Raw genomic sequence first — 55518 nt, 5'->3', positions numbered from 1 at the left:
CAAATTCGCTATCGCCTGCGGCGTTGGTCCATCGCTGAAAGTCCTGCAGAAGCGCGCCATGGACGTGTCCAAGCTGCTGTTGCCTTACGAGCCAACCGATGTGGTCACCGAACTGGCCAATCACAAGGCAGCCAACCCGGATTTCAATATCACCAAGGTACACTTCTTCCCGCTGGGCGGGATCAAGACCAACGCCAACTGGGCGATCAACAACGGCGGCGCTTCGGCAAAGCCGGTTAACTCCTAAGGAACGGACATGACCCGTACAGTCGTAGAATCAAAAACAAAAACTGCCGTTCTGGGCTTTGACGAACCGTTCTGCGTTATCGGTGAGCGGATCAACCCAACGGGCCGTAAGAAACTGGCTGCCGAATTGGAAGCAGGCGATTTCTCGACAGTCGAAAAGGATGCTCTGGCGCAGGTCGCTGCAGGCGCGACCGTTCTGGATATCAACGCAGGTGTCGTCTACAACTCGAACCCCAACCCGAACGAGACCGAGCCGCCGCTGATGACCAAGATCGTCGAGCTGGTTCAGGGGCTTGTTGATGTACCGCTTTGCATCGATTCCTCGGTTCCGGGCGCTTTGGAAGCCGGTCTTGAGGCGGCGGAAGGTCGTCCGCTGTTGAACTCGGTCACCGGTGAAGAAGAGCGTCTGGAACTGGTTTTGCCACTGGTCAAGAAATACAACGTACCCGTTGTGGCGATCTCGAACGATGACACCGGAATCTCGGAAGACCCCGATGTGCGTTTTGCCGTCGCCAAAACCATCGTTGAGCGTGCAGCCGATCACGGCATCCCGGCTCATGACATCGTGGTCGATCCGCTGGTCATGCCGATTGGTGCGATGGCAACTGCTGGCCAGCAGGTGTTTGCTCTGGTCCGTCGTCTGCGGGAGGAGCTGGGCGTGAACACCACATGCGGTGCGTCCAACATCTCGTTCGGCCTGCCGAACCGTCACGGTATCAACAACGCCTTCCTGCCGATGGCAATGGGTGCGGGAATGACTTCAGCGATCATGAACCCGGTGGCTCTGCCGGTGACTCAGAAGAAGATTGCTGAAAAGAAAGAGGCCGTTGCTGCCGCCGGTATCATTCTGCGCGAGGATATGGACGACGAAACCTTTGTACAGATGTTCGGTCTGGGTTCGACCCTTCCGCGTGCGGGCAAAGAGATGGAGGCCATCCGCGCCGCCAACCTGCTGACCAACAACGACGCACATGGCGGTGAGTGGATCAGGTTCAACAAACCACCCGCTGAGGCCGGAGCCGAAGGCGAGGGTGCACGCGGACGTCGTGGCGGCGGTCGCCGTCGCCGCGCTTAAGGTATATAAAACAATCGATTGGGCCGGATCTTTGATCCGGCCTTTTCGATTCGTCAGGGTTTGTTGACCCTTGAACCCCGGTAAAGAGCAGTGCTAATCAATGCCCAGCGGCGGGTATGATGTAATGGTAGCCTGTCAGCTTCCCAAGCTGAACGCGCGGGTTCGATTCCCGCTACCCGCTCCAATCATTCTGCGCGTCGGGCCTGATAGAGGTTGATCATCGCCGGGATGAGGATCTCCGAACCAGACTGATACTGTCGGAACTCTTCTGCGACCGCTTGTTGAATAGCGTCAGTATCAGCCTCACTCCCTTCGAAATGAGCAACAACACGGCCCGCAGGACCAACACGTGTCACCAGCCTCGCCGTGCCTTCAACGCCGCCAAAACCCGTCAGGTTCACTGTGATCGCGTCGCCGGTTATTTCAGACAGCCCCGCTTGGGTCATCAGACCTTTGACATGGTCGATGTCGTGGAACGCCAGCGGCCCGGGCGCATAGCGGTCTACGCGGGGCGGTTGACCCATTCGCCGAACGGCGGCGACATGGGGTATCTTGAACCACGGGTTGACGTCCAATGGCCCCCAGGAAGCGAACGTCATTTGCCCACCGGGTTTCAGTGCCGAGGCGATGTTTCGGAATGCTGCGATCGAGTCGCTAAAGAACATGACACCAAACCGGGAGATTGCGGCATCCATTTGTCCGGGTTCAAACGCGTAGGTTTGCGCATCCGCGTGCTGAAAAGTGATAGTCTGTATCCCGTCGCTTTCAGCACGTTTGGCTGCGCGGTCCAGAAAGGGCTGTGAAATGTCAGCGGCCAGAACGTGCCCGTTCGGCCCTACCGCGCGGGCGGCAGCGATTGCACTGACGCCCGTGCCACATCCGATATCCAGCACCTTCATGCCTGCCGACAAGGCGGCCCGGTTCAGAACGAGATCAAGAACAGGCGCAAAGGCGTGGTCAAGCTGATCTTCATAGGTCAGCCATTTGGTGCCTTGTTCCGAGTTTCCCCAGAATTCCGCCTGTTCCTCGTTCACTGATGTCATGTTCGCCTCCTGTGGATGGGGCGACTATGACCTCCGGCGGCGTCGACGGCCAGATTTTTCATCATCCCCGCCGCCGGTATTGAAGGACGGAGCGGGCAGGGTGACGACCTGCGCCAATTCAGGGAACGGATCGGTTTTGTGCGGGATCGCATTGGCGGCGACGAAATGGTCTTGAAACTTGGGTTCGATTGCCGTTTCGACCTTGGTGATCTCGCGCACCACGCGTTCGATCTCGGCCCGCGATCCGATGTTACACAGCGCGATCCGGGCACCGGTTCCAGCGGCATTACCCGCGCTGGAGACCTTCTCCAGCGGTGCATCAGGGATCATACCCAGCACCATCGCGTGTTTGGTCGAAATATGCGCGCCGAAGGCACCGGCAAGTACCACGCGATCCACACGGTCAACCTCCATCTCATCCATTAGGAGACGCGCTCCGGCGTAGAGCGCGGATTTAGCCAACTGGATGGCACGGATATCACCCTGAGTTACCGTGATACGCGGACCGCCCTCGGCGCTGGCATCGTGGATCAGATAGGAGTTGGTGCGGCCTTCGGGAACGCAACGCTGTGTGCCAGTCTGCGCGGCCGAGCCGATCAGCCCGCTTTCGTCAAGAAGACCTGCAATGCGCATCTCGGCCACGGCCTCGATAATGCCTGAGCCGCAGATACCGGTGATGCCCGTGGTGGCAATGTCCTGATCAAAGCCTTCGTCATTCGACCATTTCTCGGACCCGATCACGCGGAAACGCGGTTCTTTGGTGACAGGATCGATTTCGATTCGTTCAATCGCACCGGGCGCGGCTCTCTGGCCCGAGCTGATCTGGGCACCCTCAAATGCGGGGCCGGTGGGTGACGAACAGGCCAGAACTCGGTGGGTGTTGCCCAGCAAGATTTCCGCATTGGTACCCACATCCACGATCAGTACCAGATCGTCGGACTTGCCGGGTTCCTCGGATAGGGCAACGGCAGCGCAGTCCGCACCCACATGGCCCGCAATACACGGCAGGATGTAGACCTGCGCGCGCGGATTCATCGTGGTCAGGTCCATCTCATGCGCAGGCAGGGACATGCTTTCAGACGTCGCGAGCGCAAATGGCGCCTGACCCAGTTCGACTGGGTCCAGACCCAGCAAAAGATGGTGCATGACCGGATTGCAGACGAACACTGTTTCGACGATCAGAGCGGCATCGATCTCCGCTTCGTCAGCAATATAAGTGGTCAGGTCATTGATCGCTTCGCGAACGGCCCGGGTCATTTCCTTGTCGCCACCGGGATTCATCATGGCGTAAGACACGCGGCTCATCAGGTCTTCGCCGAAACGAATTTGCGGGTTCATCAGGCCGGAAGAAGCCTTGACTTCACCTGTTTCCAGATCGGTCAGGTGCGCAGCGATGGTGGTCGAGCCGAGGTCGATAGCCAGACCGTAAAGCCCATGTTCGTGCAGGCCGGGCCAAATTTCGACGATACGGGCCACGTTGTCCTTGTGGCCTTTGTGGACGGCGACCGTGACCCCCCATTTCCCTTTGCGAAGCACTGGCTGCAGCTTGGACATCAGGGACAGGTCGGCGGTTATTGCGTCGATCTTCCACTGCTCGCGCAAGGCGCGCTCTAACCGTTCCAGATCGCCTGTGGGCGAGTGCATGTCGGGTTCTTCCACCACCACGAAATACAGGCGTGTAGCAGGGTCCATGGTGATGGCGCGGGCGGCGGCGGCCTTGCGGACCACCTGACGGTGAACCTGGCTTTCAGGAGGCACGTCGATCACCACGTCACCCTGAACCGAGGCCTGACAGCCCAAACGGCGCCCGGGTTTCAAGCCTCGCTTGTCGTCATAACGCTGTTCAACCGCGTTCCATTCGCTCAGCGCGTCCTCCGAGACGGTCACGCCATGTTTGGGAAACTCGCCATAGCTGGGGGTGATCTGACATTTCGAACAAATACCGCGTCCACCGCAGACTGAATCAAGATCGACACCCAACTGGCGCGCTGCCGTCAGGATTGGCGTGCCAACAGGAAAGTGTCCGCGTTTGCCGGACGGGGTGAAAACGACAAGAGGATCGGTGGTCATGAATGGCTTGCCTTTGTATTCGCGCGTATGCCGGCGAACATATGGGTTTGAACGCAAAGGGAAAGGGCATTCAGCGGCACGTTTTGCATTGCTTGCGTCGTTTTCGGGCGTGGCAGAAGCCCGCAGGGGAAAACAACTTGGGTTCGGGGCTTTCCCTCGGGTGAAATCCATGCAATAGGGTCACCGTCAAACGGGCTTTTGCATGGGGTTATCAAATGCAGATTCGTGAGGCACTCACCTTCGACGACGTTCTTCTGGTTCCGGGCGCATCTTCTGTGCTGCCGGCAACCGCTGATACCACCACGCGCGTGACGCGTGAGATTACGATGAACATCCCGCTGCTAAGCTCGGCGATGGACACGGTGACCGAGGCGCGTATGGCTATCGCCATGGCGCAGGCTGGAGGCATCGGCGTGGTGCACAAAAACCTCTCGGTCGAGGAACAGGCCCGCGAAGTGCGTCGGGTTAAGCGGTTCGAATCCGGTATCGTCTATAACCCGGTCACGCTGCGCGCGGATCAAACATTGGCAGATGCTCAGGCTTTGGTAGAGCGCTACAACTTCACCGGCTTCCCGGTCGTTGAAGAAAGCGGTCGTGTCGTCGGCATTGTCACCAACCGAGATATGCGCTTTGCGACCTCGGATGACACGCCGATCAAAGCGATGATGACCTCTGACAATCTGGCGATGCTGCAAGAGCCCGCCGATCTGGAAGAGGCCAAAAGCCTTATGCGTGCGCGTCGGATCGAAAAGTTGCTGGTCGTCGATGGCAAGGGCAAGCTGACAGGCTTACTGACGCTGAAAGATACCGAACAGGCCGTGCTGAACCCTACGGCCTGTAAAGACCGGTTGGGCCGTCTGCGTGTGGCTGCTGCAACCTCGGTCGGAGACGCGGGGTTCGAGCGGTCAGAGCAGTTGGTCGATTCCGGGGTCGATATCATTGTTGTGGATACTGCACATGGTCATTCGCAAGGGGTTCTGGACGCGGTGAAACGTGCCAAGACGCTGTCGAACGAGGTTCAGATCATCGCCGGTAACGTCGCCACTGCCGAAGCCACCAAAGCGCTGATCGATGCAGGTGCAGACGCGATCAAAGTGGGCATCGGGCCCGGCTCGATCTGTACCACACGGATGGTCGCGGGTGTTGGCGTCCCTCAGTTGACGGCCATCATGGATTGTGCCGCTGCGGCGGGGGAAGTTCCGGTCATTGCTGATGGTGGCATCAAATTCTCGGGCGATTTCGCCAAGGCGATTGCGGCAGGGGCATCTTGCGCCATGGTGGGTTCGATGATTGCGGGCACGGATGAAAGCCCGGGCGAGGTGATCCTCTATCAAGGCCGCTCGTTCAAATCGTATCGCGGCATGGGAAGTCTGGGTGCGATGGCGCGCGGCTCGGCGGATCGCTATTTCCAGAAGGACGCCGCGAATGACAAGCTGGTGCCCGAAGGGATCGAAGGCCAGGTGCCGTACAAAGGGTCCGCAAGCGCTGTTGTGCACCAACTGGTTGGAGGTTTGCGGGCGGCGATGGGCTATACCGGTTGTGCCACCGTCGATGAGATGCGCCAGAACTGCAACTTTGTCAAAATCACTGGCGCAGGTTTGAAGGAAAGCCATGTGCATGACGTTCAGATCACACGGGAAAGCCCCAATTATCGCGTGATGTAAGTTTGTGAGACCCTTCAGGGGGGCTCTCGAAATTGATCGTGTAGACGAACGGAAAACGCGATGACACCTGCTGCTCGGGTACAGGCCTCGATCGAGATCCTCGATGACATTCTTGCCGGTGCACCGGTCGAGAAGGCGTTGACCGGCTGGGCTCGACGCAGTCGGTTCGCGGGATCTAAGGATCGCGCTGCGATCCGGGATCATGTGTTTGATGCATTGCGGTGCAAGCGATCCTTCTCGGCGCTCGGTGGGTCCGAGACGGGGCGCGGCCTGATGATCGGTGCCGCCCGATCCTTGGGCTCAGACCTAACGTCAGTATTTTCGGGCGCGCGATATGCACCTGCAGAGGTAACCGAGGCTGACCAACCCAGGTCATTTCAGAGCGACGCAGAACGTCTGGATATCCCCGAGTGGTTGTGGCCCCAATTTCAGGCCGCGTTGAAGGACGAAGCTGAACTTGCCGCAGCCGCGCTACAATCGCGCGCTCCGATTCATCTGAGGGTCAACCTGCTGAAAACTGACCTGCCTACAGCCATTCAACGACTGGCTGCCGAGGAGATCACGGCGCATCCACATCCGGCCTGCGATACTGCATTGGAAGTTACCGAGGGCGCACGCAAGATATCTCAGAGCGGTCCGTATACAGATGGGCTGGTTGAGTTGCAGGATGCCGCGAGCCAAGCGGTAGTTGCCGCGCTTGATTTGCAGCCAGGCATGCGTGTCCTTGACTATTGTGCGGGTGGCGGAGGCAAGTCCCTTGCTTTAGCGGCTAAGTATATGGGTGTTCAGGTCTTTGCTCATGATGCCAATCCCAACCGTATGCGCGACTTGCCAGCGCGCGCGGCAAGGGCGGGCGCGGATGTCACGATCCTGACCACAGGCCAAATCACCGGTCAGGCCCCGTTCGATGTGGTTTTGACAGATGTGCCATGTTCCGGCAGCGGATCGTGGCGTCGCGCGCCGGCAGGGAAATGGGCACTAACGCCCGAGCGTTTGGAGGAACTAGCGCAGATTCAGGCCACCATTCTACGAGATGTTTCACCTCTCGTTGCGCCCAAAGGCGTGCTTGCCTATGCGACCTGCTCGATGCTGACGATTGAAAACGACGGCATTATTGATGGATTCTTTGCCAGCAATCCCGAATGGCAGAGCGGATACCGCAAAACGTGGCTGGTTTCACACGGGACCGATGGATTTTTTACAGCACACTTGACGCGAATATAAACTTTAAAACACAACCTTAAGAAGTTTATGTCACTGATCATTAAGCAGCAATTAACCATTGCAGGCAGATATTGATCAGAAATTGTAATAATCCGGGCTGTTTATGTCTATTCAATCTGAATTTACCCCCTCTCGATCAAGTGGATGGGGCATTGATCGTGGGCGCTATGCCTCACTGGCATTGATCGCCATTTTATTGAGCGTACTTTCCTTCTTTGACGTCTTGCCGCCACGGTTAAGTGCTGGGGTCGCAGCCGTTGGCTTGTCCTTCCTGGTAGTAGTGGTCTTTGCCTTGGCGCGCGCTTGGATATTGAATCAGATCGAAGCGCAAACATACGCTGCGATGACGAGTTTTCTAGAGCAAGAAACCGATGCCTGTGTCATTTCGGATGCGACGGGCGAGGTGCTAGTTGCAAACGCTCAGGCCAATGCGCGTCTTATTCGGAACGCGGGTACGCGACTAGATGAGTCTCTGCGTACCGTATTTGCAAACCCGTCGGCGGTGCTGTTGCGTTTGCAGTCTCATGCCCTGAAACGGGGCTTTTGGGAAGAAGATGTTGTCACGCGCGGACAAACAATACCCGTGTCTGTATCAAAGCTGGGTGAAAATCGGTTTTGCTGGCGTTTTAGAATAGATGCACCCCAGATCTGGCGCAGCGTGCAGCGGCCGGTTCTGACGGTCGGACGAAATGACGTGGTGCTGGATGCCAATGATGCGGCAATCGAACTTCTTGGTCAGATTCCCACATGCCTCAAGCCGATGGTTCAAGCTGGCGGTGCAGTTGATGGTAGCATCATACAGATTAAAACCGGGGAAACCGAAGCACCATTCACTGTCACAACGCTAAGGCACAGCGGTATTGTGCGTGAGTTGCTTTTAACGCCGCTGCAGCACGCCGAAGGACCGCAGCACACGACATCATTTGCAGATTTGCCAGTTGCGATCATGTGCATGTCTCCCGATGGAGATGTTAGCGAAGCAAACCACCTCGCAGTTGAATTGGTCGGTGAGATCCAACCGGGGCGGACGAATATCGAAAGCATGATGCAGGGGCTCGGCTATCCGATTAGGGACTGGCTGGCGAGTGCTGCCGAACAAGGCGCAGCACCGCGGTCTGAATTCCTGCGTTTGGTGCGCAAGGACAAAGAGGTATTTGTGCAAGTTACGCTGTCACGGATTCTCAGGGATGGTCAGGTCTGTCTTATTGCGGTTCTGAACGATGCCACCGAACTGAAAACGATGGAGGCGCAGTTTGTTCAAGGCCAGAAGATGCAAGCCGTTGGGCAATTGGCTGGCGGGGTCGCACATGATTTCAATAACTTGCTGACGGCGATTTCGGGGCATTGTGATCTGTTGCTGTTGCGCCATGACCAAGATGACCCGAATTACGGCGATCTTGTACAGATCAATCAGAACGCCAACCGTGCTGCAGCGTTGGTCAGCCAGCTTCTGGCCTTTTCGCGCAAACAAACGCTCCGGCCCGAGGTGCTGGATCTGCGAGATACGATTTCAGACCTTATCCATTTGCTAAACCGTCTTGTGGGCGAGAAGGTCCGCCTGACGCTCAGTCATGACCCGGTGCTCAAATCCGTCTGCGCGGACAAGCGCCAGTTAGAGCAGGTCTTGATGAACCTGGTCGTCAATGCGCGTGATGCGATGCCTGAGGGTGGGGAGATTCGGATCGAGACCGAAGTAGTGACATTGGATCAATCGATCACGCGCGATCGGGCTACGGTACAGCCGGGGGAATATGTTACGGTCAAAGTCATCGATAGCGGCATCGGGATTCCTGCAGACAAACTGCAAAAGGTGTTTGAGCCATTTTATACGACCAAACGCACAGGCGAGGGGACGGGGCTGGGGCTATCGACTGTTTACGGGATCGTAAAACAGACTGGTGGTTTCATATTTGTCGACAGTGTGCAGGACCGGGGAACGGAATTTACCGTGCTCTTGCCTGTGAGTTCCCGGGTCCAAGAATCGGAGCCTGAGGCCCCCGATACGTCAGAGGTGCAAAGTTCCCGATTGGGTGAAGGCGTGGTTTTGTTGGTCGAAGACGAAGCCCCGGTGCGCGCCTTCGCAACGCGGGCGCTTCGCTTGAAAGGCTACACTGTGCTTGAAGCTGAATCAGCCGAAGATGCGCTGCAATTGTTGGACGACCCCAATTTGCTGGTGGATGTTTTTGTCACCGATGTCGTCATGCCCGGAATGGACGGCCCGACCTGGGTGCGCGAGGCCATGAAAACACGGCCTGAAGTGCGGGTGGTCTTCATGTCAGGCTATACTGAGGGGGCGTTCGGCGAATCTGGTCCTCAGATCGAAAATTCCACCTTCCTGCCCAAGCCGTTTTCGTTGACCCAGCTGACCGAAGCGGTGTTTCAGCAAATGAACTGAAAACGTTATTCGGCAGCACGATACAATGCGTATTCTGCGGCGTGCAATGATTGGAACCGGAGTTCAGTTTGTTTTGAGAAGTCCATTGGGCAAGCGGGCGAGACGTTCTCACGCGGTAGATCGATTTTACATTCCAGCCGATTCTGAAGGAAATCCAGTATCTTTTGCTGGCTGTCATATTTGAAGATATGCGCAACACCTTTACCGTTACTGCGGGGTTGCAAAAAATCGGTTTGGCATCCCACATCTGCGTAGGCCGGGCGGGGGTTTTGCATATAGGCGTCAAGGAATGCCTCGAAGCTTAAACCATTTGTGGAATGCGGATGACCTGCCAATTCGGCGCGCGTTCGATATCGATACCAACTTCCCAACCAATCGACAGGTTCGCGCACAATGGCCATGACGTCCATTTCTGCATCAAACATCTTGCGAAACATGGTCTGGAAGAAGCGATCATAGCGACGCATGTTCGCATGTTTCAGGTCTGTTGGTCCGGACACGACGATATCGGCCCGATCGCGCAAAGCTGATTGATACGCGGTGGAGCCGGTCTTTGGAACAGACAGAAGCGCAAGCCGCTTTTCATAGAAAACAAGCATTTATCTTTTCTCTTCAATGCCTTTCATGTCTCAGATTGTCGTAAACGACTCTTTAACACAATTGCTGAAGAGTAGTTTTCATAAGTTTTAGTTGAAATGTTCTCTTTTTGGTCCCATAAGGAACAAGAGGCGAACAAAGCAGCGATTGCCGCCCGATCAAGGGTGTGACAAAAGAGAAGGCGACAGGACAATGGCGGATCTTCTGACGATGAGCGACAAGAAAAACGCAGACAAGCAAAAGGCGCTCGACAGCGCATTGGCCCAGATCGAACGGCAGTTCGGCAAAGGCTCGATCATGAAGTTGGGCGAAGATTCCAAGCAGGATATCGATGCGAGCTCGACCGGGTCGCTGGGCTTGGATATCGCGCTGGGGATCGGCGGCCTGCCGATGGGGCGGATCGTCGAGATTTATGGCCCGGAAAGCTCGGGTAAGACCACGCTGACGCTGCACTGCATCGCTGAACAGCAAAAACGCGGCGGAGTCTGCGCGTTCGTCGACGCAGAACATGCGCTGGACCCTCAATATGCGCGCAAGCTGGGTGTGGATCTGGATGAATTGCTGATCTCTCAGCCCGACACTGGCGAGCAGGCACTTGAGATCACCGACACCTTGGTGCGGTCGGGAGCCGTGAACATGGTCGTGGTCGACTCGGTTGCGGCGCTGACGCCGAAATCCGAGTTGGAAGGCGACATGGGTGACAGCAGCGTGGGTGTTCAGGCCCGGCTGATGAGCCAGGCGATGCGCAAGCTGACCGGCTCGATCAATCGCTCGAACTGCATGGTGATCTTCATAAACCAGATCAGGATGAAGATCGGTGTGATGTTTGGCAGCCCGGAAACCACTACCGGTGGTAATGCGTTGAAATTCTACAGCTCGGTCCGCTTGGATATTCGCCGTATCGGTGCGATCAAGGATCGGGACGAAGTTGTGGGCAACCAGACCCGCGTCAAGGTCGTCAAGAACAAGGTGGCACCGCCGTTCAAGCAGGTGGAATTCGACATCATGTATGGCGAAGGCATCAGCAAAATGGGTGAGCTTCTGGATCTGGGCGTCAAGGCCGGTGTGGTCGAAAAGTCGGGTTCGTGGTTCAGCTACGGTGATGAGCGGATCGGGCAGGGCCGTGAGAATGCCAAGCAATATCTGCGTGACAATTCCCGTGCGGCGCTCGAGATCGAAGACAAAATACGTGCCGCGCATGGGTTAGACTTTGAAATGCCACCCGAGGCGGAAGAGGATGACATCCTCGAAGCTTAAAGCGTGCCTGAGGGGGAACCGAAGAAATCCCCCGGCACCCCGGCAGTGCTAAAATATCTGGAACAGGGTGGCTCCTCGGGGCCGCCTTGTTTCGTTTCGGATGGGCCAATGCTGTGGACACTCTCGGGGGGTGGGGCTAAACCTTTGCTGACCATAACGACTGCGCGCCGAGAGAGCCTTATGCCAACGCTGAACGACATTCGATCTACCTTCCTGAACTACTTTGCCAAGCAGGGGCACGAAGTGGTTGCGTCCAGCCCGCTGGTTCCGCGCAATGATCCGACACTGATGTTCGTCAACTCGGGTATGGTTCAGTTCAAGAATCTGTTTACTGGCGTCGAAACCCGCGACTACAGCCGTGCTACCACTGCACAGAAATGCGTGCGTGCAGGCGGCAAACACAACGATCTGGACAATGTGGGCTATACCGCTCGCCACCATACGTTCTTTGAAATGCTGGGGAATTTCTCATTCGGGGATTACTTTAAGCATGAGGCGATACCGTTCGCTTGGGAACTGATCACCAAAGAGTTTGGTATCGATAAGAACCGTCTGTTGGCCACTGTCTATCACACCGATGATGAGGCATTTGAAATCTGGAAAAAGGTTGGTGTCCCTGAAGACCGGATCATCCGCATCGCTACCAATGACAATTTCTGGCAAATGGGCCCTACCGGCCCCTGCGGCCCGTGCACCGAGATTTTCTATGACCACGGTGATCACATCTGGGGTGGGCCTCCGGGTTCGGCTGAGGAAGATGGTGATCGGTTCATCGAAATCTGGAACATCGTTTTCATGCAGAACGAACAGTTCGAAGACGGCTCGATGGTCGAACTAGACATGCAGTCGATCGACACCGGTATGGGATTGGAACGCATTGGAGCGTTGCTGCAAGGCAGCCACGACAATTATGACACCGATCTGTTCAAAACGCTGATCGAAGCCTCCGCGGATGCGACCGGTGTTGATCCTTATGGGGATCAAAACGTGCATCATCGCGTGATTGCGGACCACTTGCGTTCAACTTCGTTCCTGATCGCGGATGGTGTGATGCCGTCAAATGATGGGCGAGGGTATGTTCTGCGCCGTATCATGCGCCGCGCGATGCGCCATGCGCATCTGTTGGGGGCCAAAGATCCGGTGATGCACCGCCTGGTACCCACGCTGGTGCAATTGATGGGTGCGCAATATTCAGAGCTTGGTCAGGCGCAGCCACTGATCGAAGAGACACTGCTGCTTGAGGAAACTCGGTTCAAGCAAACTTTGGATCGCGGTTTGAAGCTGTTGGATGAGGAAGTCTCGGGCCTACCTGAAGGCGATCCACTACCCGGAGACGCGGCGTTCAAACTGTATGATACCTATGGTTTCCCGCTTGATCTGACGCAGGATGCGCTGCGCGAGAAAGGTCGAACCGTCGACACCGATGGATTTGACGTGGCCATGGCCGAACAAAAAGCCAAGGCTCGCGCGGCGTGGGCCGGGTCTGGCGAATCTGCCGATCAGGTGGTTTGGTTCGATGTGCTGGATGCGGCCGGTGCGACCGATTTCCTTGGCTACGATACTGAAAAGGCCGAAGGGCAGGTCGCTGCGTTGGTGGTCGATGGTGTATTGGTCGACAAGATCGAGAAGGGTGGTACCGGCTGGGTCGTAGTCAACCAGACACCGTTCTATGGCGAGGCCGGCGGCCAGGTCGGCGACACCGGTGAAATTCGCAGGCTGGATGAGCGCGACGATATCGCCCGCGTTGAAGACACCAAAAAGTTTGCTGATGGCAAAGTCTATGCTCACAAGGTCGCGATTGATCATGGGGCGATCTCAAAAGGTGACGCAGTTGAGATGGAAGTCGATCACGCGCGCCGCACGGCCATTCGTGCCAACCACTCCGCGACGCACCTTCTGCATGAAGCTCTGCGCGAGACATTGGGTGACCACGTGGCGCAGCGCGGGTCGCTCAACGCATCAGATCGTTTGCGGTTCGATTTCAGCCATTCCAAGGCTCTGACACTGGAAGAAGTGCAGAAAGTTGAGCGAGAGGTGAACGCATTCATCCGGCAAAACTCAACCGTGGAAACCAGGATTATGACACCTGATGACGCCCGTGAACTGGGTGCTCAAGCTCTGTTCGGTGAGAAATACGGGGATGAGGTTCGCGTGGTTTCGATGGGCAAAGCACCCACCGGCAAAGGCCAGGATGGTGAGACATGGTCGATTGAACTGTGTGGCGGCACCCATGTGCGCCAGACCGGTGATATCGGAACCTTCGTCGTACTGGGCGACAGTGCCAGCAGCGCGGGCGTGCGGCGGATCGAGGCTTTGACCGGTGATGACGCATTTAAGTATCTGTCGAAACAGGATCATCGCCTTTCAGCGATTGCGCTTGAGTTGAAAGCCCAGCCGGATGACGTTGTGGCGCGTGTGAAGACTCTGTTGGACGAGCGTAAATCGCTGCAGAACGAAGTTGCGCAGTTGCGCCGAGATCTGGCGATGGCCGGAGGTGCGGGACAGGGCAGTGGCGCTGAAGCGCGCGATGTGAACGGTGTGGCGTTCTTTGCGCAGTCGCTCGCGGGTGTTTCCGGAAAGGACCTGCCTGCGTTGATTGATGAGCACAAAAGCCGTCTGGGTACGGGCGCAGTATTATTGATTGCTGATACCGGCGGCAAAGCGGCTGTCGCAGCGGGTGTCACTTCGGACCTGACAGACACGGTATCTGCGGTGGATCTGGTCCGCGCGGCGGTGACTGAACTTGGCGGCAAGGGCGGTGGTGGACGGCCTGATATGGCACAGGGTGGGGGCAAGGATGCCTCGAATGCAGAGGCTGCAATCAAGGCCGCTGAACAGGTTTTGGGAGGATAAGATGCCAGCACTTTGGATCGCACACGTCACTGTGACAGACGCCGATGCTTATGGAAAATACGCCGAGCTTGCAGGGCCGGCAATTGCGGCGCATGGGGGTGAATTCATCGCCCGCGCGGCACGTTACGTGCAGTTAGAGGGCAAAGAGCGACCACGCAATGTGGTCGCCCGCTTCCCAACCGTCGAGGCTGCGGTAGAGTGCTACAATTCTCCTGCATATCAGCAGGCATTGGATCATGCCCGTGGCGCCAGCGAGCGAGAGCTGGTGGTCGTTGAAATTACCTACTGAGAATCAGGCTAAATCTACCTTCGCATGAAATTTGCAAATTCTGCCCGGCCCCGAGCCGTGCGACCTGCCATGCATTTTAGCGTGGGCGGCTCTTCACGATCGCTCTGAATTTATACACATTATTACAATGGGTTGTGCGTACTTCCTGTTGATTTTGAACATATTTCTCTGTCCGATTGTGGCACTTCGCGCCACTTTCTTGCGCGGAAATGGTCACGAAATGTGACGAATTTCCGCCGTTTTTTCCGCTCAATCTCGGATTTGATTGCGTGACAACCACGGTTTGCGGATATGGTCCGGTATACAGATGGGTTCTGATCCACGCAGTTTGCAGGGATTAATAGGACTCGAGGGACAGCATGAAATTCTTTGGTACGACCATAGATGCCCACTTAAAGAGCGCTGCCAAGCTTGGCGGGCTGTTTGGTTTGGCTATCCTGATTAACGGTTCGCTGTTGTTTGGGACTGAAGCATCGGCGAAAGATGCCGCGTTTATCCCGAGTATCGCTGCCTCGCCACCACCCTCCGGTGCGCGTCAGCTTTGCGGTAAGTATTCCTGGGCATGTGCGCAAAAAGGTATCGGTTCCTTATCTACCAGCCAAGAATTGAAGCTTGTCAAAGAGATCAACCGCCGCGTTAATCGATCCACGCGAGAGGTCACGGATCAGTCGCAATACAAAACCAGTGAACTTTGGGCGCTTCCAACGTCGCGCGGTGGTGACTGCGAAGATTTTGCGCTTCTAAAGAAAAGAGATTTGATCCAGGCTGGTTTCGACCCTCGTAAGCTACTGCTCGCGACAGTGTTGGATACGCGCAGAAACTCTCATGCTGTTTTGGTCTATCGGTCAAGCGACGGCGATCTGGTTCTGGATAATTTGACCAATCAGATCAAGCCTTGGAAGGCGACGCGCTATCTGTTCCTGAGGATGCAAGATCCTAAACAGCCACGAAATTGGGTCGGAGTTTACGGAAAGAGCTAGAAATCCGAGAAACAAAAAAGGGCGCCTGTAATGAGCAGCGCCCTTTTTCAGCATTAGTTATCAAATATACTAGTATTAACTTTGTTTTTCGACTTTTTGTTTTTCGACTTTTTGTTTTTTGACTTTTTGTTTTTTGACTTTTTGTCTTTGGACTTTTTGTCTTTGGACTTTTTGTTCTTCATTTTTTTGTCTTTGGACTTTTTGCCCTTGGATTTCTTGTCATTAGACTTTAGTTCCTTCAACTTTCCGTCGTCCGAATTGTCGTCATCAGGCTCATTGTCATCGGGCTGGTTGTCATCAGGATCATTGTCATCAGGATCGTTGTCATTTCCGTTGTTGTTACCTCCCGGCGTCGACGAACCGGGGTCGTTGTCCGGAGAAGAATCACCGCTAGGGCCGGAACTTGAACTTTCCCGCTCAGATTCATCTGATGGACCGTCGCCAGATCTTTGGTCGGCGAAGCCGATGCTTGCAGTTGGCAGGTCGGTCAAAACAGCTGCAAATCGCGGGCAATCAAGAATGGTACTTTCCAAGATAGACTCGAAGTCGGCGCGTCGCTGGATATACCGGAGCATGCCCGAAGTAACCACGTCACACGCACAAAGAGTGTTCGAAGAAACAGACTGTTTGGCCGTGCTCACAGTGCACGTACCAGCTGCCTGAGCGGAATTTCCGAAGGTGAAGGGTAAGATTGCAGAAGCAAAAGCAATCGATAACAGTTTGGATCTAATGCGCATCGCACGCTCCTTAAGCACTCGTTAACTAAATTGCCGTATACTCAAACGGCGTCACACTTTGAACACAAAGTCCTCTTTCTATCGCCTATTTTCAAGCAAACTTTCTGTTGGATTTCTGTGATCCAGCTCACTCAAACACGATTAATCCATAAAAAACAAAAAGAAGACCTGCTGTTGCACCAGGTCTTCTTTTTCTGTGTTGTTTCTAGCCTGACGCAAAAATGTCACGAATGTGGCAATGTTTCCAAAACGTGAACAAGTTCACAGCATTGATCAGGCTGATTTTGACATCCGTTTACGCTCGTGCGGATCCAGATAACGTTTGCGAAGCCGGATCGCATTGGGTGTAACCTCGACCAGTTCATCGTCGTCGATATAGGCGATTGCCTCTTCAAGCGAGAACTGAATATGAGGGGTCAGCCTTACTGCGTCGTCCGAGCCGCTGGCACGCACGTTTGTCAGCTTCTTACCTTTCAGCGGATTCACTTCCAGATCATTGTCTCGCGAATGCTCGCCGATCACCATGCCTTGATAGACATCAGTTTGCGGGCCAACAAACATGCGGCCACGCTCTTCCAAATTCCACAGCGCATAGGCGACCGCCTGACCGTTTTCCATCGAGATCAGAACACCCGCACGTCGACCAGGAATCTGCCCTTTGTGGGCTGCCCAGCCGTGGAAGACCCGGTTCAAGACACCAGTTCCGCGTGTATCGGTCAGGAACTCTCCGTGATAGCCGATCAGGCCACGAGACGGCACGTGGGCGATGATCCGGGTTTTGCCTGCCCCTGCAGGGCGCATTTCAGCCAGTTCACCTTTGCGCGCACCCGTGATTTTCTCGATCACCGCGCCAGAATATTCATCATCCACATCGATCGTGACTTCTTCGATAGGTTCAAGGCGCTGGCCGTCCTCCTCGCGGAACAAAACCTGTGGGCGCGAGATGCTGAGCTCGAATCCTTCGCGGCGCATGTTTTCGATCAGAACACCCATCTGCAATTCGCCGCGACCAGCAACCTCGAAGGCCTCGCCGCCGGGCGTGTCGCTGATGCGGATGGCTACGTTCGATTCGGCTTCTTTCATCAGGCGATCACGAATGACCCGAGACTGAACCTTTTTGCCGTCACGACCGGCCAGCGGGGAATCGTTTATGCCGAAGGTCACTGTGATGGTTGGCGGATCGATAGGCTGGGCAGGCAGGGCCTCGTCGACTTGCGGGGCTACAAGGGAATCTGCCACGGTGGCTTTGCTCATACCCGCAATCGTGACAATGTCGCCTGCTTCAGCGACGTCGATGGGTTGTTGAGCTAATCCACGGAATGCAAGGATTTTCGACGCGCGGAAGCTTTCAATCTGGGTGCCGTCTCGGCTGAGTGCTTTGAGGCTGTCACCCGCTTTCAGAGTTCCACTTTCCACACGACCGGTCAGAATGCGACCGATGAATGGATCGCTGCCCAAAGTGGTGGCGAGCATCCTGAACGGTTCGTCCTTTTTCTCGATCTGCTTGGGGGCGGGGACGTGATCAACGATCAGATCGAACAGGGCGGTCAAGTCCTTGCGCGGACCGTCAAGCTCCATATCGGCCCAGCCGGCCCGGCCCGAAGCATACATGGCCGGGAAGTCCAGCTGATCGTCATCGGCGCCCAAGTTGGCGAAAAGGTCGAAACATTCGTCCAGAGCGCGATCAGGCTCGGCATCGGGTTTGTCGACTTTGTTCAGCACGACGATCGGGCGCAGGCCCAAAGCCAGCGCCTTTGAGGTCACGAATTTGGTTTGCGGCATCGGGCCTTCGGCGGCGTCGACCAGCAGTACAACGCCGTCGACCATGCTGAGAATACGTTCGACTTCCCCACCGAAATCAGCGTGGCCGGGGGTGTCGACGATGTTGATGCGGGTATCCTTCCACTCAACGCTGGTGGCTTTGGCCAGGATGGTAATGCCGCGTTCGCGTTCCAGGTCGTTGCTGTCCATGGCGCGTTCTGCCACGGCCTGGTTTTCCCGGAACGCGCCGGATTGTTTGAGCAGCTCATCCACCAGGGTCGTCTTGCCGTGGTCCACGTGAGCGATGATTGCGATATTGCGCAGGTCCATGAGAGGTCAGCCTTTGAACGGGAAGTTGCCGCGCGCATAACGCGGCGCGACAAAATATACCAGCCCTAACCGGCGGTCAGTGGCCCGCTGTGGCTGAAAACAGGTGGATGATCAGAATGCCACTCAAAATCATGCCCAAACCCAAGACTGCGGGCCAATCGAGTTTTTGGCCAAAAACCAGAAATCCAATCAGTGCGATCAGGGCAATACCGAGGCCCGACCAGATTGCATAGACAATGCCCACGGGCATGACCTTTAACGTGAGGGCCATAAGATAAAAGGCTGCCCCATAGCCAACCACGACAAGAGCCGACGGCCAAAATCGCGTAAACTGATGGCTAGCCTGCAACGCAGTCGTGCCGATGGTTTCCGCGATAACAGCCAACATTAGGATTAGGTAGGTCTTTGGCACGAGCGATGCCTCTCTGAATTATCGCGAAAGGTTGAGCATACTTGCGATTATTTGGGCAAGGGGATTCAGATGCAGATGATCAAAACCCTAACTTTACCAAAGGTCAGGTAAACCCGACTATTCGGGCTTTTGCATTCGTGCTAAACACTCGATTGTTTTTAGTGTGTTTTTAATGAGTTTGATAAGATGACGACTTTTGCAAAATCGGTCATTATCGCTTCGGTTTTGATTGTGGCGTTGGGATGGCTTGCAGACGGGGGGTCCGTCGACATTGATGCAGCCCAGAATGTTGAGCGGTTCACAGGTTTTCCGGTTTAGGCGCCCACCGAGCGATATCCTCGAAAAGGAGCTTTCGGGCTCCTTTTCTTTTCTTCAGACGCTAAGCAATCTTTACTGCTTTTCGATCGCTTTCAGCTTGGATCGATGTTCAGACAGTCTTTTCACCACGAATTGCCGCGCCTTGCGTTCCGCCAGCCTAACCCGGATTTCGGTCAAGAACGCTTCTTCCAGAGATTGCGAGGCTGCACCGAGAACGTCTCCAACCTCCACAAAGAATCGATCCTCGCCCGTCTCGTCCATAACCTTCATCGTGTCCTCGGCCAATCTGGCGGCCAGGGTAGTGATGGTATCGGACATCAGCGCGTATTCTCTGTCAGGCGACGTTTCACGTAATCCGTCACATCTGTCATCAGTGTGTCCATGTGGCGGTCTTGGAAGAAGTGATCGGCACCTTCCACCTCATTATGGGTGATGGTGATACCCTTTTGTTCATGCAGCTTTCCGACCAGAGACGCAGTGTCTGCAGGTGGTGCCACACGGTCCGCCAATCCGTTGATGATCAAGCCAGAAGACGGGCAGGGTGCCAGGAACGAAAAGTCGTACATGTTTGCGGGCGGCGATACACTGATGAAGCCAGTGATCTCGGGGCGGCGCATCAGAAGCTGCATTCCGATCCATGCACCGAACGAAAACCCAGCTACCCAGCAATGCTTGGAGTTGTTGTTCATCGACTGAAGGTAATCCAGCGCTGATGCTGCATCGCTCAGCTCACCTACACCCTGGTCATACTCACCCTGGCTGCGACCAACGCCGCGAAAGTTAAAACGCAGAACCGTGAAGCCCATGTTGTAAAAGGCGTAATGCAGGTTATAGACCACCTTGTTGTTCATGGTCCCGCCAAATTGTGGATGCGGGTGAAGCACGATAGCGATCGGTGCGTCTTTTTCCTTTTGCGGGTGGTAGCGGCCTTCCAGGCGGCCTTCGGGTCCGGGAAAAATCACCTCGGGCATGTGTGCTTTGGTCCTGTTTTTTGACGCGTCGGCCCCGAGATTAACTTGACGGTAATCCTCAGGTACCTTAGAACGGTTCTAATTACATTGTGTCGCGTGAAAACGCTGTCAGTGGGAGATACGCACTGGCTCGGGCGACGTCAATGTTTTCGCGCAGTTCTTGCCTGAAGGAAACAAAATGAAGCTGTCGACCAAAGGCCGCTATGCGATGGTTGCGCTGGCGGATATCGCCCTTCAGTCCTCGGACAAACTTGTCACGTTGGGCGAGATTTCCGAACGTCAGGATATTTCACTACCGTATTTGGAGCAGCTTTTCGTGAAACTGCGCCGAGCTGATCTGGTCAGTTCAGTACGCGGACCGGGTGGGGGCTATCGCCTGGCGCGACCTGCCTCGGAAATCCGTGTGGTCGAGATACTGGCCGCGGTTGATGAGACGGTGGATGCGATGCACAAGGGGGCAGGTGCCTCGGGCGCGTCTTCGGGCAGCCGGGCGCAGTCACTGACCAATCGGTTGTGGGAAAGCCTGAGCGCGAATGTTTACGTATTCCTGCATCAAACGCGGCTGTCGGATGTAATTCGGAATGATCTTGCACCGTGTCCCGCTGTTCCTAGCTTGTTCGCAGTCGTGGACGATTGATCTGATGACGTTTTTCTGTGTTCCGTCAAAACCCATCTTGGAAAAGATACATCTATGAAACGGGTTTATCTCGACCATAACGCAACCGCCGCTCTGAGGCCCGAGGCCCGCGATGCAATGATCGCGGCGATGGATTTGGTGGGCAATCCGTCCTCGGTCCATGCCGAAGGGCGCGCCGCAAAAGCGGTGGTCGAGAAAGCGCGCGCTCAAATCGCAACAGCGTTTGGGGCCGATGGTGCCGACATCGTGTTTACATCCGGCGCGACGGAGGCAGCGGCTTTGGCCATGGCGGGGCGCGATCTTCAAGGCGCAACGATTGAACATGACGCGGTAAGGGCCTGGATTGATGAGGTTTTGCCTGTGGCCCAGAGTGGGCACGTTGACGTTCTGGAGGCGTCCCGATCCACGCTGCAACTGGCCAATTCGGAAACCGGGATTGTTCAGTCTTTGCCTGCCGGTCTTGCGGTCACTGACGCGACTCAGGCTTTTGGTAAGTTGCCGATAGCCTTCAACTGGCTGGGGGCTGAGATGGCGCTGATTTCAGCCCACAAACTTGGCGGGCCAAAAGGGATCGGGGCGTTGGTGATGAAGCGCGGCACCGATCTTGCTGCGCAAATCAAGGGCGGCGGGCAGGAGATGGGGCGTCGCTCGGGTACAGAAAATGTCACTGGAATTGCGGGGTTCGGAGCAGCAACTGAAGCCGCGTCCCGTGATTTAGCAAATGGCGTTTGGGAAAACGTTGCAGAACTTAGAAATATTCTAGAAAACGCTCTTGAGGCTGGTACGAAAGCTACTATTTTTGTCGGGAAAGACCAAGGGCGACTCCCCAACACTCTGTGCTTCGCCACACCAGGCTGGAAGGGTGAGACCCAGGTCATGCAGATGGATTTGTCGGGATTTGCGGTCAGCGCAGGCTCGGCCTGTTCCAGCGGCAAGGTTCGTGCAAGCGCCGTACTGACGGCCATGGGATTTGATGAGATGACCGCCTCCAGCGCAATCCGCGTATCGCTGGGGCCAGAGACGGCAGAAGAAGATGTGCTGCGTTTCGCGGAAACGTGGCTTGAAAAAGAGAAAAAGCATCGCGCGCGGGCCGCGTGATCTGACGGAGGGTGAATTATGGCCGCTTTGGACCAGACCCAGGTGAAAGAGGGTGTCGATCAGGAAACCGTAGACGCGGTTCGCGAGGTCAGCACTTATAAATACGGCTGGGAAACTGATATCGAGATGGAGTATGCGCCAAAAGGCGTGAATCCCGATATCGTTCGTCTGATCTCGGACAAAAATGATGAACCTGAGTGGATGACCGAATGGCGTCTGGCCGCGTTCGAGCGCTGGACCCAGATGGAAGAGCCTAAATGGGCGATGGTGCACTACCCGCCGATCGACTTTCAGGACCAGTATTATTATGCCCGTCCGAAATCGATGGAAGATAAACCCAAATCTCTTGATGAGGTCGATCCCAAACTTCTGGCGACTTACGAAAAGCTGGGTATCCCTCTGAAAGAACAGATGATCCTGGCAGGTGTCGAGGGCGCTGAGAATGCACCGGCAGAAGGCCGTAAGGTTGCTGTTGATGCAGTATTTGACTCGGTTTCGGTCGGGACGACTTTTCAGGAAGAGTTGAAGAAAGCCGGCGTTATCTTCTGCTCGATTTCCGAGGCGATCAAAGAGCATCCGGAACTCGTCAAGAAATACCTGGGGACGGTCGTACCGGTCTCGGACAATTTCTATGCCACGCTCAACTCGGCTGTATTCTCGGATGGTTCATTCGTCTACGTCCCGCCGGGCGTACGCTGCCCGATGGAACTGAGCACATATTTCCGCATCAATGCTGAAAATACCGGCCAGTTTGAGCGCACGCTGATCATCGCCGACAAGGGCTCTTACGTCTCATATCTGGAAGGCTGCACCGCGCCCCAGCGCGACACCGCTCAGTTGCACGCGGCGGTTGTCGAGATCATCGTCGAAGAAGATGCCGAGGTGAAATACTCGACCGTTCAGAACTGGTTCCCCGGAGATGAGAATGGCAAGGGCGGTATCTACAACTTCGTGACCAAGCGCGCCGATTGTCGGGGTGATCGCTCCAAGGTGATGTGGACGCAGGTCGAAACCGGCTCAGCCGTAACCTGGAAATACCCGTCTTGCATCCTGCGTGGCGACGATAGCCAGGGTGAGTTCTACTCGATCGCGATCACCAACAACATGCAGCAGGCCGATACCGGCACCAAGATGGTTCATCTGGGCAAGAACACCAAGTCGCGGATCGTATCGAAAGGGATCAGTGCCGGTAAGGCGCAGAACACCTATCGTGGTCTGGTGTCGATGCATCCAAAGGCCAAGGATAGCCGCAACTATACGCAGTGCGACAGCTTGCTTATTGGCGACAAATGCGGGGCGCATACGGTTCCGTATATCGAGGTGAAGAACAACTCATCTCGGGTCGAGCACGAGGCGACGACATCAAAAGTGGATGACGATCAGCTGTTCTATTGCCGTCAGCGTGGCATGGACGAGGAAGAAGCCGTGGCCTTGGTCGTCAACGGGTTCTGCAAGGACGTTCTGCAGGCGCTGCCGATGGAATTTGCGATGGAAGCGCAACAGCTTGTGGCAATCAGCCTTGAGGGATCAGTCGGCTGATGACACCAAAACCCCAACAGCGAATCCGAAAGGACGATGTCCTGACCGTGCTTGGCTATGCGTTGCCGGTGCTCGGCGGCCTGTTGGGGGTTGCTTACGTCAATACCAAGTACATGGACTTCATAAACCCGGTTTGGGCAGTGGGCGCAGGCGCGTTGCTTGGATGGATCATCGCCCGCGTGATCCGCAAGGTGCTGGGATAAGAACTTATCGGGGTCGCAATGCGCCCCTTGCGAGATGCTAAAGGACAGAAAATGCTGGAAATCAATAACCTGCACGTCAAACTTGAGGAAGAAGACAAGCAAATTCTGAAAGGGGTCGACCTGACGGTCGAGCCTGGCAAGGTGCATGCGATCATGGGGCCCAATGGCTCGGGCAAATCAACGCTCAGCTACGTGTTGTCTGGTCGTGATGGCTATGAGGTGACCGAGGGCGGCGCGACGCTTGATGGCGAGGATCTGCTTGAAATGGAACCGGAAGAACGTGCAGCCGCAGGTGTGTTTCTGGCGTTCCAGTACCCGGTCGAGATTCCCGGTGTGGGCAACATGACCTTCCTGCGCACCGCCGTGAATGCGCAGCGCAAAGCACGTGGCGAGGAAGAGCTATCGGCGACGGATTTTTTGAAAGAGGTTCGTGCCAAGGCCAAGGCGCTGAAAATCGACGCTGAAATGTTGAAACGTCCGGTCAATGTTGGCTTTTCGGGTGGTGAGAAAAAGCGCAACGAAATCCTGCAAATGGCGATGCTTGAGCCGAAGATGTGCATCCTGGATGAGACAGACTCGGGCCTTGACGTGGACGCGATGAAGCTGGTGGCCGAGGGAGTGAACGCCCTGCGCGATGAAGGGCGGGGTTTCCTTGTTATCACGCACTATCAGCGGCTTCTCGATCACATCAAACCTGACGTGGTTCACATCATGGCGGATGGTCGTATCGTGAAATCCGGTGGCCCCGAACTCGCGCTGGAAGTGGAAAACAACGGCTATGCCGACATCCTGGCCGAGGTGAACTGATGGCATTACCCCAAGCGAAACAAACGGCGACCGAGGAACGGCTGGCAGCGCTGACCATGCCGGATGCGGGATGCACACGCAAAGCGCGCGAAGCCGCAATTGCACGTGTACGCGCGATGGGTTTGCCCAGTCGTCGAGATGAATACTGGAAATATACCCGTCCAGACACTCTGGTCTCTGCGGAAGCTCCCAGTGCTGCTTTGTTCAAAACGGATGAACCGGCTCTGTTCCACGCGCTCGACCGACTGAAGATCGTTTTCATTGATGGCGTATTCAGCCCGGAAGAGTCTGATGATCTGTCTCTGGAGGGTGTAACGATCGATCGGCTGGAAGATATCTGTTGCAAAGATATCCATTGGGCCAAAGAGTTATACGGCGTTCTTGAAGCAAAAGGCCAAGATCCAGTGGCGCGTCCCTTGGCGGCGCTGAACACGGCCTATGCGTCAGATGGAGTTGCCATTCATGTATCCGGCAAGCCGAGCAAACCGATTAACCTGATTTATCGCCATGAATCTGAAACGTCGGATGCGATCCTGCATCACGTCGTTCGGGTTGAAAGCGGTGCCGAAGTCACGATCCTTGAAAACGGACCCGCAGCTTCGCGCTTCAACAAATGTATGGAGATCGATATCGCCGACAATGGCACATTGCATCATATCCGTGCGCAGGGCAGGGATCATCAACGCCGTGCGGCGACTCATATGTTCTCGCGGCTTGGCAAAGAATCCGTCTATAAATCCTTCACGCTGACCGTGAACGGAGTTTTAACGCGAAACGAGCAAGTCGTCGAACTGACGGGTGATGATGCGGTCGCGCACGTGGCGGGTGCGTGTGTTGGAGACGGTGATTTTCTCCATGATGACACGGTCTTTGTCACCCATGATGCGGTGAATTGCGAGAGCCGCCAAGTGTTCAAGAAGGTGCTTCGCAACGGTGCGACGGGTGTTTTTCAGGGCAAGATCTTGGTGAAGGAAGGTGCTCAGAAAACCGACGGTTACCAGATCAGCCAGTCGCTGCTTCTGGACGATGACAGTCAGTTCCTCGCAAAGCCCGAGCTCGAGATTTACGCCGATGACGTTGCGTGTTCGCATGGTTCGACCTCGGGCGCCATTGATGAAACGGCTTTGTTCTACCTGCGCTCGCGTGGAGTACCAACTGCGGAAGCAACCGACATGTTGACACTGGCCTTCTTGGCTGAAGCCGTCGATGAAATCGAGGACGAGGATCTGGCAGCTGATATCGTGTCCCGATTGCAAGATTGGCTGGCACGCCGACGCTGATGCCTGTCACAACCGATATCGTGGCCACGTATCGCGGACCGGGGCGTGTGGTGCGTCGGCTGCTTGATATGGGGCCGCGCGAAGATCGCGCATTGGCGTTTGTGATGGCGTTCTGTGTAATAGGCTTTATCGCACAATTGCCCGGCCTTGCACGGAGAGCTCATCTGGAAGGAATAGAGCTGAACATGCTGATGGGCGGGGCCCTGTTGGGCTCGGTCTTTATTCTGCCATTGTGCTTTTATCTTCTTGCTTGGCTCACCCATTTCATCGCGCGAATGATGGGGGGCGTTGGCACCAGCTATGGTGCGCGGCTAGCCTTGTTCTGGGCGCTTCTCGCGTCAGCGCCTTTGGTGTTGCTGAATGGGCTGGTGTCCGGTTTCATCGGCCCCGGGTCAGCGCAAACACTTGTGGGGCTGTTATGGGTTGCGGTTTTTCTCTGGTTCTGGTTGTCGGGCCTCAAGCAATCGCAAAAGGCTGCTAAATGAATTCCACCGCACTGCTCAACCTGGTCGTTCTGACCCTGTCCAATCCAGCCGAAGCCGCAAGACGATTGCTCGCGTTGCGGCTGGGTACGGATGTACTGTGGCTCGCCTTCTCTCTCGCGGTGATCCTGAACGCTCTGGTCCAGTCTGCGTCCAGCTTCGTCCTGCCGCTTATCAGTCCGGATGTTCAGCAACTGGCTGAGCCACTATCGAGGACGCTTTTTGTTTCCGTCGCGGCAATCATGATCAGCGTCGTGACGTTCCTATTAGTGGGCCGCGTCCTGGGTGGAACGGGAACGTTCAATGACTTCATGACGCTGATTGTCTGGTTGCAAATCCTGCAAATTGCGGGGCAAGCAATCATTCTAGCGCTGGTTGCAGCGCTGCCGTTTCTATTCTTACCGGCCAGTCTGGCGATGCTGGGTCTTAGCCTTTACATCACCTTGCATTTTCTCAACGAGGCGCATCGATTTCAGTCGTTGGGAAAATCGTTTGTGGTGATCCTGATCTCTGGTCTTGTGGCCGTCCCGTTTGTTCTTTGGCTGATCCCCGCCGGGTCTGTATAGGGAAGTCCTGTCTATGTATGACGTACAAAAAATCCGCGCAGATTTTCCGATCCTGTCACGTCAGGTCAACGGAAAGCCGCTGACTTATCTAGACAACGGGGCCTCCGCGCAGAAACCCCAGGTAGTGATCGACGCGATCACGCAGGCCTATGCGCACGAATATTCGAACGTGCATCGAGGGCTTCACTATCTGTCAAATCTCGCGACCGAGAAATATGAGGCCGTCCGTGGCACGGTTGCGCGGTTTCTGGGCGTATCAAACGAGAATGAGATTGTCCTGAATTCGGGTACGACCGAGGGAATCAATTTGGTCGCCTACGGTTGGGCAATGCCACGCCTGCAGGCGGGGGACGAGATTGTCCTCAGCGTGATGGAACATCACGCCAACATCGTGCCGTGGCACTTCCTGCGCGAACGGCAGGGCGTGGTGCTGAAATGGATCGACATCGATGCGACCGGCCATCTTGACCCTCAGGCGGTAATCGACGCCATTGGCCCCAAGACAAAGCTGGTTGCGGTGACCCAGTGCTCGAACGTGCTGGGCTCTGTGGTTGATGTCAAAGCAATCACGCAAGCCGCCCACGTCAAAGGCGTTCCGGTTCTGGTGGATGGCAGCCAGGGCGCGGTTCATATGCCCGTCAATGTCGATGACATCGGATGTGACTTCTATGCCATCACGGGTCATAAACTGTACGGCCCATCCGGTTCTGGCGCAATTTTTATCAAATCGGACCGCATGGCTGAAATGCGCCCCTTTATAGGTGGCGGTGACATGATCAAAGAGGTTTCAAAGGATCAGGTGATCTACAACGATCCACCAATGAAGTTCGAGGCCGGAACCCCCGGCATCGTGCAGACCATCGGGTTGGGTGTGGCGCTTGACTATATGATGGACCTTGGCATGGAGAGCATTGCATCGCATGAGGCCGGCTTGCGCGACTATGCGATGCAACGGTTGAATGGATTGAACTGGCTGCAGGTTCAAGGCACCACAGCGAACAAAGCCGCGATATTCAGCTTTACTCTGGATGGGGCAGGGCATGCCCATGATGTTTCTACCATTCTGGACAAAAAGGGTGTCGCAGTGCGCGCAGGGCACCATTGCGCCGGGCCGCTGATGGACCTTTTGGGGGTCACTGCTACCTGTCGTGCCAGCTTTGGGCTTTATAACACGACGGATGAGGTCGACACCCTGATCGATGCGTTGGAGCTTGCCCACGATCTGTTTGCCTGACGTACTGCGGATTTGCAGTTGCACCCGGATTGGAACGAGGGTAGCTAACGGCCAAGGCACCTGTAGCTCAGCTGGATAGAGCGCTGCCCTCCGAAGGCAGAGGCCAGAGGTTCGAATCCTCTCAGGTGCGCCATTTCACCCTTGCTAGTCGTCATATTACGCAGAACTGACGGTGCACGAACCTGTTCTTTCCAGGCAAAACAAAACCCCCGCCAGAACTATCTGATGGGGGTTGTGCAAAAGCGAAAGATGAAATGCTCGATTAGCCGCGCCACGAGCGGATGACACCGCAATCCATGTGAACGAAATTCGAACGATAATACTGTCCAACGCCACCGGCACGGCAGGCCATCGCTGCTTTGCCCATTTGCGAGACAGAGCGTGATGACAGTCGCAGATCAGCAGCCTGACCCTTCATATGAAGCGAATTCTTGGCAACACCCCGCGAGCGGCGGCGCAGCATTGCGTTGGTTTGCGGCGAGCGGTAACCGGACAACAGCATGTAGGGTTCGCTGACATCCAGAAGATTGTGGGTGGCCGCCATGATGTCGATGGTCCTCAGGTCCACTGACTTGACTTGATCGCTGCGCCAGTCGCGCATGAAGTGATTGACCTCTTTCACCGCGTCTTTGATGTATTTGCCATCAACCCAATAGACCATATCGATACGTTCACCGGTACGGCCGGAATACATGCGGATACGGCGAATATCACCTCCGCCGCGAAGGAAACCTGCTGCGTTGGAATATGTGGGGGCTGCAACAACTGCTGTTGCGGCGAATGCGCCCAATAGGGCACGCCGGGTCAGGCCCGAGGTACTGCTCTTGGTCATTTTTTGTTTCGTCCCGTACTGTTCCTGCCTGCACACGATGTTACGCGCGCCGTATTAATTTTTTCCCATCCCAGATGCGGGATTTATGGCACAGTAGGATTCAACAGCCAAGAAATCTTTGGTCGCAGTCAAATCAAGGGGGAAATTTCGGCAGTTTTTTGCGCAACTGATGCAAGTATGCTTGCTTTTGGCGCAGTTCGCGCGTCGGCGATGCAAACGCGCACCAGGGGTCAAAGAAGCGGTCTGGTGATGAATTTGTGAATAGACATCAGGCGCTCAGCAAAACATTATTTTCAGACGCCGCTTATAGGGCGTGACAAGTCATTGAAGAAACAGGGCCATCCTATGTCATTTGTTACCCGTGCTCGTTCAAGTGTTTTTATCGCCGCTTTCCTTGTGGCTTCGGCCTCAGTCGCGCAGGCGGGGACGGATGGCACAGCGTTTCAATTGGCCGTTGCGGAAAGTGTGTCCAACAGCCCGGCTATTGCTGAGTTTTATCGCACAAACGGGTTTGATCCGGTTTGGGTTGGCGATACGCCCGAACATTCTGCACGACGCAAAGCCCTGATCGAAGCGCTTTCGACGACCGATCTGCATGGATTGCCTGGGGCACGTTACGACGTCCAGACTTTGAAGACAAAGATGCAGGACGCGCGCAACACCCGTGATCTGGGCGTGCTCGAGGCCGAGCTGACTCGGGTTTTTGTCAAATATGCCAGAGACTTGCATTCCGGTTCTGTAACGCCTTCGCAGATTGATCCCGGCCTAGTGCGGGCGGTGGAACGACACAGCGCCGCAGAGCATCTTGAACTGCTCGTTTCCAGCCAGGGTGATACCTATTTCAGGGATATGATGCCTCAATCGCGCCAGTATCTTGCGCTGTTGAAACAGAAGAAGGCGCTGGAAGCGTTGATGACACAAGGTGGCTGGGGCGAGACCGTTCCTGTCTCCAAGCTTGAGCTTGGGGACACAGGGAACAGTGTCATCAGGCTGCGCAATCGACTTGTCGCGATGGGTTATCTGAAGCCTACTGCCAGCCCAAACTATGATGATGCGCTGTTTGCGGCGGTGCAATCCTTTCAGGCTGCTCATGGTCTTGAGGCGGATGGCGTAGCTGGCAAAGGCACTATTTCCGAGATCAATCGCCCAGTTTCAGACCGCTTGAAAGCTGTTTACGTTGCGCTTGAACGGGAGCGCTGGTTACCCAAAGACCGTGGTGAGCGGCATATTCTGGTGAATCTGGCCGATTTTTCTGCCAAGATCGTCGATGACGGGCAGGTCACGTTTGAGACTCGTGCCGTGATCGGCAAAAACACACATGATCGCCGTAGCCCAGAGTTCTCGGATGAGATGGAGCATATGGTGATCAACCCAAGTTGGTATGTGCCACGCTCGATCATCACGAAGGAATATCTGCCGCAATTACGGGCCAATCCAAATGCTGTCGGCCATATCCAGATCACCGACCGCCGTGGCCGTCAGGTAAATCGTGGAGCGGTTGACTTTACCCAGTTCACTGCGCGTAATTTCCCGTTTTCCATGCGTCAGCCCCCGAGCAAAAGCAACGCACTTGGGCTGGTGAAGTTCATGTTCCCTAATAAGTACAACATCTATCTGCATGATACGCCTCAGAAATCTCTGTTCGCACGCGAGGTTCGGGCATTCTCTCATGGATGCATCCGTTTGGCGCAACCGTTCGAGTTTGCCTATAAGCTGCTGGCCAAGCAGGAAGAGGATCCTAAGGCGTTTTTCCACCGCGTTCTGAACACGGGCAAAGAAACGAAGGTTGAACTGGATAAAAAAATTCCGGTGCATCTGATTTATCGCACGGCCTATATTGGCCCCAAAGGCGAGGTGCAGTATCGCCGCGACGTGTATGACCGGGATCGCAAGATCTGGGAAGCGCTGCAAAAGGCAGGGGTGGTCCTGCCGGACGTTCAAGGGTAATCACGAGGCAAATCCCGCCACGAGGACGCCCGACATGCAGTTTACCGTTCAACAAATCGCCGATTCCCTGGGGGTCGTCGCAGAAGGCCAGACTGGTCTGACCATCTTGCGGGCAGCCGAGCCGGGAGATGCCGGGCCAACCGATCTGGCCATGGCGATGTCGCCAAAATATGCTGAAGCCTTGGAGACCGGTACAGCACGGGCCGCGGTTTTGTGGGATGGCGCGGACTGGAAAGCACTGGGGCTTGAGGCCGCCATTTTTGTGCAACGCCCCCGCATGGCGATGGCGGGGATCACCGCGATGCTGGATCGCGGGCAGGGGATTGCGCCGGGAATTCATCCATCGGCTGTCATTGATGAAACCGCCGAGATCGGGGTTGACGTATCGCTCGGCCCGCTTGCTGTTATCGGTGCGCGCGCGCGCGTCGGCGCGGGTTCGGTTATCGGCCCGCATTGCGTGATCGGTATGGATGCGTCGCTTGGTGAAAACGCGCTGCTGCGCGAAATGGTCAGCATCGGTGCGCGGGCTCAAATCGGTGATCGCTTTATCGCGCAGCCGGGTGCCCGTATCGGCGGGGACGGTTTCAGCTATGTCACACCAGAAGTCTCGGGTGCCGAAAATGCGCGGAAAACTCTGGGTGATCAGGGGGATGCAAAGGCGCAAAGCTGGTTGCGCATCCATTCGCTGGGTGCGGTCGAGATTGGCGACGACGTCGAAGTCGGCTCGAACTGCACTGTCGACAACGGGACCATACGCAATACTGTAATCGGAAGTGGATCGAAACTGGATAATCTTGTCCACGTGGGACACAACACCCGAGTCGGGCAGGATTGTTTGTTATGTGGGCAAACCGGCGTTTCTGGTTCGGTCGAGATTGGTAATAACGTAGTACTGGGTGGTCAGACTGGTGTTGTCGACAATATTTTCATCGGGGATGGCGTGATTGCCGGTGGCGGCACCAAGATTCTGTCAAATGTTCCTGCTGGTCGCGTGATCATGGGCTACCCGGGCATTAAAATGGAAAGCCATACCGAGATATATAAAGCCCAACGTCGTCTGCCCCGATTGTCGCGCGACGTCGAGGCGTTGAAAAAGGCTGTTTTCAAACAGCCTTCAAGTGATTAAATCATCCCCAAGGCGAAAATCAGGGGATCGAGATGAGCATCAGCGACCGCGTCATAGCAATCATTGCCGAACAGGCCGTGCTTGAGCCTTCGGATGTGACGCCCGACAGTACGCTCGAAGAATTGGGCATCGATAGCCTGGGTCTTGTTGAGAGTATCTTTGCCATCGAGGAAGAGTTCGATATCACGGTGCCCTTCAACGCAAACGAGCCCACATCCGGCGATTTCGACATTTCGAATGTGACAGCGATCATTGCGGGTATCGAAAAACTCGTGTCTGAAAAGGTCTGACCGCCGGTATGAAACGCGTCGTCATTACGGGTGCTGGCACCATTAACGCGTTGGGCCATTCCGTCCCCGACACTCTGGAAGCCATGCGTGAGGGCCGCTGCGGTATCTCCGAGCTTGAGTTTCGTGATGTGGATCGTCTGTCGATCAAGATCGGTGGTCAAGTCCGGGGTTTTGAGGCCGAGGGCCGTTTCAACCGCCAACAGATGACGCTGTATGATCGGTTCACGCAGTTCACGTTAACCGCCGCCAAAGAAGCGATCGATCAATCCGGTATCGTATTCTCGGGTGACACAGCCGCGCGGTCGGGGGTGGTGCTGGGAACGGCCGGTGGTGGCGTCTCCACCTGGGATGACAACTACCGCTCGGTTTACGAGGATGGCAAAAATCGCGTGCATCCTTTTGTCGTGCCCAAGCTGATGAACAACGCGGCGGCCAGCCACGTTTCGATGGAGCACAACCTCAAAGGCCCTAGCTTTACAGTATCAACAGCGTGTGCGTCTTCGAACCATGCGATGGCGCAGGCATTTCAGATGGTGCGCAGCGGGGCAGCGCCCGCAATGGTGACCGGTGGCTCGGAGTCGATGCTGTGCTTTGGGGGCGTCAAGGCATGGGAAGGGCTTCGCGTCATGTCAAAAGATGCCTGTCGGCCCTTTAGCGCAAACCGAAACGGGATGGTGCAAGGCGAAGGTGCGGGTGTTTTTGTGTTCGAAGAATACGAACACGCGCGCGCGCGCGGAGCAGATATCCTGTGCGAGGTCGTGGGCTTTGCCATGTCCTCGGACGCGGCCGACATAGTTATGCCCAGCAAACAAGGGGCAGCACGGGCCATGGCCGGGGCGTTATCGGATGCACGGCTGAATGCAAGCGATGTGGGTTACATAAATGCCCATGGGACCGGCACGGCTGCAAATGACAAAACCGAATGTGCAGCCGTTGCTGGTGTGTTTGGTCCACACGCCGACGATCTGATGATTTCGTCAACAAAGTCCATGCACGGACACCTGATCGGCGGTACCGGCGCAGTTGAGCTATTAGCCTGTATCATGGCCCTGCGCGACGGGGTGATCGCCCCGACCATTGGCTATGAAGAGCCCGACCCCGAATGCGCGCTGGATGTGGTGCCAAACGAGTCGCGTGAGGCGAAAGTTAATGTCGCCCTTAGCAATGCTTTCGCCTTTGGTGGGCTGAACGCCGTTCTTGCGTTGAAGCGTATATGAAGAAACCGCCGTGTTATCACGGCGGCTTTCTTATTCGATGTTTTTGCGGGGCTTAGTTTATGGAAACATTCAGCCCGTCAAAGCCTGCTGTGAAGCCAGACAAAGACATGTCCATATTCAGAACCTGATCTGGCAGGCGCGCAGGAACCAGCGACAGCACCGCCTTTTGGCCTGATTTCATCGCGTCGATATCACCCTGAGTCAAACCCAGTTGCGCCACGCAGCCAACCGGAATGCAGTGGTGATAATTGTAAAGCTTGCGCGGTGCCCCATCGATCGACATAGCCAATTGCGCCTGCAGCAGGGTTTCGAGCGGTACAACGACATTCGCCCAAGCAACAGCGGCACCGCCTTCGGGCAGTTTTCCGATCGAAACTTCGGCAATCGGATCACCCTGTTGGTTATTGAGGATCTGAACCATCGCGCAGGGATCGTCTTCGCCTTCGGTTTTGATGCAGGAAATATTCCATTCACCCGTTTGTTCTTTGACGTATTGCTCGCCAACACGGGGACCGGATTCACCCAGATCCAGATCGCTGCCAACTTCGGCTTCAGCACCGGCTTCAGGTTGCTGTGTGGTTTCCTGCGCAAATACTGTTCCGCACAACAGTGCTGCGGCCGCCACATTAAAAGGGACAAGTTTCCTGATCATGAATGCCTCATCTAACTGATCCAGTTTTTTGTTTCCTCTATCACCGCAATTCAGTGGTGTCAGGGTAAATCCGAATTCCAGACCGTGAATTGATCGTTTTTTGCCGAAATGCGTGGGAAACACCGCGATCTGCAACGAAAAAGGGAGCCGGTGGAGCGGCTCCCTTCCTGAATATTTTCTCCCCGTCGGACTGGCCGACTTAGTTATGCGCAGACGTTACGAAAGGGGAACCCGTTGGTCAACTCCTAACCCTAAAAAACTATTCTTGCGTCTTTCGGTTTTCGTAGAATTTAAAAAAAAGCCGTGCCCAAAGGCACGGCCAGTCGACAGGGAGGAAGTTTGCCACCGCAGCCAGGCCACGAGAAGCAACATTTACTCTCGCAGCGAAAGGTTAACTTTGTATGCTTGCAGCAGATCGGTAGAATTCGGGACAGATTTTCAATGGACAACAAGATCTTCGTAGGCGGTGGTGGCGACAGCTATTCAGTGGCACAGGGGCTGTCGCTGAAATATGCGAACCGCCATGGCCTGATTGCTGGTGCGACCGGTACGGGCAAAACGGTTACGCTGCAAATTCTGGCTGAAGGCTTCTCACAGGCAGGGGTTCCAGTGTTTCTGGCCGATGTGAAAGGGGACTTGTCGGGGCTGGCGCTGCCTGGAAGCGAAACCCACAAATTACACCAGGCTTTTTTGGATCGGGCCGCGAAGATCGGGTTCGGCACATTCTCTTACGCCGCGTGTCCAGTCACGTTCTGGGATCTGTTTGGCGAGCAGGGGCATCCGGTCCGGACCACAGTGACCGAGATGGGCCCACTGCTACTATCGCGACTGATGGAGCTGAGCGAGGCGCAGGAAGGCATTCTGAACATCGCCTTTCGGGTCGCAGACGAAGAAGGCATGCCGCTGCTCGACTTGAAAGACCTGCAGGCATTGCTGGTCTGGATAGGCGAGAATCGCGCCCAACTATCGCTGCGCTATGGCAATGTCTCGACATCTTCGATCGGTGCTATTCAACGCCGCTTGCTGGTTCTGGAAAACCAGGGCGGTACCAATCTGTTTGGCGAGCCTGCGTTGGACCTGGCCGACCTGATGCGGACAGATGCGAACGGGCAGGGGATGGTGAACATTCTGGCCTCTGACAAGCTGATGGGCTCTCCGCGCCTATACGCGACTTTCCTGTTGTGGCTGCTTAGCGAATTGTTTGAAGAACTGCCCGAAGTGGGGGACCCTGAAAAACCGAAGCTGGTGTTCTTCTTTGACGAAGCGCACTTGCTGTTCGAGGACGCCCCCAAGGTGCTGGTGGACAAGGTCGAGCAGGTGGCGCGCCTGATCCGATCAAAGGGCGTTGGCGTTTATTTCATCTCGCAGAATCCGGCAGACATCCCGGAAGATATTTTGGGTCAGCTGGGCAACCGGGTCCAACATGCGCTGCGGGCCTTCACAGCGCGCGACCGCAAGAATCTGCGACTTGCTGCTGAGACCTATCGTGAAAACCCAGCTTTCGATACTGAGACCGCAATCCGAGAGGTGGGCGTGGGCGAGGCCGTGACCTCGATGTTGCAAAAGAAAGGTGTTCCGGGCGTGGTCGAGCGCACTTTGATCCGGCCACCGGGCTCTCAACTTGGTCCGATTACCAAAGCTGAGCGTCAGTCGGTGATCAAAGCTTCGCCGATGGATGCAAAATACGGCAAGCGTATCGACCGCAAATCGGCGTTTGAGATTCTGCAGGCGCGCGCGGATGCCGCTGCGAATGCGGCGGAACAGGCGGAATCCGACGAAGTTCTGGAACAGCAGAGCCCGGCAGAACGCGAATACGCCTCGGCCCGAAGGTATTCGGGCAATCGCGTTGGGCGATCGTCTTCTCGTCTTTCGCGCAAAAAGGATACCTTCGCCACAGCCATGAGCGAGGCCGTGATCAAAGAGCTGAAAGGAACAACTGGCCGCCGCATCGTCAGGGGCATACTGGGCGGCTTGTTCCGCAATCGCTAGAATCCGGAGTGCGGCGCGCGCCGAACCAGTCGCGCGCCCATATTGTTATCGATTAAGCCGGCGCAGGCCTTCCTGTCTGCAATAATTATCCGCCTCGGGCACCGACATTTTGGTGGCCGGAAAATCGATTGCGCGGTCCCAGGTGACGCGGTCCTGGCGGTAAAGCTGACAGGTCACAACACCTTTGGGCGTCTGGACCTTGACCGGGGTGGTCTCCAATTGTTCGGGTGAGGGAATACACGCTGATAGCGTTGCCATCAGCGGGATCCCGATTGCGAAAACTCTGAGTGGTTTAATCATTGCGACTACGGTGCTCTCATCTTGGTTAACTGTCAGATCGTTACAACTCCGCACCAAACAAACATGGTATGGGGCACAGCGCGATGTGGTGGATCACGATACACCGATTTAGAGCGTTCTGACTCGCCGCACAATAAAACGCACCGATTAACGGTGCGTTAGGGGAATTTCGCAAGAAATTTTGCTTATTTCTCGGGGATCAACCCTCTTGGACTGAATCTGAGAACAATCAAAAGAATCAGTCCCATGGTGAACAGGCGCATATGTGCGGCGCTATCGATCAGATGCGTCTTAAGTGCGCTGCCGTCAGGCATGCCTGAGGTTATCAGGTTCATCAGCCACAGGCCCATGGGTTCAACCTGAACCCACAGGAACCAGATCAGGAACGCTCCCAGTACGGCTCCGAAATTGTTGCCCGACCCGCCGACGATCACCATGACCCAGACAAGGAAGGTAAAGCGGAGCGGGTTGTAAGTGCCCGGCGTCAGCTGCCCGTCCAAAGTGGTCATCATCGCACCGGCGATGCCGCAGATGGCCGAGCCCAGCACGAAGATCTGTAGATGGCGGCGGGTGACATCCTTGCCCATCGCCTCGGCGGCAACCTCGTTGTCGCGGATGGCGCGCATCATGCGGCCCCAAGGGCTTTTCAACGCCATCTGAGCCATCCACAGCAGCACCAGGAGCACGATCAGGAACAGCAAAGAGTAGCCTAGCTTGACGGAAAGCGTCGAGGCAGTAACCGGATCCAGCCCGAACCACTCGGCCCTTGCAAGGAAAGTTGGGTCTTGCTGCAATTCAACTTCGTAGCCAACTACCGGTGAGGGACGTGGAATGCCGTAGACGTTCTTGACACCACGTGCCAGCCAGTCCTCGTTTTTCATGACGGCGATGATGATCTCGGCGATACCAAGTGTGGCAATTGCCAAATAGTCCGAGCGCAGGCCCAGCGCCGTTTTTCCGATCAGCCATGCTGCGCCCGCCGCCAAAAGTCCCCCGGCAGGCCAAGCGAATAGGACAGGAAGGTTCAAACCGCCGATATTACCTGCGACAGCAGGATCAATCGCTTCGATCGCAGCTACGTTGGGATCAAAAATTGCGCGGTAAACAAAAAAACCTACGACCAGAATACCGATGATTGCAAAGGTTTGTGTGCGTCCCTTGGGCATTTTTTGGGCCACCATCACAGCTGCAACCACGGTTGCCGCGCCCATCAAAAGCGACAGGATGACGCCATATCCTCCACCAGACCAGGCGCCGGGGGTTGGGGGTGTCGAGACCAGCACAACCGCCAGCCCGCCCAGCGCGACAAAGCCCATGACACCAACGTTGAAGAGGCCAGCAAAGCCCCATTGCAGATTCACGCCAATCGACATGATGGCCGAGATCAAGCCCATGTTCAGGATCAGGATTGCGGCGTTCCAGCTTTGGGTGAATCCGGTCAACAGGATGAGTGCGCCGACGACCACAAAAAGCAGCGTGTTTTTGACGGGCTCGCTCATATCACTTTTCCTTTGAACAAGCCGGTTGGCTTAAACAGAAGTACGATCAGCAAAATGGCAAAGCTGACAGCGAATTTGTAATCGGTGGACAGGAACTGCACCAAACCTGACGGCTCCAGATTTTCAGGTGCCAGATAGGTGAGCACTTTCTTCCACGCGTAGGTGATCGTCACCTCAGAAAACGCGATGATGAAACCGCCCGCGATAGCGCCCAAAGGGTTTCCTAGGCCACCCACGATAGCCGAGGCAAAGATCGGCAGCAAAAGCTGGAAATAGACAAATGGCTTGAAGCTTTTGTCGAGGCCGTAAAGCACGCCCGCAGTGGTCGCCAGCGCGGCAACGATGATCCATGTGATCATCACCACGCGCTCGGGGTTGATACCGGACAGCAACGCAAGATCCTCATTGTCAGAATAGGCCCGCATCGATTTGCCAGTGCGCGTTTTGTTCAGGAACCAGAACAACAGCGCCACGGCGACAACCGCGACGATCACCGTGATGCCCTGGGAGGTCTTGATTGCCAGCCCTTCACGCAGCCCAGTCATCGCCTTGAAATCTCGCGCCGAGACGATGAAACGCGCTCCGTCTGAAAACCTCTGGTCATCCGGACCGATGATGAAACGAACCAGCCCGTTCATGATGAACATCACGCCCATCGAGACGATCACCAGAATGACAGGCTTGGCCTTCTGTTCCCGATAGAAGTGATAGACCAACCGGTCGGTGATCAGCACCAGAACGATACAGCCCAGAATGGCAAAGGGCAGGGCGAGCAGAGCCGTTGGCAACGGCCCGAAACTGACGCCTGCGGCTTGCAGGCCCCAAGTGACCAGCACCGCGATCATCGCGCCAAAGGCCATCGTATCGCCATGGGCAAAGTTCGAAAACCGCAGGATGCCGTAGATCAGCGTCACCCCCAAAGCGCCCAGCGCCAACTGACTGCCATAGGCGATTGCGGGAACAAGAACGAAGTTGGAGAGCGCCACAAGGGCGTTGAGGAAGTCCATTAGTTCGTTACCTCATTTTCCAAGTTCGTACGTCTTTTCGACCTGATTTCAGAGTGATCAAACACGAGAGTAGCTGTCACTGGCGTCATCCCCCCAAGAAACTCTTGCGAACTTCTGGATCGGCCAGCAGTTCCTTGCCCGTGCCGGTATAGGCATTGCGCCCCTGAACCAGCACATAACCCTTGTCGGCGATCCCGAGCGCCTGACGGGCGTTTTGCTCGACCATCAAGATCGGCAGCCCGGTTCGGGAAACCTCGATGATCCGGTCAAACAGCTCATCCATTACGATGGGTGAGACACCCGCGGTGGGTTCGTCCAGCATCAGCACCTTGGGCTGGGTCATCAGCGCGCGGCCCACGGCAACCTGTTGGCGTTGGCCGCCTGACAGCTCTCCGGCGGCCTGATTGCGTTTGTCGCGGAGAATGGGGAAGAGGTCATAGACCTGCTCCATCGTATCCGAGAAATCGTCACGACGGATGAAGGCGCCCATCTCAAGGTTCTCTTCCACCGTCATCGACGTAAAAATGTTCGAGGTCTGCGGGACAAAGCCCATGCCGCGTACCACGCGGTCTTGCGGGCTGAGATTGGTGATATCTTCGCCATCCAGCCGCACAGACCCTTGGCGTACGTCCAGCATGCCAAACACAGCCTTCATTGCGGTGGATTTGCCCGCGCCGTTGGGGCCGACGATCACCGCGATCTCGCCCTTATCAACGGCGATGGTGCAGTCATGCAGGATGTCCGGCCCTTTGCCATAGCCACCAGTCATGGTGTCGCCAATCAGGAAAGGACCGCCCTCGACCCGATGCGTTTCACCGCTTTTGCGATGTGCTGGAGTCATGGTGCCGACACCATGCGTATTGGTGATCGAAGCGTCCTTGTTGCCCTTGTCGTCCTGGTAGGGGTTGTCGCTCATGCGCCCGCCTCCAGCTTGTCTTTGTTCTTCAGGCCGGTGCCCAGATAAGCTTCGATCACTTGCTCATTGGCCTTGATCTCGTCCAGAGTACCTTCGGCAAGCACCTTGCCCTCGGCCATGCAAATGACCGGGTCGCAAATCTTGCCGATGAAATCCATGTCGTGCTCGATAACGACGAAGGTATAGCCGCGTTCCTTGTTCAGGCGCAGGATCGTGTCGGCGATGGTCATCAGGAGGGTGCGGTTCACACCAGCGCCGACCTCGTCCAAAAACACGATCTTGGCATCGACCATCATGGTTCGGCCAAGTTCCAGCAGCTTCTTCTGACCGCCCGAGACCTGACCGGCCTTGTGATCGGCCAGATGTTCGATTGTCAGGAATTCCAGCACCTCATCGGCTTTCGCCCTAAGTGCGCGTTCCTCATCCGCGATACGCTTACGCCCGAACCATGTGTTCCACAGCGATTCCCCGGATTGTGCGCCGGGCACCATCATCAGGTTTTCACGGCAGCTCATCGACGAAAACTCATGCGCGATCTGGAAGGTGCGCAGCAGGCCCTTATGAAACAGCTCGTGCGGGGGCAGGCCAGTGATATCCTCACCGTCCATGTGTACCTTACCGCTGGTCGGTGGAAGTACGCCCGCGATCACGTTGAATAGCGTGGTTTTTCCGGCCCCGTTCGGTCCGATCAGACCGGTGATCGAGCCCTTTTGGATTTCCAGCGATGCCCCGTCCACCGCATGAAACCCGCCGAAATGCTTGTGCACGTCATCGACGACGATCATCTTTTCCCCTAGCCGCCGTTTTCGGCGTTTTTACCATCCCCGTTAACCGGAGTGCGGCCTTTTTTCATTGAAACAGCCCGGACACAAGGGCCGGGCTGCTTGTTTTTATGACTTTTAACCTTGGATCAACGGAAGTTGACGGTCTTGTTTTCGCCGTCGGTCACCTCGATCTCGCGATAGGAACCTGCGCTTTCGCCAGGGCCGATCAGCTCAACGCCCGATGCGCCGACATAATCGATGTCCTGACCGGCAGCCAACAGCTCCAGACCTTTAGCCAGTTCTCCGGGGAAGATTTGCTCACCCGGAGCATTGGCGACATCCATGATTTTCGCGCCGTATTCAGCGGGGTTGGTCGAACCTGCGGCCTGCATCGCCAGCATGAACAGCGCGGCGGCGTCATAGCTTTCCGGCGAGTAGGGCGACGAACCGTCAAAGCCCGCAGCTTCAGCCATGGCAAAGTACTTCTCGGCACCTTCACCGCCCGAGCCAGCGATCTGACCGAACGAGCCGTTCAGGTCGGGACCAACGTTTGTCGGCAGCGAGTCACCGATCATGCCGCCGGGCAGACCGAATGTATCAAACGCGCCGCTGTCCAGCGCCGACTGGATGATGCCCAGACCACCCTGATCCAGATAGCCGGCAACGACCAGAATATCGCCACCGGCCGAGGCCAGCGCGCCAACTTCGGCCGAATAGTCGGCCTTGCCGTCTTCGTGCGCGGCAACGATGGTGACTTCGCCACCCGAAGCCTCGAACGAGGACTGGATCGCGTCCGCCAGACCCTTGCCGTAGTCGTTGTTGGTGTATGTCAGAGCAATCGAGCTGATGCCACGGTCATTCAGGATGTCTGCCATTACTTGACCTTCACGCGCATCCGACGGCGCGGTGCGGAAGAACAGGCCGTTGTCTTCCATGGTCGACAGACCCGGAGACGTGGCCGACGGCGAGATCATGACCATGCCGTTCGGGATCGCGACGTTCTGCAGGATCGCGCCAGTGACGCCCGAGCAGTCGCCGCCGATGATACCGGCGACGCCATCGGCGATCATACGTTCGCCGTTCGATGTGGCCAGACCATTGTCGATACAGCCGGTATCGGCGCGGGTTCCGGTCACGCTTGCGCCGTCCAGCAGTTTGCCGGATTCGGTGACCTCGGCCATCGCCATTTCTGCGCCCGAACCCATGGCCGGGGCCAGCGATTCAATCGGGCCTGTAAAGCCGAACAGCACGCCCAGCTTCACGTCCTCGGCCATAGCGGTACCCGCCAGCAGAGCGGTTGCTGCAGTAGCGGTAAGCAGCTTTTTCATTAGGTTACTCCCTATTTATCGTTTGAACGTCGTCGTTCTGGGCATGACCCTAGGCAAGCTGTCCGAAAAAGAAAAGTCCTAACAAAAAAGTGCTTTTGAAAGCAGCAATCCTATCTGTTTTGTTAGGCTAGGTCAGTTTGTTGCGGTGCACCACTAGGGATTGGGTCGATATGATCAGGACTTTTGCGATTCTCATTCTGTCGTGCTGGTCGATTGCAGGCTGGTCCGATGTCATCAACACAACCGGCGGGCCGGTTCAGGTTACTCAGGTGGTCAGAGGCCTTGATACACCTTGGGCGATTGGCATTCTTCCGGATGGCAGCTTTGTTGTCACTGAGCGAGATGGCGAGCTTTTGTACGTTGCCGGAGGTGAGGCGAAGCGCATCAAGGGTCTGCCAAAAGTGGTCGCGAACGGGCAGGGCGGTTTGCTAGATGTCACCATCGCGCGTGACTTTAATCAGACCCGCGAGCTTTTTCTGACTTTCTCCATATCGCAACGAGGCGGTGCAGGCACCGCTGTCGCTGTCGCTCGTTTATCGGAAAACGGAGAACGTCTAACCAATCTGCGCGTGATATTCGAGGCCTCTCCCGGTGGCTCAGGCGGGCGCCACTTTGGTTCTCGCGTCGTTGAAGCGAATGATGGCATGTTGTTCGTCACTATCGGTGACCGAGGTGATCGCCCGGCTGCGCAGGATCGAACGAACCACATGGGTACGGTCATTCGGATCAACCGTGATGGTTCAGTTCCCAGTGATAACCCGTTTGTGGGCAATCCCGGTGTCCGCCCCGAGATCTGGTCGTTTGGTCACAGAAACCCTCAGGGTGCCAATTTGGATCTGCAGGGTCGGCTTTGGATTTCGGAACACGGGGCAAAAGGCGGGGATGAGGTTAATCTGATCAGACCCGGTGCCAATTATGGCTGGCCAGTGATTTCGTATGGCGTTCATTATTCGGGTCAGAAGATCGGTGAAGGCACGTCGAAGCAAGGAATGGAACAGCCCGAGCTTTATTGGGATCCTTCCATCGCACCCTCTGGCTTGATGGTCTATTCCGGGAAACTTTGGCCGGAATGGAAGGGGAATCTATTCGTTGGCTCTTTGAAATTCGACTACATTGCACGTTTGGCGGGCGATCCACTGCGTGAGGTTGAGCAGATCGAAGGCCCCGAGACCGAACGTGTTCGCGACATCGCCGAAGCACCAGATGGGTCGATCTGGTTCATTTCCGTCGGGCAAGGCGCGGTTTACCGAATGACGCCCCTTTGACGGTATTAAACGGGGTTAGGGCGTTTGCTTCTATGCCATTCGGTCACGGTGTATCTGTTCCGGGCTTCAGGGTGATCAGGAGATTTGAATGAGTGATTTTGTAATCGAGCTTTGTGAAACAATGCCGCCAAAGCGCGAACTGAATACGATCCTGGCACAATATTACGCGCTTATCGTGCAACGAATGCAGGATATGGGCTTTGAGATTGATCTAGCGGCCCCCGAAAGCGCATTGGCGGAGTTTTGGGCGCATACAGAGGATTACCTACCCCCGAATGGATGTCTTGTGGTGGCGCGAAACGATGCCGGAAACATCATTGGATGTGGGATGCTGAAACGATTTGATCACCAAACCGGTGAACTTAAACGGGTTTTTGTGACCGAGGAGGCACGAGGGACCGGTGCCGGGCGTGCCTTGATCGAAGCCCGGGAACAGGCCGCGCGTGATATGGGTTTGAAACGCCTCATCGCCGATACGCTTACACCGAATGTCGAAATGCGCGACCTGTACCCCAAACTTGGTTTTGTTGAACTGGACTCACCAATCGAAACCACGACCTATCTGGATCAACCGATGTTACGGCCGCACCTGCACTACTTTGCGAAAGATTTGTAAGGTTTCCCTGCGGCTTTGGATTAAACAGACAACCGACCGCTCTGTGCACCGCGTTCGCGATAAGGCGTGGTGTTGTAATGCGCCCGGTAGCATTTGGAGAAATGCGACGGGCTGGCAAAGCCGCAAGCCAGCGCCACATTGATGACGCTCATATCGGTCTGCATCAGCAAGTTCCGCGCTTTATGCAGGCGCAGTTCCATGTAGTAGCGCTTGGGCGAGCGGCTAAGATAGCGGCGGAACAGACGTTCTAGCTGGCGCGTCGACATGCCTACGTCCTTGGCTAGAATAGAGGGCGAGATTGGCTCTTCTATGTTCTTTTCCATCATCAGGATAACCTGACTGAGCTTGGGGTGGCGTACGCCGATCCGTGTAGGTGTCGACAAACGTTGCGTGTCCTGATCCGTACGTATCGAAGAATAGATCATCTGATCAGCGACCGCGTTGGCCAGATCTTCTCCGTAATCTTCGGCAATCAGCTTGAGCATCAGGTCAATCGAGGATGTGCCGCCAGCAGTTGTCATTCGGTTGCCATCAACCAAAAACACCGACTTGGTCAGTTCTACTGTGTCGAATTCTTCGGCAAAACTGTCTGAGTTTTCCCAATGGATCGTTGCGCGCTTGCCTTCCAGCAAACCGGCTTTGGCCAGCGTATAGGCCGCGGTGCAAAGACCGCCGATTTTCAACCCTTTACGCGCTTCGCGGCGTACCCAGTTCAGGATGCGTTTGGTGGTTGCCGCTTGTACATCGACCCCCCCGCAGATCAGGACGACGTCGTCACGCTGCAATTCGGTCAGATCAGAATCAAGATTGAAAGAAGTACCGGCTGAACAAGTCACTGTCTCACCGCCTTCGCCCGTCAAGGTCCAGGTATAAAGCTCTCGGTTGGCCATTCGATTGGCGATCCGCAGACTGTCCAAAGCCGAAGCGAATGACAAAAGGGAAAACTTGTCCAAAAGCACAAATACAAAGTTATGCGGCTTGCCTGTGCTATGATCCACAGTGACAACTTGGCGTTGCTCTTGCATGGCGAACTGTCCTTGATTCGGCGCGCACCGGGATTTCCACGGTGGCGGATATGCCAGTCACCATGCTCAAAGCTTGATTATGGCGTCAAGAGGCGCAAAAGGGATATGGCCTCTCATTCATGCATTTTGTATAGAGGCCACCTGAAATACTTCAGCGGAGATAAAAGCTATGACTGAATGGCAAAAAACGAACTGGCGCAACAAGCCCCGGGTTCAGATGCCAGACTATACCGACGCGGCCGCGCTGGCCAAAGTCGAGGCGCAGCTTTCGCAGTATCCCCCGCTGGTTTTTGCGGGTGAAGCGCGACGGCTGAAGCAGCATCTGGGAGCCGCGGGTCGTGGCGAAGCGTTCCTGTTGCAAGGCGGGGATTGCGCTGAAAGCTTTGAGCAGTTCAGCGCGGATGCGATCCGTGACACGTTCAAGGTGATGCTGCAGATGGCAATGGTGCTAACCTACGGCGCCAAGGTTCCCGTGGTTAAAGTTGGCCGCATGGCGGGCCAGTTTGCAAAACCGCGCAGTGCACCGACAGAGGTTGTGGACGGTGTGGAACTGCCCAGCTACCGCGGTGACATCATCAATGAGCTGGCCTTTACACCCGAGGCACGTATTCCGAATCCCGACAAGATGCTTCAGGCCTATACACAGGCGGCGGCAACACTGAATCTGCTGCGGGCGTTCTCGACCGGTGGTTTTGCGGATATGAGCCACGTGCATTCGTGGACGCTGGGTTTTGCCGACGGGCAAGACGTTCAGAAATACTCTGAGATCGCCGACCGCATTCAGGATTCGATTGACTTCATGGGGGCTGCGGGCATCACCGCAGATACCACACACGAATTCTCGTCGGTGGAATTCTACACCAGCCACGAAGGCCTGCTGCTTGAGTACGAAGAGGCGCTGACGCGTCTGGATTCGACATCTGGCAATTGGTTGGCTGGCTCGGGTCACATGATCTGGATCGGCGATCGGACCCGTCAGCCCGACGGTGCGCATGTCGAGTTCTGCCGGGGTGTTCTGAACCCGATTGGTCTGAAATGTGGCCCGACAACCAGTGCCGAAGACCTCAAGGTTCTGATGTCCAAGTTGAATCCAGAAAACGAAGAGGGGCGTCTGACTCTGATCGCGCGCTTTGGTGCAGGTAAAGCGGGTGAGCATCTGCCGCGTCTGGTCAAAGCCGTGAAGGAAGAGGGCGCACAGGTTACTTGGGTCTGCGATCCGATGCATGGCAACACGATCAAATCCGCGACCGGCTACAAGACCCGGCCGTTTGATTCCGTGCTGCGCGAAGTACGCGATTTCTTTGGCGTACATCAGGCTGAAGGCACGATCCCCGGTGGTGTTCATTTCGAGATGACAGGGCTGGATGTCACCGAATGCACCGGAGGTGTGCGCGCGGTGACAGAAGAGGATCTTTCGGATCGCTATCACACAGCTTGCGACCCGCGCCTGAACGCCTCGCAGTCGCTGGAACTTGCATTCCTTGTCGCGGAAGAACTGACCAACCTACGTCGTGACCGCAGCAAGCGCGCTGCAAGCTGACTTCGAATACATCCTGAATTAGTAAGACGGCGGGCCTCATGCCCGCCGTTTTCATTTAGTCGTCACGTGATGATACCAACCTTAGGTGCGGTGCCCCTTTGAACGTGGTCTGGTCTTCAGCGAACCCCTCTGTTTGCTGTTGGACAGGCCTCGGAGGCTGTTGCAGTTCAGAGATCGGGTTGACGCGGCGATCCGAGACAATGAAGCGACGCGGTGTTGCCCCGATGGTTCCATCGCTGACCATGACCCCAAGAATGCGGCTGACGTCGCCCAGATCGCTTTTAAGCGGCAGCAGGATCATGCGGGCCTGAAGGCTGGTTCGTCCGAGCTTGCCTTTCGAAAGCAAGCCCAGTTCGGCAACCGCGGGGCCGGTGAGGACTTGGTCCAGAATGGATTTGACATCATCGCGGGCGCTCGGTTCGAAAAAAGCCGTTAGAGGCATACCGCGAACTTCCATGCCCGCCAGATTGTTCAGGTGACTTCCCGCCAGCCGAAACCGGGCCAAACCCGGCGCGATGCGTTCCAGTATGAATGTGTATTCGAGAATATTCTCCAGGCCGCGCGGATCGATCTGCGAGCGCATCGGAACGCCTTCACCTGTCAGCAAGGCGGTCCAATAGGCTTCGGCCTGACGGATGGGAGAAAGGCTTCGCCCGCTGTCAAATCGGTCCATTGCGATGATCTTTCCAAGTTCTGAGCCGGAACCAGTCCCGAAAAAGGTTTTCATTTCATCACCCTACCGTCAATCACTCGCGATTTTCCTAAAATGCCATCTAATGGGCAAAGCTGCGATCCGCCAGCTTTTCTGACTGTCAGATTGACACGGGTTAATACAATTTTGGAGCAATTCTTTAACGAATGGTTAACCTCTTGGCATTGATTGGGGAATGAGCAAGGTCTTGCCCCTTGCTGGTCAATGGCATTAGGTGCGACCAGTGAATTTGACGGAAAGGGCAGGCATGATCAAATCCATGACCGGTTTCGCCTCGGGCAAGGGCGCGTTTGGTCCCCATAGCTGGACTTGGGAATTGCGCAGCGTCAATGGCAAGGGGCTGGATTTACGTCTGCGGCTTCCCGATTGGTTGACAGGGTTAGAGGCCGCGCTGAGAGGCGATCTGTCGAAGCAGGTCAACCGAGGGAACATCACGCTGTCCCTTCGGATGGGACGGGAAGAAACCGCCGCGGATGTCCGGTTGAATACCCCAGCGATGGAAGCTGCGCTGGATGCACTGGCCCAGACCGAAGCGCTTGCAGGCGCGCGGGGCGTATTGTTGGCTCCCTCCAAAGCCAGTGATCTTCTTGCGTTGAAAGGGATGTTGGAAGCCGGAGCTGACGCGGATGATCCAGCCCAACTTGTCGAGCACCTGAAATCTGAGTTCGGTGGCTTGCTTGCTTCATTCATTGAGATGCGCGGTTCCGAAGGTGAAGCACTGTCAGGCATTCTTACGGGACAACTCGACCAAGTCGCAAAGCTGACGGATCAGGCCGCTGATCTGGCCGAGCGTCGCCGCGAGGAAATGGCGCAAAACATGCGCGAAAATCTGACACGCGTTCTCGACAATACGCAAGGTGCGGACCCTGATCGCGTTGCACAAGAACTGGCCCTGATCGCGGTCAAGGCCGATATCACCGAAGAAATCGATCGTTTGAAGGCCCATGTCACTGCTGCGCGTGCCCTATTGACGCAAGACGGCCCGGTCGGGCGTAAGCTGGATTTCCTGATGCAGGAGTTCAACCGTGAGGCCAACACGCTCTGCTCGAAATCGCAGAATGCTGAACTGACGGCGGTTGGTTTGGAGCTAAAGGCGGTCATCGATCAGATGCGCGAGCAAGTGCAGAACGTGGAATAAGGACGGGAACATCACATGGCGGATCGCCGCGGTCTATTAATCATACTGTCCTCGCCTTCGGGTGCAGGTAAATCCACTCTGGCCCGCCGTTTGATGCGGTGGGATGTCGGTTTGGAATTCTCGATCTCGGCCACCACCCGCGCTCCGCGCCCGGGTGAGGAGCATGGCCGGGAGTACTACTTCCTATCCGAGGACGAGTTCAAACAGCAGGTGGCGGATGGGCAGATGCTGGAACACGCGCATGTGTTCGGCAACTTCTACGGCTCTCCTGCTGGACCGGTCCGCGAGTCCATCACACAGGGGCGTGATGTGCTTTTTGATGTCGATTGGCAGGGAGAAGTGCAGATCCGCAATTCGGATCTGGGCAAGCATGCGTTGTCGATTTTCATCCTCCCGCCCTCGATCCGTGAACTACGCCGCAGGCTGGAAGGGCGTGGGCAGGACAGTGAGGATGTGATCGCCAAGCGCATGTTGAAAAGCTGGGATGAGATCAGCCATTGGGGCTACTACGACTATGTTCTGATCAACGATGATTTGGATACCACCGAGGAAAAGCTGAAGACCATCGTCAGCGCAGAACGCATGCGTCGCATCCAACAGCCCAGCCTGCAGAACCACATCCGCTCGTTGCAGACCGAGTTCGAGGGCTTGTCATGACCATCTATGCTTTGGGTGATCACTCGCCGCAAATTCACGAAGACACCTGGGTAGCCCCCGACGCCAACCTGATCGGCAAAGTAGTCCTGGAACAAGGCGCTTCGGTCTGGTTCGGGTGCACCATCCGGGCCGATCACGAAGAAGTCCGTGTGGGCGCAGGCAGCAATGTGCAGGAAGACTGCGTGATGCACATCGATGCGGGCTATCCGCTGACCATTGGGAAGAACTGCACAATTGGTCACAAGGTCATGCTGCATGGTTGCACGATCGGAGACAATACGCTGATCGGTATGGGGGCTATCGTTCTAAACGGGGCGAATATCGGAAAGAACTGTCTGATCGGGGCGGGGGCGCTGATCACCGAAGGCAAAGAGGTTCCCGATAATTCGTTGGTCATGGGCTCGCCGGGCAAAGTTGTGCGGCAGCTTGATGAGGCGGCGGCCCAGAAACTAACGCTGAGTGCGCTGCACTATCAGGACAACATGCGCAAGTTTCGCCAAACATTGCGTCCGGTCTAAACGCGCATGACGGATACCCTGCTTGCCGAATTGGTTTCAGCCATTCCGATGCCCGCCGTGCTGGTTGGTCAGACCGAGCGTATTGTCGCCGCAAATAGCGAGGCGCGGACGCTTTTGGGACACGCAATCGAAGGCAGGCATTTTGCCACAATCCTGCGCCAGCCTCAGGTCATCGATGCCGTCGAACAATGCCTGCGCTCGAAGCAGCCCGGCAAAGCGCGGCATCTGTCCAATGATGGTGCTCAGGATACGACGTTTGAGGTGCAGTGCAGATTCGTCGGCGGGACCGAAGCGGTATTGGCAGTATTTCAGGATATCACGCATCTGGAACAGGCCGGTCAGATGCGGCGCGATTTCGTGGCCAATGTCAGCCATGAATTGCGCACGCCGCTAACGGCCTTGATGGGGTTTATCGAAACATTGCAAGGCCCCGCTCGCGACGACACGGCCGCCCGCGACCGCTTTCTTCAGATCATGGCGGATGAGGCCAATCGGATGAACCGGCTTGTGGGGGATTTGCTGTCGCTCAATCGGGTGGAAAGTGAAGAGCGGGTCAGACCCAAAGAGCCATTGGAACTGACAGGCTTGATTCAATCGACCTTAAACACTCTGCGACCGCTGACGGATGATGCCAGTGTTGTTGTTTCGTTGGATGCCCCAAACGAGTCGATCGAGATGGTCGGAGACAGCGATCAGCTTCGCCAGGTGATAACCAATCTCGTTGAAAACGCGATCAAATACGGGGGCAGCGGTGGCAAGGTCGGTGTGGTCGTAACCCTGTCTGAGCGGGATACGGCGATGCGCGGTCCTGCGGTACGGATCAAGATCATTGATCAAGGGCCCGGTATTGATGCCAAACACCTGCCCAGGTTGACCGAACGGTTCTATCGCGCAGACAGTCACCGCTCGCGCGAGTTGGGCGGAACCGGACTGGGGCTTGCGATCGTGAAGCATATCGTCAATCGCCATCGGGGCAGGTTGCGTGTGGAAAGTGAACCGGGGCAGGGAGCGACGTTTACGGTCATTCTACCACGCTAAGGTCGTGCCAAACGCAGGCTTTACTGGGGTGACGCATCGTCAAGTTAAGAAATTCTGAGAAATTCATGAGTTGTCATGAAACCGTTACATACCTGTCACAAAAGGCTTACGCAGGCGTCATAGTGCTGCGCTCAGATCATCATGGGGATGATCAGTACCCATCCTTTTCAAGGAGACTGAAATGTCCTTTGTAAAACTGTCGGCTTCTGCGCTGGCTATCGCTGCCGTCTCGGCAACCACTGCTGCTGCGCGTGACAACGTTCAAGTTGCTGGCTCTTCCACCGTTCTGCCTTATGCGTCAATCGTTGCAGAACTGTTCGGTGAAAATACCGACTTCCCCACACCGGTTGTTGAATCAGGCGGCTCGTCCGCCGGTCTGAAACGCTTCTGCGAAGGCGTCGGTGAAAACACGATCGACGTTGCAAACGCATCGCGTGCCATCCGTGAAAAAGAGATTAAAGCATGCGCCGAAAACGGTGTGACCGATATCATGGAAGTCCGCATCGGTTATGACGGCATCGTATTTGCAAGCCAGCAGTCGGGTCCTGCCTTCACGGCGTTTGAGCCTGCGGATATTTACAATGCCATCGGATCGAAAGTGATGAAAGATGGCGCGCTGGTCGACAACAGCTTCAACAGCTGGGCCGAGTTCAACGCTGACCTGCCGGATGTGGAAATCGCAATGTTCATCCCGGGCACCAAGCACGGCACCCGCGAAGTGTTCGAAGACAAAGTTCTGCTGGCAGGTTGTGAAGCGACGGGCGCGATGGAAGCCATGGTCGCGGGCGGCCTAAGCGAAGATGACGCCGAAGATGCATGCCTGGACGTGCGCACCGACGGCAAATCGGTCGATATCGACGGTGACTACACCGAAACTCTGGCCCGCATCGATACCAACACCAATGGTATCGGCGTGTTTGGTCTGGCGTTCTACGAGAACAACACCGACAAGTTGAAAGTGGCTACGATGGGTGGTATCGCACCGTCGACCGAGAGCATCGCGTCGGGTGAATACCCCGTCTCACGCCCGCTGTTTTTCTACGTCAAGAAAGCGCATATCGGCGTGATCCCCGGTCTGAAAGAATACGCCCAGTTCTTCACTCATGAAGAAATTGCTGGTCCCTCGGGCCCGCTGGCCAACTACGGTCTGGTTGCCGATCCTGAACTGGCAAAAACGCAGGACGCGATTGCCAACGAAGTAACCTTGGGTTCGGGCAGCTAATCCCTCACCCCGATTGAATTGACTGGGGGCGGCGTTTTCTGTCGCCCCCAATTTTTCCCTAATCCCGATCAAGACCTATGGGGGCGTCATGCCAATTCTTTGGCTCATTCTGATCGTGCTTGCGATCGCGGCAGTCGGATATGTTTTGGGGCGAATGCGCGCCTTGCAAAGTGCCGGAGGGGACAGCCGCAATCTGCATTCTCTGCCCTCGTTTTATGGCGCGAACGTCGCACTGAAAGTCATAGTTCCCGCCTTGGGTTTGTTGATCGTCTGGCTGCTGGTTCAGCCGCTCTACGTTAACTCTCAGATCTCGGAGATGGTTCCCGAAACGGCGATCAAGGAAGGATCGTCGCGCAGTCTTGTTATGGCCGAGGTGCGTCGGACCGCAAATGGTCTGGACAGTGCCGTTGCGCAGGGACATCTCACCGAAACGCTCGCACAGGATGCGCGGGCAGATATTTCCGAGATGACCCAAAAGTTGAAGGACGCGGGTCAAGTCGTAACCTCGGACATCACGCAGACGGTTTTGCATGCAGCTCAAGCCTATCGGGCGATAAATTCAACCGGTTACGCGATCATGTCCGTCGCTGTGATACTCGTCGCCTTGGCCGGTGCTGCGTTCAGTTGGTTACAGACGCATTCTGAATATCGTGCCCGCAATGTGGTTGAGCAGGGAATTCGTGTGATGCTGCTGGCGGCTGCGTCGATTGCGATCCTGACAACGGTCGGCATCGTCCTTTCGCTGGTTTTCAATACGTGGGAGTTCTTCAAGCTTTACCCGGCATCAGAATTCTTTTTCGGTACTACCTGGGCGCCCAGTTTCTCGGGCCGTGGTGGGGCATCAGATCTGGGTATCATCCCTTTGCTGTGGGGCACGTTCTATATCTCGTTGGTGGCGTTGTTGGTGGCCGTGCCAATCGGTCTTTTCGCTGCGATTTATCTCAGTGAGTACGCTTCTTCACGCGTGCGCTCGATCGCCAAACCAATGCTAGAAGTGCTGGCCGGTATCCCGACCATCGTTTACGGCCTTTTCGCTCTGCTGACGGTTGGCCCGCTGTTGCTGAGCGTGTTCGGGGATGATGGTTTGGGCTGGATGAAAGCCGGTACGGCGGTGATGACCGCCGGTCTTGTCATGGGCATCATGCTGATCCCGTTCGTTTCGTCGCTTTCCGACGACATCATCAACGCGGTGCCTCAGGCCATGCGTGATGGCTCTTACGGGCTGGGGGCCACACAATCCGAGACCATCCGGCAGGTCGTTTTGCCCGCAGCCTTGCCCGGGATCGTCGGTGCGATCTTGCTGGCAGCTTCGCGTGCAATTGGTGAGACCATGATCGTGGTTCTGGGGGCAGGGGCCGCTGCGCGTCTGGACCTGAACCCGTTCGAGGCCATGACCACCGTAACCGCCAAGATCGTCAGCCAGCTGACAGGCGACGCCGATTTCGCCTCGCCCGAGGCCCTCGTCGCCTTCGCGCTTGGCATGACACTGTTCATTCTCACGCTGGGGCTGAACGTTTTCGCCCTGTATATCGTGCGCAAGTATCGGGAGCAGTACGAATGACCGACGCCAGCATGCAAAACACCTCGACCTCGCTGACTGCATCCGATGCCCGGACCAAAAAACGCGCGGCTGCCGAAAAGCGTTTTCGCGCCTACGGGATCGTCGCTATCGCGACCGGACTGTTCTTTCTGATTGTGCTGTTTGCCTCAATCCTGTCGCAAGGCATCCCGGCCTTCCAGCGCACAGTTATCAGTTTAGAATTCACGCTGAGCGAAGCGCAGCGCGATGAAGCCGAAGGCACGATGTTCAAGACAAAGGCCTACTCCAATCTGTTCATTGCGGAACTGAATGAACAACTGGCCGAAAGTGGCATCACCGTGGATTTCGATCAGGATGCCATCGAGCGTCTGTTGGGCAAAATCGGCGGTACGATCCGGACCTTCTATGCCGATAATCCTAGCAAGCTGGGTGAGCCGATCATGTTCGATCTGGCGGCTTCAAGCCGTGTGGATGGCTACTTCAAGGGTCGGGTGTCTCGTGACACACTGCAGGACAGCCGCTTCCTGCAACTCAGCGATCTTGATCTGGTGGACGCGCTGAAAGAAGCGGGGATCATTAAACAGGCTTTCAACTGGCCGTTCATCACTGGTGCGGACTCGGGCGTGGATAACCCCGGTGGCGCGGGTATTGGTGCCTCGGTCGTCGGTTCGTTCTTCATGATGTTGGTGGTGCTGTGCCTGTCGCTGCCCATTGGGGTCGCCGCCTCGATCTATCTGGAAGAGTTTGCGCCGCAGAACAAATTTACCGACCTGATCGAGGTGAATATCTCGAACCTGGCCGCCGTTCCGTCCATCGTCTTCGGTATCCTGGGGCTGGCAGTGTTCATTCAATTCATGCACCTGCCGCAGTCGGCACCGCTGGTGGGTGGTCTGGTGCTGACGCTGATGACCCTGCCAACGATCATCATCTCGACCCGAGCCTCGCTAAAGGCGGTTCCCCCGTCTATCCGCGACGCGGCGTTGGGGGTAGGGGCCTCGAAGATGCAGGCCGTCTTCCACCACGTGCTGCCGTTGGCCGCGCCCGGTATCCTGACTGGTACCATCATTGGTTTGGCGCAGGCGCTGGGTGAAACTGCTCCGTTGCTGTTGATCGGCATGGTGGGCTTTGTCGCCCGAGGCTATCCCGATGGCTTTTTGGCGGGCTTCACCGAGCCGAACTCGGCCATGCCGGCACAGATCTACACCTGGGCCGCGCGTGCCGATGTGGGTTTTTACGAGAAAGCCTGGGGCGGCATCATCATCCTTTTGATGTTCCTGCTGACCATGAATATCATCGCTATCATCCTGCGCCGCCGCTTTGAACGCCGCTGGTAGGAGGGGTTTAAAATGAACGATATGACACGAGTGGAGAGAACCGTGGACTCCAAAGACATCAAGATCAACGCCAAGCAGGTTCAGGTCTACTACGGTGAGACCCACGCCATTAAGGACGTGAGCGTCGATATCGAAGACAAGACTGTGACGGCTTTCATCGGTCCCTCTGGCTGCGGTAAATCCACCTTCCTACGCTGTCTGAACCGGATGAACGACACAATCGACATTTGCCGGGTGCAGGGTGATATCCTGCTGGACGGTGAAGACATTTACGACAAGCGCGTCGATCCGGTACAGTTGCGTGCCAAGGTCGGCATGGTTTTTCAAAAACCGAACCCGTTCCCCAAATCGATCTATGACAACGTGGCTTACGGTCCGCGTATCCACGGCCTTGCCAAGAATAAGGCAGAACTGGATGAAATCGTAGAGAAATCTCTGCGTCGTGGTGCGATCTGGGATGAGGTCAAGGACCGTCTGGATGCCCCCGGTACCGGCCTTTCTGGTGGTCAGCAACAGCGTCTTTGCATCGCGCGCGCCGTAGCCACCGAGCCTGAGGTGCTATTGATGGACGAACCCTGTTCGGCGCTCGACCCAATCGCAACCGCGCAGGTCGAGGAACTGATTGACGAACTGCGTTCACGCTATTCAGTGGTGATCGTAACCCATTCGATGCAACAGGCCGCGCGGGTCAGTCAGAAGACAGCGTTTTTCCATCTGGGGAACTTGGTTGAGTTCGGCGAAACCGGGCAGATCTTCACCAACCCCGAAGATCCCCGAACCGAAAGTTACATCACCGGCCGGATTGGCTGAGCACAGGATAACTGCAATGAGCGAACAACATATTGCATCCGCGTTCGACCGCGACCTTGAGGCCATCCAAGCACACATCATGAAGATGGGTGGACTGGTCGAAGCCGCCATTATGGGCGCGGCCCGGTCGCTGGAGACCCGCGACGAAGAACTTGCAAATGAAGTGCG

At 56.0% G+C, this 55518-nt stretch carries 54 protein-coding genes and 2 tRNA genes (2 of these 56 running past the window's edge); 38 read left to right on the top strand and 18 right to left on the bottom strand.

Annotated features, from left to right (window positions below):
* The 3 genes from ACR0I1_RS02855 to ACR0I1_RS02845 form a co-directional block, all read left to right on the top strand.
* Positions 1-247 carry the 3' end of a methylenetetrahydrofolate reductase gene (locus tag ACR0I1_RS02855; protein ID WP_170509779.1) on the top strand. It extends 680 nt beyond the left edge of the window, so the window shows 247 of its 927 coding nt (coding positions 681-927); its start codon lies off the left edge, out of view; it ends in the stop codon at positions 245-247.
* 9 nt (positions 248-256) lie between these two features.
* Entirely contained in the window at positions 257-1321 is a 1065-nt protein-coding gene (locus ACR0I1_RS02850) for a methyltetrahydrofolate cobalamin methyltransferase (protein ID WP_480704885.1), read from the top strand.
* Between the two features lie 110 nt (positions 1322-1431).
* Positions 1432-1505, top strand: a tRNA-Gly gene (locus tag ACR0I1_RS02845).
* Between the two features lies 1 nt (position 1506).
* Here the strand turns inward: ACR0I1_RS02845 and ACR0I1_RS02840 are convergent.
* Positions 1507-2364: a class I SAM-dependent methyltransferase gene (locus ACR0I1_RS02840; protein WP_170509785.1), complete on the bottom strand. Its 858-nt coding sequence runs from the start codon at positions 2362-2364 to the stop codon at positions 1507-1509.
* 24 nt (positions 2365-2388) lie between these two features.
* Positions 2389-4434 (bottom strand): ASKHA domain-containing protein, encoded by a 2046-nt coding sequence (locus tag ACR0I1_RS02835; RefSeq protein ID WP_480704883.1) that lies wholly within the window; start codon positions 4432-4434, stop codon positions 2389-2391.
* Positions 4435-4649: 215 nt separating this feature from the next.
* On the opposite strand from ACR0I1_RS02835, the gene guaB reads away from it, so the two are divergent.
* From guaB to ACR0I1_RS02820, 3 genes are all read left to right on the top strand, one after another.
* On the top strand, positions 4650-6098 hold the full coding sequence (gene guaB, locus ACR0I1_RS02830) for an IMP dehydrogenase (RefSeq protein ID WP_480704881.1): 1449 nt from the start codon (positions 4650-4652) through the stop codon (positions 6096-6098).
* Between the two features lie 60 nt (positions 6099-6158).
* On the top strand, positions 6159-7322 hold the full coding sequence (locus tag ACR0I1_RS02825) for an RsmB/NOP family class I SAM-dependent RNA methyltransferase (RefSeq protein WP_170625880.1): 1164 nt from the start codon (positions 6159-6161) through the stop codon (positions 7320-7322).
* 103 nt (positions 7323-7425) lie between these two features.
* On the top strand, positions 7426-9717 hold the full coding sequence (locus ACR0I1_RS02820) for an ATP-binding protein (protein WP_480704879.1): 2292 nt from the start codon (positions 7426-7428) through the stop codon (positions 9715-9717).
* 5 nt (positions 9718-9722) lie between these two features.
* Here ACR0I1_RS02820 and ACR0I1_RS02815 read toward each other — a convergent pair whose 3' ends face one another.
* Complete coding sequence (locus tag ACR0I1_RS02815) at positions 9723-10316, bottom strand: gamma-glutamyl kinase (protein ID WP_480704877.1); 594 nt, start codon at positions 10314-10316, stop codon at positions 9723-9725.
* 190 nt (positions 10317-10506) lie between these two features.
* On the opposite strand from ACR0I1_RS02815, the gene recA reads away from it, so the two are divergent.
* From recA to ACR0I1_RS02795, 4 genes are all read left to right on the top strand, one after another.
* Positions 10507-11571, top strand: coding sequence for a recombinase RecA (gene recA / locus ACR0I1_RS02810; RefSeq protein WP_170393025.1), 1065 nt, complete (start codon positions 10507-10509; stop codon positions 11569-11571).
* A 180-nt stretch (positions 11572-11751) separates the two neighbouring features.
* Positions 11752-14424: an alanine--tRNA ligase gene (gene alaS, locus ACR0I1_RS02805; protein WP_480705726.1), complete on the top strand. Its 2673-nt coding sequence runs from the start codon at positions 11752-11754 to the stop codon at positions 14422-14424.
* 1 nt (position 14425) lies between these two features.
* Positions 14426-14713, top strand: coding sequence for a DUF1330 domain-containing protein (locus ACR0I1_RS02800; protein WP_480704875.1), 288 nt, complete (start codon positions 14426-14428; stop codon positions 14711-14713).
* A 359-nt stretch (positions 14714-15072) separates the two neighbouring features.
* Complete coding sequence (locus tag ACR0I1_RS02795) at positions 15073-15693, top strand: transglutaminase-like cysteine peptidase (RefSeq protein WP_480704873.1); 621 nt, start codon at positions 15073-15075, stop codon at positions 15691-15693.
* Between the two features lie 53 nt (positions 15694-15746).
* On the opposite strand, the gene ACR0I1_RS02790 is transcribed toward ACR0I1_RS02795, so the two are convergent.
* From ACR0I1_RS02790 to ACR0I1_RS02780, 3 genes are all read right to left on the bottom strand, one after another.
* The gene (locus ACR0I1_RS02790; RefSeq protein ID WP_480704871.1) at positions 15747-16430 is read right to left on the bottom strand and encodes a hypothetical protein; all 684 of its coding nucleotides are present in this window, start codon (positions 16428-16430) and stop codon (positions 15747-15749) included.
* Between the two features lie 273 nt (positions 16431-16703).
* A complete protein-coding gene (typA, locus tag ACR0I1_RS02785; protein WP_170393029.1) occupies positions 16704-18521 on the bottom strand; it encodes a translational GTPase TypA in 1818 nt (605 codons plus the stop codon).
* 76 nt (positions 18522-18597) lie between these two features.
* Positions 18598-18933, bottom strand: a complete 336-nt coding sequence (locus tag ACR0I1_RS02780; protein WP_480438560.1) for a DMT family transporter — start codon at positions 18931-18933, stop codon at positions 18598-18600.
* A 186-nt stretch (positions 18934-19119) separates the two neighbouring features.
* Here ACR0I1_RS02780 and ACR0I1_RS02775 point away from each other — a divergent pair, with 186 nt between their 5' ends.
* Positions 19120-19251, top strand: coding sequence for a hypothetical protein (locus tag ACR0I1_RS02775; protein ID WP_255612097.1), 132 nt, complete (start codon positions 19120-19122; stop codon positions 19249-19251).
* Positions 19252-19323: 72 nt separating this feature from the next.
* Here ACR0I1_RS02775 and ACR0I1_RS02770 read toward each other — a convergent pair whose 3' ends face one another.
* Positions 19324-19569, bottom strand: coding sequence for a hypothetical protein (locus ACR0I1_RS02770; RefSeq protein ID WP_170393030.1), 246 nt, complete (start codon positions 19567-19569; stop codon positions 19324-19326).
* A complete protein-coding gene (locus ACR0I1_RS02765) occupies positions 19569-20222 on the bottom strand; it encodes an alpha/beta hydrolase (RefSeq protein WP_008758207.1) in 654 nt (217 codons plus the stop codon). Before ACR0I1_RS02765 ends, ACR0I1_RS02770 begins: the two co-directional genes overlap by 1 nt.
* A gap of 178 nt (positions 20223-20400) precedes the next feature.
* Between ACR0I1_RS02765 and iscR the strand changes: the two genes are divergently transcribed.
* The 10 genes from iscR to ACR0I1_RS02715 all read left to right on the top strand — a co-directional run bounded on the left by iscR (position 20401) and on the right by ACR0I1_RS02715 (position 28201).
* On the top strand, positions 20401-20859 hold the full coding sequence (gene iscR / locus ACR0I1_RS02760) for a Fe-S cluster assembly transcriptional regulator IscR (protein WP_170393031.1): 459 nt from the start codon (positions 20401-20403) through the stop codon (positions 20857-20859).
* A gap of 54 nt (positions 20860-20913) precedes the next feature.
* Positions 20914-21957 carry a cysteine desulfurase family protein gene (locus ACR0I1_RS02755; protein WP_480704868.1) on the top strand — a complete coding sequence of 348 codons (1044 nt, stop codon included), beginning with the start codon at positions 20914-20916 and terminating at the stop codon, positions 21955-21957.
* An 18-nt stretch (positions 21958-21975) separates the two neighbouring features.
* Positions 21976-23496 (top strand): Fe-S cluster assembly protein SufB, encoded by a 1521-nt coding sequence (gene sufB / locus ACR0I1_RS02750; RefSeq protein WP_170393033.1) that lies wholly within the window; start codon positions 21976-21978, stop codon positions 23494-23496.
* Entirely contained in the window at positions 23496-23699 is a 204-nt protein-coding gene (locus ACR0I1_RS02745) for a hypothetical protein (RefSeq protein ID WP_170405842.1), read from the top strand. Before sufB ends, ACR0I1_RS02745 begins: the two co-directional genes overlap by 1 nt.
* Positions 23700-23750: 51 nt before the next feature.
* The gene (gene sufC / locus ACR0I1_RS02740) at positions 23751-24506 is read left to right on the top strand and encodes a Fe-S cluster assembly ATPase SufC (RefSeq protein ID WP_170393035.1); all 756 of its coding nucleotides are present in this window, start codon (positions 23751-23753) and stop codon (positions 24504-24506) included.
* Complete coding sequence (gene sufD / locus ACR0I1_RS02735) at positions 24506-25786, top strand: Fe-S cluster assembly protein SufD (RefSeq protein ID WP_170393036.1); 1281 nt, start codon at positions 24506-24508, stop codon at positions 25784-25786. The genes sufC and sufD overlap by 1 nt, the downstream gene beginning before the upstream one ends.
* Positions 25786-26271, top strand: coding sequence for a YIP1 family protein (locus ACR0I1_RS02730; protein ID WP_170393037.1), 486 nt, complete (start codon positions 25786-25788; stop codon positions 26269-26271). The genes sufD and ACR0I1_RS02730 overlap by 1 nt, the downstream gene beginning before the upstream one ends.
* The gene (locus tag ACR0I1_RS02725; RefSeq protein WP_170510265.1) at positions 26268-26834 is read left to right on the top strand and encodes a Yip1 family protein; all 567 of its coding nucleotides are present in this window, start codon (positions 26268-26270) and stop codon (positions 26832-26834) included. The genes ACR0I1_RS02730 and ACR0I1_RS02725 overlap by 4 nt, the downstream gene beginning before the upstream one ends.
* Positions 26835-26847: 13 nt before the next feature.
* Positions 26848-28068 carry a cysteine desulfurase gene (locus ACR0I1_RS02720; protein ID WP_480704866.1) on the top strand — a complete coding sequence of 407 codons (1221 nt, stop codon included), beginning with the start codon at positions 26848-26850 and terminating at the stop codon, positions 28066-28068.
* A 56-nt stretch (positions 28069-28124) separates the two neighbouring features.
* Positions 28125-28201, top strand: a tRNA-Arg gene (locus ACR0I1_RS02715).
* Between the two features lie 129 nt (positions 28202-28330).
* Here the strand turns inward: ACR0I1_RS02715 and mepK are convergent.
* Positions 28331-28900: a peptidoglycan L,D-endopeptidase MepK gene (gene mepK / locus ACR0I1_RS02710; protein WP_170393040.1), complete on the bottom strand. Its 570-nt coding sequence runs from the start codon at positions 28898-28900 to the stop codon at positions 28331-28333.
* A gap of 345 nt (positions 28901-29245) precedes the next feature.
* Here mepK and ACR0I1_RS02705 point away from each other — a divergent pair, with 345 nt between their 5' ends.
* Genes ACR0I1_RS02705 through ACR0I1_RS02690 form a run of 4 tightly spaced genes read left to right on the top strand, consistent with a single transcriptional unit; the run spans position 29246 to position 33480 of the window.
* Entirely contained in the window at positions 29246-30847 is a 1602-nt protein-coding gene (locus tag ACR0I1_RS02705; RefSeq protein WP_480704864.1) for a L,D-transpeptidase family protein, read from the top strand.
* Between the two features lie 34 nt (positions 30848-30881).
* Positions 30882-31973, top strand: coding sequence for a UDP-3-O-(3-hydroxymyristoyl)glucosamine N-acyltransferase (lpxD, locus tag ACR0I1_RS02700; protein WP_170595584.1), 1092 nt, complete (start codon positions 30882-30884; stop codon positions 31971-31973).
* A 32-nt stretch (positions 31974-32005) separates the two neighbouring features.
* A complete protein-coding gene (locus ACR0I1_RS02695; RefSeq protein ID WP_170393043.1) occupies positions 32006-32263 on the top strand; it encodes an acyl carrier protein in 258 nt (85 codons plus the stop codon).
* An 8-nt stretch (positions 32264-32271) separates the two neighbouring features.
* Complete coding sequence (locus tag ACR0I1_RS02690) at positions 32272-33480, top strand: beta-ketoacyl-[acyl-carrier-protein] synthase family protein (protein WP_170562695.1); 1209 nt, start codon at positions 32272-32274, stop codon at positions 33478-33480.
* 52 nt (positions 33481-33532) lie between these two features.
* Here ACR0I1_RS02690 and ACR0I1_RS02685 read toward each other — a convergent pair whose 3' ends face one another.
* Entirely contained in the window at positions 33533-34132 is a 600-nt protein-coding gene (locus ACR0I1_RS02685; RefSeq protein WP_480704861.1) for an invasion associated locus B family protein, read from the bottom strand.
* A gap of 441 nt (positions 34133-34573) precedes the next feature.
* Here ACR0I1_RS02685 and ACR0I1_RS02680 point away from each other — a divergent pair, with 441 nt between their 5' ends.
* Positions 34574-36121 carry a helicase HerA-like domain-containing protein gene (locus tag ACR0I1_RS02680; protein WP_170636120.1) on the top strand — a complete coding sequence of 516 codons (1548 nt, stop codon included), beginning with the start codon at positions 34574-34576 and terminating at the stop codon, positions 36119-36121.
* 45 nt (positions 36122-36166) lie between these two features.
* Here ACR0I1_RS02680 and ACR0I1_RS02675 read toward each other — a convergent pair whose 3' ends face one another.
* From ACR0I1_RS02675 to ACR0I1_RS02650, 6 genes are all read right to left on the bottom strand, one after another.
* Entirely contained in the window at positions 36167-36379 is a 213-nt protein-coding gene (locus ACR0I1_RS02675) for a hypothetical protein (RefSeq protein WP_480438555.1), read from the bottom strand.
* A gap of 227 nt (positions 36380-36606) precedes the next feature.
* A complete protein-coding gene (locus ACR0I1_RS02670; RefSeq protein WP_170421678.1) occupies positions 36607-37920 on the bottom strand; it encodes a branched-chain amino acid ABC transporter permease in 1314 nt (437 codons plus the stop codon).
* Positions 37917-38927 (bottom strand): branched-chain amino acid ABC transporter permease, encoded by a 1011-nt coding sequence (locus tag ACR0I1_RS02665; protein WP_480704858.1) that lies wholly within the window; start codon positions 38925-38927, stop codon positions 37917-37919. Before ACR0I1_RS02665 ends, ACR0I1_RS02670 begins: the two co-directional genes overlap by 4 nt.
* 85 nt (positions 38928-39012) lie before the next feature.
* Positions 39013-39843, bottom strand: a complete 831-nt coding sequence (locus ACR0I1_RS02660) for an ABC transporter ATP-binding protein (protein ID WP_480704856.1) — start codon at positions 39841-39843, stop codon at positions 39013-39015.
* Complete coding sequence (locus ACR0I1_RS02655; RefSeq protein WP_480704854.1) at positions 39840-40628, bottom strand: ABC transporter ATP-binding protein; 789 nt, start codon at positions 40626-40628, stop codon at positions 39840-39842. The genes ACR0I1_RS02660 and ACR0I1_RS02655 overlap by 4 nt, the downstream gene beginning before the upstream one ends.
* A gap of 125 nt (positions 40629-40753) precedes the next feature.
* Positions 40754-41935 (bottom strand): ABC transporter substrate-binding protein, encoded by a 1182-nt coding sequence (locus tag ACR0I1_RS02650; RefSeq protein ID WP_170510292.1) that lies wholly within the window; start codon positions 41933-41935, stop codon positions 40754-40756.
* Positions 41936-42105: 170 nt separating this feature from the next.
* On the opposite strand from ACR0I1_RS02650, the gene ACR0I1_RS02645 reads away from it, so the two are divergent.
* Both ACR0I1_RS02645 and ACR0I1_RS02640 read left to right on the top strand, forming a co-directional pair.
* Positions 42106-43200: a PQQ-dependent sugar dehydrogenase gene (locus ACR0I1_RS02645; RefSeq protein ID WP_480704852.1), complete on the top strand. Its 1095-nt coding sequence runs from the start codon at positions 42106-42108 to the stop codon at positions 43198-43200.
* Between the two features lie 88 nt (positions 43201-43288).
* Positions 43289-43816, top strand: coding sequence for a GNAT family N-acetyltransferase (locus tag ACR0I1_RS02640; RefSeq protein ID WP_480704850.1), 528 nt, complete (start codon positions 43289-43291; stop codon positions 43814-43816).
* A 20-nt stretch (positions 43817-43836) separates the two neighbouring features.
* Here ACR0I1_RS02640 and ACR0I1_RS02635 read toward each other — a convergent pair whose 3' ends face one another.
* The gene (locus ACR0I1_RS02635) at positions 43837-44841 is read right to left on the bottom strand and encodes a GlxA family transcriptional regulator (protein ID WP_170393055.1); all 1005 of its coding nucleotides are present in this window, start codon (positions 44839-44841) and stop codon (positions 43837-43839) included.
* A 169-nt stretch (positions 44842-45010) separates the two neighbouring features.
* Between ACR0I1_RS02635 and ACR0I1_RS02630 the strand changes: the two genes are divergently transcribed.
* Complete coding sequence (locus tag ACR0I1_RS02630) at positions 45011-46381, top strand: class II 3-deoxy-7-phosphoheptulonate synthase (protein WP_223118039.1); 1371 nt, start codon at positions 45011-45013, stop codon at positions 46379-46381.
* A 55-nt stretch (positions 46382-46436) separates the two neighbouring features.
* On the opposite strand, the gene ACR0I1_RS02625 is transcribed toward ACR0I1_RS02630, so the two are convergent.
* A complete protein-coding gene (locus ACR0I1_RS02625) occupies positions 46437-47108 on the bottom strand; it encodes a PAS domain-containing protein (RefSeq protein WP_480704848.1) in 672 nt (223 codons plus the stop codon).
* 232 nt (positions 47109-47340) lie between these two features.
* On the opposite strand from ACR0I1_RS02625, the gene ACR0I1_RS02620 reads away from it, so the two are divergent.
* The 9 genes from ACR0I1_RS02620 to phoU all read left to right on the top strand — a co-directional run.
* On the top strand, positions 47341-48231 hold the full coding sequence (locus ACR0I1_RS02620) for a YicC/YloC family endoribonuclease (protein WP_170625898.1): 891 nt from the start codon (positions 47341-47343) through the stop codon (positions 48229-48231).
* Positions 48232-48246: 15 nt separating this feature from the next.
* Positions 48247-48888 carry a guanylate kinase gene (gene gmk, locus ACR0I1_RS02615; RefSeq protein WP_170421654.1) on the top strand — a complete coding sequence of 214 codons (642 nt, stop codon included), beginning with the start codon at positions 48247-48249 and terminating at the stop codon, positions 48886-48888.
* The gene (locus ACR0I1_RS02610; protein WP_480704845.1) at positions 48885-49406 is read left to right on the top strand and encodes a gamma carbonic anhydrase family protein; all 522 of its coding nucleotides are present in this window, start codon (positions 48885-48887) and stop codon (positions 49404-49406) included. The genes gmk and ACR0I1_RS02610 overlap by 4 nt, the downstream gene beginning before the upstream one ends.
* A gap of 6 nt (positions 49407-49412) precedes the next feature.
* Entirely contained in the window at positions 49413-50444 is a 1032-nt protein-coding gene (locus ACR0I1_RS02605) for an ATP-binding protein (protein ID WP_170625901.1), read from the top strand.
* Between the two features lie 181 nt (positions 50445-50625).
* Complete coding sequence (locus ACR0I1_RS02600) at positions 50626-51666, top strand: substrate-binding domain-containing protein (protein WP_170393061.1); 1041 nt, start codon at positions 50626-50628, stop codon at positions 51664-51666.
* 88 nt (positions 51667-51754) lie between these two features.
* On the top strand, positions 51755-53227 hold the full coding sequence (gene pstC, locus ACR0I1_RS02595; RefSeq protein ID WP_170732224.1) for a phosphate ABC transporter permease subunit PstC: 1473 nt from the start codon (positions 51755-51757) through the stop codon (positions 53225-53227).
* On the top strand, positions 53224-54540 hold the full coding sequence (pstA, locus tag ACR0I1_RS02590) for a phosphate ABC transporter permease PstA (RefSeq protein ID WP_170393063.1): 1317 nt from the start codon (positions 53224-53226) through the stop codon (positions 54538-54540). Before pstC ends, pstA begins: the two co-directional genes overlap by 4 nt.
* Before the next feature lie 12 nt (positions 54541-54552).
* Positions 54553-55350 carry a phosphate ABC transporter ATP-binding protein PstB gene (pstB, locus tag ACR0I1_RS02585; protein WP_170393064.1) on the top strand — a complete coding sequence of 266 codons (798 nt, stop codon included), beginning with the start codon at positions 54553-54555 and terminating at the stop codon, positions 55348-55350.
* A 16-nt stretch (positions 55351-55366) separates the two neighbouring features.
* Positions 55367-55518, top strand: partial view of a phosphate signaling complex protein PhoU gene (gene phoU / locus ACR0I1_RS02580; RefSeq protein WP_170393065.1) — the 5' portion only. It continues 550 nt past the right edge of the window; the window shows 152 of its 702 coding nt (coding positions 1-152); it begins with the start codon at positions 55367-55369; the stop codon falls past the right edge of the window.

Source organism: Ruegeria sp. B11, from assembly GCF_056539785.1.
This window is presented reverse-complemented; position numbering and strand designations above follow the sequence as displayed.

What these genes read in the sequence shown, in the direction of transcription:
- ACR0I1_RS02720 (WP_480704866.1), top strand. Translation starts at nt 26,848, where the DNA reads ATGTATGACGTACAAAAAATCCGCGCAGATTTTCCGATCCTGTCACGT.
- sufB (WP_170393033.1), top strand. Translation starts at nt 21,976, where the DNA reads ATGGCCGCTTTGGACCAGACCCAGGTGAAAGAGGGTGTCGATCAGGAA.
- ACR0I1_RS02680 (WP_170636120.1), top strand. Translation starts at nt 34,574, where the DNA reads ATGGACAACAAGATCTTCGTAGGCGGTGGTGGCGACAGCTATTCAGTG.
- pstC (WP_170732224.1), top strand. Translation starts at nt 51,755, where the DNA reads ATGCCAATTCTTTGGCTCATTCTGATCGTGCTTGCGATCGCGGCAGTC.
- ACR0I1_RS02640 (WP_480704850.1), top strand. Translation starts at nt 43,289, where the DNA reads ATGAGTGATTTTGTAATCGAGCTTTGTGAAACAATGCCGCCAAAGCGC.
- ACR0I1_RS02660 (WP_480704856.1), bottom strand. Translation starts at nt 39,843, where the DNA reads ATGAGCGACAACCCCTACCAGGACGACAAGGGCAACAAGGACGCTTCG.
- ACR0I1_RS02620 (WP_170625898.1), top strand. Translation starts at nt 47,341, where the DNA reads ATGATCAAATCCATGACCGGTTTCGCCTCGGGCAAGGGCGCGTTTGGT.
- ACR0I1_RS02725 (WP_170510265.1), top strand. Translation starts at nt 26,268, where the DNA reads ATGAATTCCACCGCACTGCTCAACCTGGTCGTTCTGACCCTGTCCAAT.
- pstB (WP_170393064.1), top strand. Translation starts at nt 54,553, where the DNA reads ATGAACGATATGACACGAGTGGAGAGAACCGTGGACTCCAAAGACATC.
- ACR0I1_RS02670 (WP_170421678.1), bottom strand. Translation starts at nt 37,920, where the DNA reads ATGAGCGAGCCCGTCAAAAACACGCTGCTTTTTGTGGTCGTCGGCGCA.
- ACR0I1_RS02655 (WP_480704854.1), bottom strand. Translation starts at nt 40,628, where the DNA reads ATGATCGTCGTCGATGACGTGCACAAGCATTTCGGCGGGTTTCATGCG.
- ACR0I1_RS02665 (WP_480704858.1), bottom strand. Translation starts at nt 38,927, where the DNA reads ATGGACTTCCTCAACGCCCTTGTGGCGCTCTCCAACTTCGTTCTTGTT.
- ACR0I1_RS02755 (WP_480704868.1), top strand. Translation starts at nt 20,914, where the DNA reads ATGAAACGGGTTTATCTCGACCATAACGCAACCGCCGCTCTGAGGCCC.
- ACR0I1_RS02635 (WP_170393055.1), bottom strand. Translation starts at nt 44,841, where the DNA reads ATGCAAGAGCAACGCCAAGTTGTCACTGTGGATCATAGCACAGGCAAG.
- ACR0I1_RS02685 (WP_480704861.1), bottom strand. Translation starts at nt 34,132, where the DNA reads ATGATCAGGAAACTTGTCCCTTTTAATGTGGCGGCCGCAGCACTGTTG.
- recA (WP_170393025.1), top strand. Translation starts at nt 10,507, where the DNA reads ATGGCGGATCTTCTGACGATGAGCGACAAGAAAAACGCAGACAAGCAA.
- lpxD (WP_170595584.1), top strand. Translation starts at nt 30,882, where the DNA reads ATGCAGTTTACCGTTCAACAAATCGCCGATTCCCTGGGGGTCGTCGCA.
- ACR0I1_RS02840 (WP_170509785.1), bottom strand. Translation starts at nt 2,364, where the DNA reads ATGACATCAGTGAACGAGGAACAGGCGGAATTCTGGGGAAACTCGGAA.
- ACR0I1_RS02695 (WP_170393043.1), top strand. Translation starts at nt 32,006, where the DNA reads ATGAGCATCAGCGACCGCGTCATAGCAATCATTGCCGAACAGGCCGTG.
- pstA (WP_170393063.1), top strand. Translation starts at nt 53,224, where the DNA reads ATGACCGACGCCAGCATGCAAAACACCTCGACCTCGCTGACTGCATCC.
- sufD (WP_170393036.1), top strand. Translation starts at nt 24,506, where the DNA reads ATGGCATTACCCCAAGCGAAACAAACGGCGACCGAGGAACGGCTGGCA.
- ACR0I1_RS02775 (WP_255612097.1), top strand. Translation starts at nt 19,120, where the DNA reads ATGACGACTTTTGCAAAATCGGTCATTATCGCTTCGGTTTTGATTGTG.
- ACR0I1_RS02730 (WP_170393037.1), top strand. Translation starts at nt 25,786, where the DNA reads ATGCCTGTCACAACCGATATCGTGGCCACGTATCGCGGACCGGGGCGT.
- sufC (WP_170393035.1), top strand. Translation starts at nt 23,751, where the DNA reads ATGCTGGAAATCAATAACCTGCACGTCAAACTTGAGGAAGAAGACAAG.
- ACR0I1_RS02745 (WP_170405842.1), top strand. Translation starts at nt 23,496, where the DNA reads ATGACACCAAAACCCCAACAGCGAATCCGAAAGGACGATGTCCTGACC.
- ACR0I1_RS02705 (WP_480704864.1), top strand. Translation starts at nt 29,246, where the DNA reads ATGTCATTTGTTACCCGTGCTCGTTCAAGTGTTTTTATCGCCGCTTTC.
- ACR0I1_RS02815 (WP_480704877.1), bottom strand. Translation starts at nt 10,316, where the DNA reads ATGCTTGTTTTCTATGAAAAGCGGCTTGCGCTTCTGTCTGTTCCAAAG.
- typA (WP_170393029.1), bottom strand. Translation starts at nt 18,521, where the DNA reads ATGGACCTGCGCAATATCGCAATCATCGCTCACGTGGACCACGGCAAG.
- mepK (WP_170393040.1), bottom strand. Translation starts at nt 28,900, where the DNA reads ATGACCAAGAGCAGTACCTCGGGCCTGACCCGGCGTGCCCTATTGGGC.
- ACR0I1_RS02825 (WP_170625880.1), top strand. Translation starts at nt 6,159, where the DNA reads ATGACACCTGCTGCTCGGGTACAGGCCTCGATCGAGATCCTCGATGAC.
- ACR0I1_RS02645 (WP_480704852.1), top strand. Translation starts at nt 42,106, where the DNA reads ATGATCAGGACTTTTGCGATTCTCATTCTGTCGTGCTGGTCGATTGCA.
- ACR0I1_RS02795 (WP_480704873.1), top strand. Translation starts at nt 15,073, where the DNA reads ATGAAATTCTTTGGTACGACCATAGATGCCCACTTAAAGAGCGCTGCC.
- ACR0I1_RS02675 (WP_480438555.1), bottom strand. Translation starts at nt 36,379, where the DNA reads ATGGCAACGCTATCAGCGTGTATTCCCTCACCCGAACAATTGGAGACC.
- ACR0I1_RS02605 (WP_170625901.1), top strand. Translation starts at nt 49,413, where the DNA reads ATGACGGATACCCTGCTTGCCGAATTGGTTTCAGCCATTCCGATGCCC.
- ACR0I1_RS02770 (WP_170393030.1), bottom strand. Translation starts at nt 19,569, where the DNA reads ATGTCCGATACCATCACTACCCTGGCCGCCAGATTGGCCGAGGACACG.
- guaB (WP_480704881.1), top strand. Translation starts at nt 4,650, where the DNA reads ATGCAGATTCGTGAGGCACTCACCTTCGACGACGTTCTTCTGGTTCCG.
- ACR0I1_RS02625 (WP_480704848.1), bottom strand. Translation starts at nt 47,108, where the DNA reads ATGAAAACCTTTTTCGGGACTGGTTCCGGCTCAGAACTTGGAAAGATC.
- ACR0I1_RS02835 (WP_480704883.1), bottom strand. Translation starts at nt 4,434, where the DNA reads ATGACCACCGATCCTCTTGTCGTTTTCACCCCGTCCGGCAAACGCGGA.
- ACR0I1_RS02690 (WP_170562695.1), top strand. Translation starts at nt 32,272, where the DNA reads ATGAAACGCGTCGTCATTACGGGTGCTGGCACCATTAACGCGTTGGGC.
- ACR0I1_RS02650 (WP_170510292.1), bottom strand. Translation starts at nt 41,935, where the DNA reads ATGAAAAAGCTGCTTACCGCTACTGCAGCAACCGCTCTGCTGGCGGGT.
- gmk (WP_170421654.1), top strand. Translation starts at nt 48,247, where the DNA reads ATGGCGGATCGCCGCGGTCTATTAATCATACTGTCCTCGCCTTCGGGT.
- ACR0I1_RS02820 (WP_480704879.1), top strand. Translation starts at nt 7,426, where the DNA reads ATGTCTATTCAATCTGAATTTACCCCCTCTCGATCAAGTGGATGGGGC.
- iscR (WP_170393031.1), top strand. Translation starts at nt 20,401, where the DNA reads ATGAAGCTGTCGACCAAAGGCCGCTATGCGATGGTTGCGCTGGCGGAT.
- ACR0I1_RS02850 (WP_480704885.1), top strand. Translation starts at nt 257, where the DNA reads ATGACCCGTACAGTCGTAGAATCAAAAACAAAAACTGCCGTTCTGGGC.
- ACR0I1_RS02630 (WP_223118039.1), top strand. Translation starts at nt 45,011, where the DNA reads ATGACTGAATGGCAAAAAACGAACTGGCGCAACAAGCCCCGGGTTCAG.
- ACR0I1_RS02790 (WP_480704871.1), bottom strand. Translation starts at nt 16,430, where the DNA reads ATGCGCATTAGATCCAAACTGTTATCGATTGCTTTTGCTTCTGCAATC.
- alaS (WP_480705726.1), top strand. Translation starts at nt 11,752, where the DNA reads ATGCCAACGCTGAACGACATTCGATCTACCTTCCTGAACTACTTTGCC.
- ACR0I1_RS02765 (WP_008758207.1), bottom strand. Translation starts at nt 20,222, where the DNA reads ATGCCCGAGGTGATTTTTCCCGGACCCGAAGGCCGCCTGGAAGGCCGC.
- ACR0I1_RS02600 (WP_170393061.1), top strand. Translation starts at nt 50,626, where the DNA reads ATGTCCTTTGTAAAACTGTCGGCTTCTGCGCTGGCTATCGCTGCCGTC.
- ACR0I1_RS02800 (WP_480704875.1), top strand. Translation starts at nt 14,426, where the DNA reads ATGCCAGCACTTTGGATCGCACACGTCACTGTGACAGACGCCGATGCT.
- ACR0I1_RS02610 (WP_480704845.1), top strand. Translation starts at nt 48,885, where the DNA reads ATGACCATCTATGCTTTGGGTGATCACTCGCCGCAAATTCACGAAGAC.